We start from the raw sequence: 57,671 nt of genomic DNA on the forward strand, positions 1-57,671 counted from the left end.
CAGGCCAGCAGCCTTGAAACGTGTCTGCAGAGTGGCGGTATCAAGCTGGCGCAGCGCCGGATTATCACTCGCCCAGGCAAAGGTCATAATACCGCCGTAGTAGGTCGGAATCGCCGCCTGATAGAAACTGACATCGCCAAAATAGTGGCTCAGCTTGCGATGGCTGTTGACGGCTTCATCCTGCTGAAGGAAGCAGACGCCATTCTGCGCCACGAAGATGCCATTTTCATTAAGGGACGCTTTGCAACCCGCATAAAATTCGGAGGTAAACAGACTCTCGCCCGGACCAATTGGATCCGTACAGTCAGAGATGATGACATCGAATTTTTCCTGGGTCTGATTGACGAAATTAACGCCGTCATCAATCACCAGCGTAAAGCGTGGGTCGTCATAGGCGCCTGCACTGTGGTTTGGCAGATACTGGCGACAGAAGGTTACGACGCCCGCATCGATCTCCACCATAGTAATCTTTTCGACTTCCGGATGACGTGATACTTCACGCAGCATTGCGCCATCGCCGCCGCCGATAATCAGGACGCTCTTCGCCGCGCCATGCGCCAGCAGTGGAACGTGAGTCATCATTTCATGATAGATAAATTCGTCGCGTTCGGTGGTCTGCACAACCCCGTCCAGCGCCATAACACGGCCCATTGCGGCATTTTCGAAAATGATTAAATCCTGATGCGCAGTCTTTTCACGGTAAAGCTCTTTGTCTACCGTGAAATACTGGCCAAAACCAGCATGAAGGGTTTCATACCACGTTTCATTTTGGGCCATGGTGCTCTCCTCTGATGACATCGCCATGAAGATGGGCGGCACATGATAGCTAACACTGACCGCCGTTGCACGGTCAATGTCCGGCTGCAGAGGGCAGAGCTGTTACCTGACGTAGGCCAGCAGGCTCAGGGAATCGCGGGCCAGTGACTTACATTTTTTATCGTTGGTGATGGCGATGCCGCTGAGATCGCGATAGCTATCTTCGCCCAGCGCCTTCATGTTGTAGTTGCTGTAATTACTTAAATCCCAGCGGTTCTGCTGAGCAAAAAAGACCAGCGCTTTGCGAATCTGCGCGTCCGGTAAATCCTGATAGCCACAATCATTTTTCAGATAGACGAAAACCGCCGTGAGATCAGCCAGATCTTCCGCTTCGGATTCACTCAGGGCAAAACTGGTGGAGGAGAAGCCAAGGAGTCCCGTCAACAGCAGGATCCTGATACTTTGCTTCATAGTCTTTCTCTTCAATGGATATTGCTCATGACGTTAGCACAGTTATTCTCAGATTTTCGATTAATTTGGCGCTGCAGGGCGCTGTACCGCCTTTTTTCGTCAGATTCTCACGGGTAAGACTTGACCTTCCCATAAGGTCAGGGTTTAGGCTGTCTGCACTGATGCCACAAGGATGATCACCATGCAACGTCGCCATTTCCTGAAACTCACCGCCACACTGAGTGCAGCCGGAGCTTTGCCGCTCTGGAGCCGTTCGCTGATGGCGGCCACCCGTCCACTGTTGCCGATCCCGTCGCTGCTGGAACCTGATGCCAGGGGAAGCTACAGCCTCACCGCGATGCAGGGCACCACCCAGTGGAACGGCAAAGCGGTGCCGACCTGGGGCTATAACGGCAGCCTGCTGGGACCGGTGCTGAAGATGCAGAGTGGTAAACCGGTTACGGTCAACATCTATAACCGCCTCAATGAGGCGACCACCCTGCACTGGCACGGTCTGGAAATCCCCGGCGCCGTCGATGGCGGCCCGCAAGCGGTGATTGCGCCTGGTGGTTCGCGTCAGGTCTCTTTTACGCCCGATCAACCCGCCGCCACCTGCTGGTATCACCCGCATTTGCACGGTAAGACCGGGCATCAGGTGGCACAGGGGCTGGCGGGCCTGATCCTGCTGGAAGACAAAGAGAGCGGAACGCTGCGCTTGCCTTCGCAGTGGGGCGTGGATGATGTGCCGCTGATTTTCCAGGATAAGCAGCTGACCAAAGATGGCAGCCATATTGATTATCAGCTCGACGTGATGCGCGCCGCGGTGGGCTGGTTTGGCGACATGATGCTGACCAACGGCGTGCAGTATCCGCAGCATGCGGTGCCGCGGGGCTGGATGCGTCTGAGGCTACTCAACGGCTGTAACGCCCGTTCGCTGAACATTGCCGCCAGTGATAAACGTCCTCTTTATATCATCGCCAGCGATGGCGGTCTGCTGGCTGAGCCCGTGAAGCTCGACGCGTTACCGCTCCTGCCGGGCGAACGTTTTGAGGTGATGATTGATACCTCTGATGGCAAGGCCTTTGATCTGGTCACGCTGCCAACAGAGCAGATGGGCATGACGCTGCCGCCGTTTGACCAGCCGCTGCCACTGGTGCAGATCCTGCCGCTGCGGGTGATGGCCAGCGCCACGCTGCCGGATCGGCTGGCGACGCTGCCCGCGCTGCCCGCCACCGACGGACTGACGACACGCTGGCTGCAACTGATGATGGATCCGCAACTGGACCAGCAGGGCATGCAGGCATTGATGCAGCGCTACGGCGAGAAAGCGATGGGCAAGGGCGGTCATCATTCGATGCCGCAGACGCCGAAGAAAAAGGCGGCAGAGCCGATGGAAGGTATGGAAGGTATGGAAGGTATGGAAGGTATGGAAGGTATGGATCACAGCATGCACGGCAATGCGCCGCCCGCCGGTTACGATTTCCACAACGGCAACAAGATCAACGGCCAGGCCTTTGACATGAAAAAACCGTCGTTTGCGGTGAAACTGGGTGATTATGAAAAATGGACGATTTCAGGGGAGGGCGATGCCATGCTGCATCCGTTCCACATTCATGGCACTCAGTTCCGTATTCTCTCTGAAAATGGCAAACCGCCCGCTCCGCATCGGCAGGGCTGGAAAGATATGGTGAATGTCGACGGCTGGCGCAGTGAAGTGCTGGTACGCTTCAATTATGTCGCCGCCGCCGAACACGCTTACATGGCCCATTGCCATCTGCTGGAGCATGAAGATACCGGCATGATGCTGGGCTTTACCGTGAGCTGATTACACCTGATCGAGCGCCAGTTTGATGTCTTCAATCAGGTCGCCGGCGTTCTCGATGCCAATCGACAGCCGCACCGTGGCGTCAGTGATACCAATACGCTGACGCACCGCCTGCGGCACGCCGGAGTGGGTGGTACTGCCAGGATGGCTGGCCAGCGACTCGGTACCGCCCAGGCTCACCGCCTGCTTAAACAGTGACAGCGCATTGAGAAAACGGAACGCCGCAGCCTGGCCGCCGGTGATATCAAATGAGAAGGTTGAACCCGCGCCGCTGCACTGTTCACGATAAGTCTTCCCTTCGGCGCTCTCCGCATCCAGATAAGGTAGCCAGTGCAGCTTCGCCACTTTCGGGTGATCGCGCAGAAACGCCGCGACCGCTTCCGCATTTTGAAAAGCTTTCTCCATCCGCAGCGACAGGGTTTCCAGCGAGCGGCTAAGCATCCAGCTTGAGTGCGGATCCAGCTGCGTGCCGATGGCGCTGCGCAGGGCGCGCACTTTCGCCATCAGCGCCTTACTGCCCATTGCGGCACCCGCAATAAGGTCAGAGTGACCGCCTACATATTTGGTTAACGAATAAAGCGACAGGTCAGCGCCCAGCGTCAGCGGCTGCTGGAACAGCGGGCCGAGCAGGGTGTTGTCACAGGCGATAATGGGTCGTGAACCCTGCTGCTGGTCAATCTCATCGGCAATACGCGCCATCAGGCGGATATTGACCAGGCTGTTGGTGGGATTCGCCGGCGTTTCAATCAGGATCACCGCCACCCGGCCCTGCACCATCGCCTGCTGAGCAGCATCCCGCACTTTGACTTCATCATTACCGTCACTGAAACCCACGGCCTGAATATCCAGATTGTGAAGCGTTTTGCTGAGCAGCGTTTCGGTGCCGCCATAGAGCGGCTGGGAGTGCAGGATCACCTCGCCTGGACGGGCAAACGCCAGCAGGGCAGTGGAGATGGCGGCCATGCCGGAAGAGAAAAGCGAACAGCTTTCTGCCTGCTCATAAACCGCCAGCCGATCTTCAACAATTTCGCTGTTAGGGTGATTAAAGCGGGAATAGACCAGACCACCAGATTTGCCTTCCGGTGGCTCACGTCGGCCAGAAACGTAGTCAAAGAAGTCCCGCCCCTCTTCAGCGCTGTCAAAGACAAATGTCGACGTCAGAAACACGGGCGGCTTCACCGCACCTTCAGAGAGGCGGGGATCATAGCCATAGTTCAGCATCTGAGTTTCAGGGTGAAGTGGCCTGTCGCCAATATGCGTTTTTTTGCCTGAATATGAAGTCATTGTGATCTCCGGCCAGCGGCGCGAGTAGAGTAACGATCTGTTGGATAAAGGCTACCATGCAGCGAATCATGCTGGTAAATGCCAGAATGTTCTAAGGTAATGCGCATTTCTGTGAGCTGCAGACCCTGTATGATAAATTTCGCGACGTAATCGTTTGCTTCGGGTGCCGCACAGCCGTCGCGGCTGCGTCTGTGATAGACTTCGGGGCTTTCTGACGTAACCGGGCTGAACGCAATGAAACACACTGTTGAAGTGATGATCCCTGAACAGGCAATCGCCACGCGCATCGCTGAACTGGGCAAAGAGATTAACGAGCACTACCGCGACAGCGGCAGCGATATGGTGCTGGTAGGGCTGCTGCGCGGCTCATTCATGTTCATGGCTGATCTCTGCCGCGCCATTGATGTGCCGCATGAAGTCGACTTTATGACGGCTTCCAGTTACGGCAGCGGCATGTCCAGCACACGTGATGTGAAAATCCTGAAAGATCTGGATGAAGACATTCGTGGCAAGGATGTGCTGATCGTCGAAGATATCATCGACTCGGGTAACACCCTGAGCAAAGTACGTGAGATTCTGCAGCTGCGTCAGCCAAAATCACTGGCGATCTGTACCCTGCTGGATAAGCCAGAGCGCCGTGAAGTCGATGTAAACGTTGAGTATGTCGGCTTTGCGATTCCGGACGAGTTCGTGGTGGGCTTTGGTATCGACTATGCTCAGCACTATCGCCATCTGCCTTATATCGGCAAAGTGGTGCCGCTGGAATCCTGATCCCGCTCTGACCGCACATTCTTCCAAGGCCTGCACCGGTTAGCTGGTGTAGGCTATGTCGCGCTTTACGCCGCGATCGGCTCAGGATTCGCCGTTCATCCGCAGATTAGCAATGCCATTACGGTAGCGCTGTTCGAGGATCTCCCGGCTGTTTGCCGTGACATTAAGGTTACGCAGGCAGCCGTCCTGAATGCCATAGACCCAGCCGTGCAGGGAGACATCTTTGCCGCGTTTCCAGGCAGATTGCAGCACGGTCGAGTGACCCAGGTTATAGACTTGTTCAATAACGTTGATTTCGCACAGTTTGTCCAGGCGCTTATCCGGCGGGAGTTCCCCCAGCAACACGCTATGCTTGTACCAGAGGTCGCGGATGTGCAGCAGCCAGTTGTCGATTAATCCCAGCTCCGGGTTATCCATTGCCGCCTGCACACCGCCGCAGCCGTAGTGGCCGCACACGATAACGTGTTCCACTTCCAGCACTTCAATAGCGTACTGCACCACGGACAGACAGTTCAGGTCAGTGTGGATCACCAGATTGGCAACGTTGCGGTGAACAAAAAGTTCGCCAGGTTCCAGTCCGGTCAGGCGTTCGGCAGGGACACGGCTATCAGAGCAGCCAATCCACAGAAAGCGCGGTTTTTGTGCCTGGGCGAGACGCTCAAAAAAGCTGGGATCTTCTTCAACCAGTAATTTTGACCATTCGCGGTTGTTTCTGATCAGGGTATTAATGTCTGTCATGGCGTTGAGCGACCGGTTACTGCGCAAAGTGCGCGCGCGTACTATATGCCAGGGTCTGATAAATTTAAACGGCATTGCAATGCCACCAAAACAGGGTATGGATGCAGAATGACTTATGCACTGGAACTTTCCCGGCTGACTAAGACCTATCCCGGCGGCGTGCAGGCGCTGAAGGGCATCGATCTTAACGTTGAAGCGGGTGACTTTTATGCACTGCTGGGGCCAAACGGTGCCGGCAAATCCACCACCATCGGCATTATCAGCTCGCTGGTTAATAAATCCGAAGGCAGCGTGCGGGTGTTTGGCTACGATCTGGAAAAAGATGTGGTGAATGCCAAACGCCAGCTCGGCCTGGTGCCGCAGGAGTTTAACTTCAACCCGTTTGAGACGGTGATGCAGATTGTCGTGAGTCAGGCGGGCTACTACGGCGTTGAGCGTCGTGAAGCCAATGAGCGTGCGGAGAAGTATCTGAAGCAGCTTGATCTGTGGGGCAAACGCACCGAACGTGCGCGCATGCTCTCCGGCGGCATGAAACGTCGTCTGATGATCGCCCGCGCGCTGATGCATGAGCCTAAACTGCTGATTCTGGATGAGCCGACCGCTGGCGTGGATATCGAACTGCGCCGCTCCATGTGGGTGTTCCTGAAAGATCTTAATGCCAAAGGCACCACCATCATTCTCACCACCCATTATCTGGAAGAAGCGGAGATGCTGTGTCGCAACATCGGCATTATCCAGAGCGGTGAGCTGGTGGAGAACACCTCGATGAAAGGGCTGCTGTCCAAGCTCAAATCAGAAACCTTTATCCTGGATCTGGCACCGCGCAGTCCGCTGCCCTCGCTGGAAGGGTTTCAGTACCGGCTGACTGACACCTCAACGCTTGAAGTGGAAGTGCTGCGTGAGCAGGGCCTCAACAGCGTCTTTAGTCAGCTGAGCGCGCAGGGAGTGCATGTGCTGAGTATGCGCAATAAAGCCAACCGTCTGGAAGAGCTGTTCGTTGGCCTGACGACGCAGGGAAAAACAGGAGCAAAAGCATGACACATTTGTACTGGGTGGCGCTGAAAAGTATCTGGGCCAAAGAGGTTAACCGTTTCGCCCGCATCTGGATCCAGACGCTGGTGCCGCCGGTCATCACCATGACGCTCTATTTCATCATCTTCGGCAACCTGATTGGTTCGCGTATCGGTGAGATGCATGGCTTCAGCTATATGCAGTTCATCGTGCCGGGATTGATCATGATGGCGGTGATCACCAACGCCTATGCCAACGTGGCGTCGTCGTTCTTCAGCGCCAAGTTCCAGCGCAACATTGAAGAGCTGTTGGTTGCACCGGTGCCGACCCACATTATTATTGCCGGTTATGTTGGCGGTGGCGTAGCGCGTGGTGTCTGCGTGGGCATTCTGGTGACGGCGATCTCGCTGTTCTTTGTGCCGTTTCAGGTGCACTCCTGGTCGATGGTCGCGATCACGCTGCTGCTGACCGCCATTCTGTTTTCACTGGCCGGCCTGCTGAACGCCGTGTTTGCCCGCACCTTTGACGATATCAGCCTGATCCCGACCTTTGTGCTGACGCCACTGACTTATCTGGGCGGCGTATTCTATTCACTGAGTCTGCTCCCGCCAATCTGGCAGGCGGTCTCTAAACTGAATCCAATCGTTTATATGATTAGCGGATTCCGTTATGGCTTCCTGGGCATTAACGATGTGCCGCTGGTGTTTACGCTCACGGTACTGGTGGCCTTTATTCTGGTGTTCTACTGGCTGGTCTATGCGCTGATACAGCGCGGGCGCGGATTACGCACCTGACGTTAACCTGAATCATAAGGGCCACGCTTCGATAAGGGCGTGGCTTTTTTTTGCTGAGTAAAAAACATCCATACCTGCGGTTCTGGCTGGCCTTAAAATTCCCCCTGAAACCCACCCTGACGTTTCTGTTATGCCACTGAAGCCGCCTGGCGCCTCGCTTACATCCTTTCTCACAAAAAATAACCCTAAGTATTATCTGATAATAATCTGACACCTTTCTCTATCTTAATGATTCTTAACTGTTAAATTTTTTTAAGAATAGCCTTAAGTTCTGACTGTTGTTTATTTTATTACGAATTATCAAAATACCGCCGGAATAAGGTTATTCCTCTGCTCAGGGATGAAAGGGTGGGCTTGGGATGTTCTCAATAAGAAAAATGGCATCGAATTCAGGGCCAGTTTTTAATAAAAGGCAGGAAAAGATGAATCGTATAACGTGGATCGATAATCTGCGGGGATTAAGTATTCTCGCAATCATTTTTTTGCACAGCACTATCGCCGTACATAATAACGCCGGACATTTTACCGCCTTTAGCAGCCTGTTGAACGAGATGCTGGCACCGGTAAGACTGGGGCTGATGTTCTTTGTTTCGGGTTTATTTGTCGATGCAGGGTTGAGAAAAGGCCTGGGGCCTTTTTTTAATAACAAAGTACGCAGTATTCTCTATCCTTTTGTGGTCTGGGTAGCCGTCTACGGCGGATTAAAAATCCTGTTCAGCTCAATGGCTAATACGCCGCAATCACCGATGAATATTATTCTCTCCCACCTGACCGGTGGCGGTGATATGACCTGGTTCCTGCATTCACTGTTTATTTTCTTTATTGTGATTATCTTTGCGCGTCACCTGCCATTCCTGCTGGTGTTTGCCGTCTGTATGACGCTGAGCTGGGCGCTGCCGGCGATTGAGGCGGATGGCGTGTTTGCCAGCTTCGACAATACGCACATCAACAAATCGCTTTATCTGTTTGTCTTCTTCTATCTCGGCGATTACGTAGTGAGAAAGCAGGTGAATATTGCAGAGAAAGTGCAGCATGGTCCGACGCTGCTGATTTCAGTAGTGAGTTTTGTACTTCTTTCCTGCCTGAATATCTTTATACTGGAACGTCATTCCCAGGCGTTATTATCACCGCTGGCACTATTGTCGGTTCCGTTTTTTGTCTGGATTGCGCTTAAGCTGAAATCTGACCTGGTTTACTACATTGGCGTCAACTCTATTGTCTTCTACCTGTCGCATTATCTGGCGATTCAGTTCTTCAGTAAGATTGTGAAGTTTGAAAGCCCGTCAGCCTGGGTAAATGACCTGAAGTTTATTTCAGCGTTTCTGGTAGCGCTGGCATTGCCGTGGACATTATGTCTGATGAGAAAACACGGCTGGTTTAATTTCCTCTTTACGATGAAAAAGTCATCAAAGCCGATGACAACCAAACCGGTTTAATTGCTGGAGCAGAATTGAAAAGGGCCACCGTTTTATCGGCGGCCCTTTTTTTAGATAAACGATTAATCAGGCGATCTGTACTGGCAGTGCTTTCGCCAGACGTTTCATCTGGTTGTCACCTTCAAAATAGGCGACTTTAGGCAGCCACTGACGCGCTTCGGCATCCTCAACCTGCACATAGGAGCAGATAATTAATATATCGCCCTCGCAGGCGCAGCGGGCTGCTGCACCGTTGACTGAAATGATTTTCGATCCGCGCTCAGCCGCGATAGCGTAGGTGGAAAAGCGCTGGCCATTGGTGACGTTATAAATATCAATCGCTTCATATTGCAGAATGCCGGAAGCATCCAGGAAATCCTGATCGATAGCGCAGGAACCTTCATAGTTGAGGTCCGCCTGCGTCACCTTGACGCGGTGCAATTTGCCTTGCAGAACAGTGCGAATCATAGCCAGAAACCTTGTCAGAGAAATAAAACAACCTGCCGCAGAAAGAGTTACAGCGTCAGGTCAACAGTTTGATTATCAATCAGGCGGGCTTTACCCAGCCAGGCGGCCATCAGTACCACCGCGCGCTGACTGTCCACCGTCAGCGGCTGCAGTGTGTCCGCATCACAAATCGCCAGGCCATCAGGACGCAATCCCTGCGCCAGCAGTGCCTCGCTGGCGGCCTCGATGATCTCGTCAATCTGACGCTCGCCATTCTCCAGCCGTGTCGCCATCTGACGCATTACCTGGCTCAGCAACGGTGCCAGCTTACGCTCATCGGCTGTCAGGTAGCCGTTGCGTGAACTCAGCGCCAGGCCATCTTTAGCCCGCACGGTGGGCACACCCACAATCTCAATGTCAAAGCCCATATCGGCCACCATCTTACGAATGATAGCCAGTTGCTGAAAATCCTTTTCACCGAAACAGGCAATATCGGGCTGCACCAGATTAAACAGTTTGCTGACGATGGTCGCCACGCCGCGAAAATGGCCTGGTCGCATCGCGCCTTCCAGCAGGGAAGAGAGCACCGGCACCTCAACAAAGGTCTGATTCTGGGTACCCTGCGGATAGACTTCAACCGGTGAAGGCGCAAAAACCACATCCACCTGGTGACGGTTCAGCTTTTCACAATCTTCCTGCAGCGTGCGCGGATAGCGCGCGAGGTCATCTTCGCGATCGAACTGCATGGGATTGACAAAGATCGAGACAATGACGATGTCGCCGCGGGCGCGCGCTTCATCCACCAGTGTCAGATGGCCTTCATGCAGGTTGCCCATGGTCGGCACCAGCGCAATGCGTTTACCCTGCTGACGCCAGCGACGGACTTCCTGGCGCAGCATCAACAGCGTTTCAATGATCAACACGGTGACTCTCCTGGATTACTGGAAACTGTGCTCTGCCGCCGGGTAGGTACCGGCCTCGACTTCGGCGATATAGTGGCGAATCGCCGCGCGAACATCGCCGGTCTCCGCCAGGAAATTTTTAGCAAATTTGGGAATGTGACCGCCAGTCACGCCCAGCGCGTCATGCATGACCAGAATCTGACCATCGGTGACGTTACCGGCACCGATGCCAATCACCGGTATCGTGAGTGCGTCGGTAATCTGCTGCGCCACCGACACCGGCACGCACTCCAGTACCATCAACTGCGCGCCAGCGGCTTCCAGTGCCAGCGCATCGGCCAGCAGCTGCTCTGCGCCTGCTTCATCACGCCCCTGTACTTTATAGCCGCCAAAGATATTCACCGACTGTGGCGTCAGGCCAAGATGACCACACACCGGCACGGCCCGTTCGGTCAGCATCTGCACGGTCTCAGCCAGCCAGCTGCCGCCTTCCAGTTTCACCATATTGGCGCCGGCACGCATCAGCTGTGCGGCACTCTCAAAGGTCTGCTGTGGCGTGGCATAACTCATAAATGGCAGATCGGCGAGCAGCAGTGCCTGCGGCGCACCCCGGCGTACGGCGGTGGTGTGATAAGCGATATCGCTGACCGTGACCGGCAGCGTGGAGTCGTGCCCCTGCACCGTCATTCCCAGTGAATCACCAACAAGCAACACCTGAATACCTTCATCGGCAAACAGACGGGCAAAACTGAAATCGTAGGCGGTCAGCGTCGCGAACTTTTTACCGCTGGCTTTCGCCTGACGCAGATGTGAAATCGTGGTGGGTTTCATGGCGCTCTCAACTCAGGAATTCTGATGGGCGCAGTTTACTGGATAGCGTGAAAGAGCGGAATCAGAGAGTTGCGTTTGTCTGATCAGCCATGCCACAGCGCGATGCTGCTACTGTCGAGGGCGGCAAGAAAAGTGCTGAGTGCGCGGCCGTCGGGCAGGTGGGCATCCGGGGCAATCGCCAGCAGCGGCACCAGCATAAAGGCGCGATTCTGCAGATCATAATGCGGCACAATCAACCGCTCCGTGTTGATCACTGCATCGCCAAACAGCATCAGATCGATGTCCAGCGTGCGGGGGCCCCAGCGTTCTGCCTTGCGCACCCGGCCATGCTCCAGCTCAATCCGCTGGGTATGGTCAAGCAGCGCGTCTGCGCTGAGATCGGTTTCAAGTGCCACTGCGGCATTGAGAAAATCGGGCTGATCGGGTGGGCCATAGGGCGGCGTGCGGTAGAACGGAGAGGTCGCGATGCGTTGCGTCTGCGGCAACGCATCCAGTGCGATCAGCGCTGCATCAACCTGATGCAGCGGATCGGCCAGGTTACTGCCTAACGCGAGATAAACCCGTGTCATGAGGCGTTTTGATTGTCACGACGCGGCGCGGAAGGACGGCGGCGCGGACGACGCGATTTATTGCGTGGCACCGGATCATCACCCAGGTTATTCAGCATGTTTTTCTGATGTGGCGGCGCAGCCACCTGGAATTCACCCCACCACTGGCTCAGGCGCAGCAGTTCAGGGTTATTTTCCACTTCTGCCCGCAGCGCCAGCAGATCGTAAGCGGCGCGGAATTTCGGATGCTCCATCAGTTTCCAGGCACGTTTACCGTGACGGCGTGACATGCGTAACTGCAACAGCCAGATATCGCGGATAAGCGAAGTAATACGCTTCGGAATCGCCAGCGCACGGCAGGCTTCATCCAGCGTATCGTTCATCGCCATCGCAAAAGCTTCGAAGTAGGTCAGGCCACTTTCCTGCGCGATGCGTTCGGCCGCTTCAAGCTGCGGATACCAGAACATCGCGGCAAACAGAAATGCCGGATTAACGCGCATATCGTTGTGAATGCGGTTATCGGTATTTTTCAGCACCTGAGCCAGCATCCGCTCCATGTGACTGTCGCTGTTTTCCGTGAAGTTGCGTGCCAGCGTCGGGAACAGCGGCTGGAACAGCTGATATTCACACAGTTTAAGATAGGTGCTGTAACCGTATCCGGCCTGTAGCAGTTTCAGTGACTCTTCAAACAGGCGTGCAGGCGGGATATCACGTAGCAGTGAGGCGAGACGCGGAATCGGCTCGGCGGTCTCCGGCGCAATACGCATATTGAGCTTGGCGGCAAAACGCGCAACGCGCAGCATCCGCACCGGATCTTCACGGTAGCGGGTTTCCGGATCGCCAATCAGGCGGATAATGCCCTGTTCGAGATCGCTGATGCCGCCGACATAGTCGCGCACGCTGAAATCAGCCACGCTGTAGTAGAGGCTGTTGATGGTGAGATCGCGACGCTGGGCATCATCTTCGATAGAACCAAAGATATTATCGCGCAGCAGCATGCCACTCTGGGCGCGCTGCGAACTGTTACGATCTTCTGCAATCTCTTCCACCTGATGATGGCCACGGAACGTTGCGACTTCGATCACTTCCGGGCCAAACATGACGTGTGCCAGACGGAAACGACGACCGACCAGGCGACAGTTGCGGAACAGCTTACGCATTTGCTCTGGCGTGGCGTTGGTGGTCACGTCGAAATCTTTGGGTTTTTGCCCCAGTAGCAAATCGCGCACGCCACCGCCTACCAGATAGGCTTCATAACCGGCTTTGTTCAGGCGATAGAGCACTTTGAGGGCATTTTCGCTGATGTCTTTACGTGAGATGGTATGGCTTTCACGAGGGATGATGGTCATCAGACGCTCTGGTTCAACCTCTGCTGGGGCTTCCTCTTCATCACGCTTCAGGACTTTCCGGCAAAAATTAGCTACTCGGGTAAAAATGGGACACCTCGACAGTGGCAATTAGGGTGTAGGTAAAATCAGCGGCTAATCATAGCCTGTTGAGAACCGTTTGAGAATGCTGTTGTCTATGCATCCGGTTTCAGGGCGTTCTGTTGCGGCATCAAAGCGATATTCCACTGCGACACCGCATCAGACAGCAGTTTGTCCTGCGTTAAGTCCTGCCAGCCGTCTGAAACAGGCTGTCCAAGGAAACGCAATGCTGCCACCAGCAGCGGTCTGGCATCGCCATCCGGCAGCGAAGGTGCATGATTCTGCTTTGATAACTTATTGCCATCATGGTTAAGCGCCAGCGGCAGATGTAACCAGGCAGGCTCCGGCCAGCCAAATTGCTGATAGAGCGCAATCTGTCGTACCGTCGGCTCAATAAGATCTGCGCCGCGAACCACTTCGGTAATACCCTGAAAATGATCATCGACAACCACCGCCAGGTTATAGGCAAACAGGCCATCACGACGGTGAATGATAAAGTCTTCCTGTGCCAGGCGTCGGTCCGCCTCCACATGGCCGCGCAGTCGATCCTCAAACGCAAAGACCGGCGCATGCTGTCGCAAACGTAGCGCGGCGTTTGCGGGTCCGCGTTGTCGTTCCCGGCAGTAACCATCATAGAAACCGCCAATCTCCTGGATGCGACGCCTCGGGCAGGTGCAGAAATAGCTCTGGCGATGCTGCTGCAGCCAGGCCAGCGCCTCCCGGTAGGCTTCATGACGCTGTGACTGCCACAACACATCGCCATCCCAGGTTAAGCCGTAGTGTTCCAGCTGATGCAGGATACGGCTGGCGGCACCGGATACTTCCCGTGGCGGATCGATATCTTCAATTCTTACCCGCCAGATGCCGTTTTGCGCGCGTGCGCTCAGGTAACTGCCCAGGGCAGCAATAAGCGAGCCAAAATGGAGTTCACCAGAGGGAGAAGGGGCGAAGCGACCGATACAGGAGGATGGCATAGGATTCAGAAGTGACCACGCAGCGGACAAAAAACATTTGTTCCGCTGCGTGGTAACAGGCTGGACGCGGCATTAGCCGGCCATTTGTTTCTCACGAATTTCTGCTAACGTCTTACAGTCGATGCAGAGATCGGCAGTAGGACGCGCTTCGAGACGGCGAATACCAATCTCAACGCCACAGGAATCGCAATAACCGAAGTCGTCATCTTCGACTTTCTTCAGCGTCTTCTCGATCTTTTTGATCAGTTTACGTTCGCGATCGCGGTTACGCAGCTCCAGACTGAATTCCTCTTCCTGCGCGGCACGGTCAACCGGGTCCGGGAAGTTAGCGGCTTCATCCTGCATATGCGATACAGTACGATCGACTTCGTCCCGCAATTGATTACGCCAGGCTTCCAGAATCTTGCGAAAATGGGTCAGCTGCGCGTCGTTCATATACTCTTCGCCTGGCTTCACCTGATAAGGTTCAACACCAGCGATAGCGAGAATACTCAGGGACGATGTTTTACGGTTTTGACCTTCTTGCATGTTGCTTCTCCTGGATAACACGCACTATACCCTCTGACTTCCGTCTCGCAGTGGCGTTGCTGCCAGCCTGCATTTAACGTCTGCGGGGTACATCGATCCCCCATTGGGGAAAAAAACAGGCCGCTATAAATAACAGAAGCAGTCAGGGTTGGCAATTCTTCATGAACACACCTTGACAAGCCTGTGAGGAACAGCGTATTCAGCCCTTAGCTCAGAACATTCTTAACACATAAAATTGCAAAAGATATTACAAGGTTACGTTGATCGGCGATTTAAGAAACATTCCCTCCGCCGATAAGTCTGCCTGATATGCTAAAATCTCTACGCCTTCCTGTTGCGCCTGAGCCAGTTGTTCTGCATACACCGCATCAATGTGGCGTGCCGGGGAAACGTCCTCAATCCCCGAGTGCAAAACGGCAAACAACAAAACGGCCCGATGACCCTCTGCTGCAACTGTCGCCAGTTCACGCAGGTGCTTCTGTCCTCGAATCGTCACCGCATCCGGAAAATAACCTTTTCCTTCATGGAGAAGGGTTACGGATTTCACCTCAATATAGCAGTTGCGCCGGGCATCTGCCTTGAGCAGGAAATCAATTCTGCTTTTTTCACTGCCATATTTCACTTCCGCCTGACGCTGGGAATACCCGGCCAGCGCGGGCAGCCTGTTTTGATCCAGCGCTTCAGCCACCAGCTGGTTAGCGCGCAGGGTATTCACGCAGATCCAGTGGCCCTGCTGCGTTTCGGTCAGCTCCCAGCTATGAGGGTATTTGCGGGTCAGGCTGTCGGACGTGGAATACCAGACCCGATCACCCGGCGTAGCACAGCCCGTCATGGCGCCGGTGTTGGCGCAGTGGATCGTCAGAACCTCACCGTCCGGCGTCATAACATCGGCAAGGAAACGTTTGTAACGGGCAATCAGGCGTGCAGGTTTAAGAGGAGGAGAGAAGTGCATGCGGATCCTGAGACGTTAATGGCCAGCTGGCCAGCGTGCGATAGCGGGTGCGGCCCCGGGAATATTCAGAGGCAAACAGGGAAAACGTGGAGACGTGAAAACGCCAGTGAAAGCCGCGTGGCGGTAACGCAACCGGCTGAGTGGCATGGCGTAACAGCGTGATATGCGGATGAAACGGCTGCGGACTCTGGTAACAGCCATGTCGGGCGGCCTGCGCACGGAGCAGGCTGGCGAGCTGCAGCAGACCCCGTGGTGCGCGCTGGCAACCCAGCCAGACCACGCCCGGACGTGGCCAGTGTCCGGCATCATCCAGGTCGAGATCAAAACCGGGCTGGATAATGCGGGAAGCCAGCGTTTGCAGTTGCTGTGAGGTTTGCGGCGCGACCTCACCCAGAAATGCCAGCGTCAGATGCAGATTCCCTGCGACCACTGGCTGGCCCGCCTCGGCAGGAAAGTTGTCTGCCCGCCAGTGCACCAGCTGCTGCTGCATCTCGTCAGGCAGGCTGATGGCAAAAAATAAGCGTTGTGTCGCCATGGCGCTCTCCGGCAAATATCACGTGCTACAATGCGCGCCATCTTAGCACAGGCAGAAGCGGAGTTTGCTGTGAGCGATTTACCGGTCAGCGTGGTGCTGCCTGACATCCTGGCGGCGCTGCGTGACGCCTCTCAAATCCTGCTGGCCGCGCCCACCGGCGCGGGAAAATCGACCTGGCTGCCCTTGCAGTTACTACAGCATGCAGCCTTGCCGGGACGAATCATTATGCTGGAGCCACGCCGGCTGGCGGCGCGTAATGTCGCGCAGCGGCTGGCGGAGCAGCTCGGTGAGCAGCCGGGAGCCACGGTGGGGTTCAGGATGCGTGGCGAAAGCTGCGTCGGGCCACAGACCCGGCTTGAAGTGGTGACCGAAGGCATGCTCACGCGCATGCTTCAGCACGATCCGATGCTGGAGGGCGTGTCGCTGGTGATCCTTGATGAGTTTCACGAGCGCAGCCTGCAGGCCGATCTGGCGCTGGCGCTGCTGCTCGATGTGCAGCAGGGGCTGCGCGACGACCTTAAAATCATGCTGATGTCCGCCACGCTGGATAATGCCCGACTGGCGGCGCTGCTGCCGGATGCGCCATTGATTGTCTCAGAAGGGCGCAGCTATCCGGTTGAGCGTCGTTATGCGTCGCTGAATCAGAACGTGCGTTTTGAAGAGGCGGTCGCGCGTGAAGTCGCCCAGCTGCTGCGCGATGAAGCCGGATCACTTCTGCTGTTTCTGCCGGGCGTGGCGGAAATTGAACGGGTGAAACGCGAACTGGAATCACGCATCAGCGACGACGTGGACCTGACACCGCTCTATGGGGCACTGCCGCTGGCGGCGCAGCGCCGGGCGATTCTTCCCGCTGCTGCCGGACGCCGCAAAGTGGTGCTTGCCACCAATATCGCTGAGACCAGCCTGACCATTGAGGGGATCCGGCTGGTGGTCGACAGCGCGCTTGAGCGCAGGGCTCTGTTTGACGCCCGCAGCGGCGTGACGCGGCTGCAGACCCAGCGAATCAGCCAGGCATCCATGATCCAGCGTGCAGGTCGCGCCGGGCGACTGATGCCGGGACTCTGTCTGCATCTGTTACCGCAGGAGCAGGCATCCCGTGCGGCGGCGCAGAGCGAACCGGAAATTGTGAACAGCGATCTCTCGTCGCTGTGGCTGGATCTGCTGCAGTGGGGCTGTACCGAGCCGCACCAGTTACAGTGGCTGGATCAGCCGCCCGCCAGAAATCTGGATGCCGCAAAACAGCAGCTGACTCGCCTGGGTGCGCTGGACAGCAACGGCCTGCTCAACACGCTTGGACGGCGCATGGCGCAGCTGGGCTGCGATCCCCGACTGGCTGCTATGCTCTGTGCCGCAGGCGATGAACCGGATGCGGTTGCCAGCGCCGCGCTGCTGGTGGCGATTCTGGAAGATCCTCCGCGTAGCGGCAGTGCCGATCTGCGGGATGCCCTGCATCGGCCACAGTCTCCATGGCAGCGACGCGCGCAGCAGTGGCAGCAACGACTCAAAATTCGTGGCGGACGGGTCGATGAAGATCGTTTCGCTGGCTTGCTGGCGGCAGGTTTTGGCGATCGGCTGGCGCGGCGACGTGACCAGAGTGGCCGTTATCAACTGGCCAACGGCCTGGGTGCCAGACTGGATGAGCAGGATGGCCTGACACGCAATGAATGGCTGATTGCGCCTGCTCTGTTACAGGGCAGTACCACGCCGGATGCCCGGATGTTGCTGACGCTACCGGTCGACATTGAGACGTTGTGCCAGCAGCAGCCCGCATTGATTGAGCGCCGTACTGAAGTGGAGTGGGACGAAGAGAAAGGCACACTGCGCGCGTTCAGACGCGAGCAGATTGGCGCGCTGATACTGAAGACCCAGCCGATGGCGCGCCCGGACCCGGCGGTGCTGCACGCAGCCATGTTGCGCTGGATTGCCGAAAAAGGTCTGTCGGTGCTGGGCTGGACGCCGGATGCCGAACAGCTGCGCCTGCGCATCCAGTGTGCGGCGCAGTGGTTGCCGGAAGAGAGCTGGCCCGCCACAGACGATGAGAGCCTGCTTAAGAGCCTGCCACAGTGGCTATTGCCGCAGATGTCAGCAGTGCGCGATCTCCGCAGCCTGCAGGCGGTGAACCTGACGACGGCACTCTTACATTTACTCACATGGTCGCAACGTCAGCGGCTGGATACTGTGCTGCCAACTCATTACACTGTGCCGACCGGAAGCCGGCTGCCGATCCGCTATGATGCGGACAAGCCGCCCGCGCTGGCGGTCAGGATTCAGGAGATGTTTGGTGAGGCGACGAATCCTGCCGTGGCGGAAGGACGTATTCCGCTGGTGCTGGAGCTGTTATCGCCCGCCCAGCGCCCATTGCAGATCACCCGCGATTTGGCGGCGTTCTGGCGCGGTGCCTGGCCTGAAGTCAGGAAAGAGATGAAGGGGCGTTATCCTAAACATCCCTGGCCAGAGGATCCGGCCAATGCCTTGCCAACAAGGCGAACCAAAAAAATGTCCCCGCAGGGTTGAGTCCGCTGGATCGAATTCAGAGGGTTCTGCCATGCGGCACGCGAGAAAGCAGTTAGAGTAGCGGCGCTGCCGTAAGCACTGCCTGGAGAAAAAAAGTCATGTCTGGGAACGATCGCGAACCAATAGGGCGCAAAGGTAAACCGTTGCCGCCGCGCAGCAGTGCGGGCCGGGGACGACGCAGGGATATCGAACAGGATATCGATCAGGACGATTTTAATGATGACGAGGAGGAAGCGCCGGTGCCACGTAAAGGTAAAGGTGGAAAACCGCCGCGCGGCAAACGCCGTTGGCTGGGATGGTTAATTAAACTGTTCCTGGTGTTTGTGGTGGTCATGGTCGCATGGGGCATCTACCTCGACTCAGAAATTCGCAGCCGTATTGACGGTAAAGTGTGGCAACTGCCCGCGACCGTCTATGGTCGCATGGTCAGCCTGGAACCGGGTATGGCCTACAACAAAAGTGAAATGGTGGCGCTGCTGGAAGGAACCCAGTATCGCGAAGTCTCCCGAATTACCCGCCCTGGCGAGTTTTCGGTGAAGGGCAACACCATCGATCTGCTGCGTCGCCCGTTTGATTTCCCCGACAGTAAAGAGGGACAGATCCACGCGCGCATGAGCTTCACGAAAGATGAGCTGAGCGAGATTAAAAACCTCGAAACCGGCCGTGATTTTGGCTTTTTCCGCCTCGATCCACGCCTGATCACCATGCTGCAGTCGCCGAATGGTGAACAGCGTCTCTTTGTGCCACGCGCCGGTTTCCCGGATCTGCTGGTCGATACGCTGATCGCTACCGAAGATCGCCATTTCTATGAGCACGATGGCATCAGCCCGTACTCCATTGGTCGCGCCTTCCTGGCGAACATCACGGCCGGGAAAGCGGTGCAGGGCGGCAGTACGCTGACCCAGCAGCTGGTGAAGAACCTGTTCCTCACCAACGAGCGTTCACTGTGGCGTAAAGCGCGTGAAGCCTATATGGCGGTGATCATGGATGCGCGCTACAGCAAAGATCGCATTCTGGAACTCTATCTGAACGAGGTCTATCTCGGTCAGGCAGGGAGTGATCAGATCCGCGGCTTCCCGCTGGCGAGCCTTTACTACTTTGGCCGCCCGGTGGATGAGCTCAGTCTGGATCAGCAGGCGATGCTGGTTGGCATGGTGAAAGGTGCGTCGCTCTATAACCCGTGGCGTAACCCGAAACTGGCGCTGGAACGACGCAACCTGGTGCTGCGCCTGTTGCAGCAGCAGAAAGTGATCGACCAGGAGCTGTATGACATGCTGTCGGCGCGTCCGCTGGGCGTGCAGCCGAAAGGGGGCGTGATCACGCCGCAGCCTGCCTTTATGCAGATGGTGCGTAACGAGCTTCAGGCGAAACTGGGTGATAAGATTAAAGATCTCTCCGGCGTGAAAATCTTCACTACGCTGGATCCGGTGTCACAGGATGCAGCCGAAAAAGCCGTTATTGATGGTATTCCGACGCTGAAAAAACAGCGTGGCCTGAAAGATCTGGAAACCGCGATGGTGGTGGTTGACCGCTTTAGCGGTGAAGTCCGCGCCATGGTCGGCGGTGCCGATCCGCAGTACGCCGGTTACAACCGTGCGTTACAGGCGCGCCGCTCTATTGGTTCACTGGCGAAACCCGCCACCTACCTCACCGCGCTGAGCCAGCCAAACAGCTACCGGCTGAACAGCTGGATCGCCGATGAGCCGATTGCGCTGAAGCAGCCAAACGGCAGCGTCTGGAAACCGATGAACGACGATCGTCGCTTCAGCGGAAAAGTGATGCTGGTGGATGCGCTGACCAACTCCATGAACGTGCCGACGGTTAACCTCGGTATGACGCTGGGGCTGGATGCGGTGGTGGATACCTGGAGCAAGCTGGGTGTGCCGAAAGATCAGCTGCATCCGGTTCCGGCGATGCTGCTGGGTGCCATGAACCTGACGCCGGTTGAAGTGGCGCAGGCGTTCCAGTCAATCGCCAGCGGCGGTAACCGCGCATCGCTCTCTGCAGTACGTTCGGTGATTGCGGAAGATGGTAGCGTGCTCTATCAGAGCTATCCGCAGGCAGAACGGGTTGAACCCGCGCAGGCGGCCTATCTGACGCTCTACACCATGCAGCAGGTTGCTGACCACGGTACCGCCCGTGCACTGGGTGCGCGCTTCCCGAATGCGCATCTGGCCGGTAAAACCGGTACCACCAACGACCTGGTCGACAGCTGGTTTGCCGGTATTGATGGCAAAGAAGTCGCGATCACCTGGGTGGGGCGCGATAACAACCAGCCGACCAAACTCTATGGTGCCAGTGGCGCGATGCAGCTTTATCGTCGTTACCTCGACATTCAGGCACCGATGCCGTTGCAGCTGACGCCACCGGAGGATGTGTCGATGATGAATGTCGATTCAGCCGGTAACTTTGTCTGTGGCACGGGCAGCAGCACCTGGCGTTCTCTGCCGGTGTGGGCGCTGGATCCGAATGCGCTGTGTCAGCAACAGCAGCAGCAGGTTCAGCAGCAGCAACAGCTGTTTGATCAACAGCAGCAACAGCAGCAGCCGCAACAACAACCGGCCCAGCAACCGCAGGAGCAGAAAGACAGCGACGGCGTAGCAGGCTGGATCAAAGATATGTTTGGCAAATAAATCAGTCAGACAGGTTTAAAAGGGCGCTTCGGCGCCCTTTTTTTGTTGCTGATTAATACGCATCAATCGCCCTCCAAACGGCGTCACGACTGGGATTTCTTCTTGCAGTGTCCGCTGAAGTTCGCATATTATCTAATCCGTTATAATAATCATTATCGTTTCGATTCGCCCTTAAGGGCCTATTTTCTGAGACACATTTATGAATGCGCGAACGACTTTTGCAGCCGACACCAAAAAAACATTTTCCCGACCGCTTCTGGGCATCATGATCTCTCTCAGTCTGAGCACCTCACTTTACGCCGCACAGGCGGAGACGATGGTGGTTTCAGCGGATGGCGGCAGCGGCGCCGAGGCGGAAAGCGCCTGGGGCCCGGCACCCACTGTGGCAGCCAAACGCAGCGCCACCGGTACGAAAACCGATACGCCGATTGAAAAAAATCCGCAGTCTGTCTCCGTGGTCACCCGCGAAGAGATGGAAATGCGCAATGTCACCAGCGTGAAAGGGGCATTTAACTATACGCCTGGCGTACTGACCGGTAACCGTGGCAGCTCAGATGTGATTGATGCGTTGTCGATTCGCGGCTTCAGCGAAACTAATACCAATCAGTATATGGATGGCCTGAAACTGCAGGGGGATAACTACTCTGAGTTTGCCATCGATCCTTATTTTCTGGAGCGCGCCGAACTGCTGCGCGGTCCGGTGTCGGTACTCTACGGCAAAAGCAATCCTGGCGGTGTGGTCTCGCTGGTGAGCAAGCGTCCGACCCAGGAAACTCTGCGTGAAGTGCAGTTCCAGATGGGCAACGATAATCTCTTTTCGACCGGCTTTGATTTTGGTGGGGCACTGGATGATGACGGCGTCTACAGCTATCGCCTGACCGGCCAGGCGCGCAGTCAGGATGCGCAGCAGGCGATGAACAAAGAGAAGCGCTACACCATCGCGCCCGCATTTAGCTGGCGTCCCGACGATCGCACCCGCGTTGACCTGCTGACCTATTTCCAGAACGAACCCGAAACCGGCTATTACGGCTGGCTACCGCGTCAGGGCACGGTCGTCCCCATCACGCGTGCCGATGGCAGCCAGTATAAACTGCCGACCAACTTCGATGAAGGCGAGCAGAGCAACAAGATTTCACGCACCACCAAAATGATCGGCTATAACGCCGAGCATAGCTTCAATGACACCTGGACGCTGCGCCAGAACCTGCGTTACGCCGACCTGCGCACCGATTACCGTAGTATTTATGGTAACGGTTTCCTGCCGGAGACGCAGCAGATCACGCGAGGTTCGGCCGTTTCAGAAGAGAAGCTCAATCAGTTTGCGGTGGATAACCAGGCGCAGGCGAAGTTTGCCACGGGTCAGGTTGATCATACGCTGTTGCTGGGCGTGGACTTCCAGCGGACCCGCAATGATATCGACGCACAGTTTGGCTCGGCATCGAACCTGAATGCGGTAAATCCGCAATATGGCGATAATAGCGTCACGCCATTTGCCAATCCCTATCAGCACCTCAACAAGCAGCGTCAAACCGGCCTCTATGCACAGGATCAAATGGAATGGAACCGCTGGGTGCTGACACTGGGCGGCCGCTACGACTATGCCATGACTTCGGTTTACGATCGGGTGACGGACACCGTTGATCGCCAGAACGATCAGGCCTTTACCTGGCGTGGTGGTCTGAACTACGTGTTTGATAACGGCATCGCGCCTTATTTCAGCTACAGCGAAGCCTTTATTCCAAATGCCGGATCGACCTTTGATGGCCAGGCATTCGATCCGTCGCGCGCTAAACAGTATGAAGCGGGCGTGAAGTACGTACCTAAAGATCGTCCGGTTGTGCTCACCGCAGCCGTTTTTCAACTGACTAAAACCAAAAACCTGACGGCCGATCCTGATACGTTCAATCATCCGTTTGCCAGCGTGCAGAGCGGTGAAATCCGGTCGCGCGGCGTAGAGCTGGAAGCGAAAGCGGCGCTGAATGCCAACGTTAACCTGACGGCGTCCTACACCTATACCGATGCGGAATATACCGAAGATACGCAGCTGAAAGGCCGAACGCCGGTGAGCGTCCCTAAAAATATGGCCTCACTCTGGAGTGACTACACCTTCCACGAGACAGCCCTGTCGGGTGTGACAGTGGGCGCGGGTGTGCGTTATGTCGGCGAGAGCCAGGGTCTCTACAGCACCGGCACCGAGCAGAACCAGAACTTTAAGGTTGCCGGTTACACCACGGTAGATGCGGCGCTTAAATATGACCTCGGTCGTTTCGGTCTGCCGGGCTCAACGGTGGGCGTTAACGTCAACAATCTGTTCAACCGCGAGTATGTCGCCAGCTGCTACCGGGAATACGCCTGCTACTGGGGCGCGGAGCGTAAGATTGTCGGCACCGCGACCTTCAGATTCTGATTTAACCGGGCGCTTCGGCGCCCGTTCGTTCACAGGGATAACCATGCCGCATCCGCACGCAGAAGAGGCGACTTTTACGCTGGCAAACGCCAGTTTTGAAGTGCCCGGCCGAACTCTCCTTCAGCCCCTCTCGCTGACCTTTCCACCTGGCAAAATGACCGCGCTGATTGGTCATAACGGTTCCGGTAAGTCGACGCTGTTGAAAATGCTGGGCCGTCATCACGTGGCCAGCGGCGGAGAGGTGCTGCTGAATCAGCAGCCGGTCGGGCGCTGGAACAGCAAAGCGTTTGCCCGCGAGGTGGCCTATCTGCCGCAGCAGTTACCGGCAGCCGAAGGGATGACGGTGCGTGAACTGGTGGCGATTGGTCGCTATCCCTGGCACGGCGCGCTGGGCCGTTTCGGGCAGGACGATCGGGACAGGGTAGAAGATGCGATTGCCCAGGTCGGGCTAAAGCCCTTTGCCGGGCGACTGGTGGACAGTCTGTCGGGCGGTGAGCGTCAGCGCGCCTGGCTGGCGATGATGGTGGCGCAGAACAGTCGCTGTCTGCTGCTGGATGAACCGACGTCGGCGCTGGATATCGCTCATCAGGTTGAGGTGCTGGCGCTGATAAAAGATCTGAGCCAGCAGCGCGGCTTAACCGTGATTGCGGTGCTGCACGATATCAATATGGCAGCCCGCTACTGCGATCATCTGGTGGCACTGCGTCAGGGCGCGATGATTGCCGAAGGTAACGCGCAGGCGATTATGCAGCCTGAGGTGCTCGGCGCGATCTATGGCATCCCGATGGGCATTTTACCGCATCCGCAGGGCGGCGCGCCGGTCAGTTTTGTTTGTTAAGGAAAGGATGATGCCCGATCTTTATCGCCGCCGACTGTTGCTGGCACTCGCGGCCTCGCCACTGTTTTGTGCACTTCCCCTGCGTGCTGCCACGCCCAATCCGGGCCGGATTATTGCACTGGAGTGGCTTCCCACCGAACTGTTGATCGCTCTGGGCGTTACGCCCTGGGGCGTGGCTGATCTGCACAACTACAATATCTGGGTCGGTGAACCACCGCTGCCTGCGGACGTGATCGATGTGGGTCTGCGCACCGAACCTAATCTTGAGCTGATGGCACAAATGCAGCCGTCGCTGATCCTCTGTTCAAATGGCTATGGCCCGCCTGAAGAGAAACTTACACGCATCGCACCGATCATGGGCTTTGACCTTCACAGCGGCGACGGGAAACCCTTCACCGCCGCGCGGGCATCGCTGCGTAAGCTGGCGGCGAGACTTGGATTACGCGATCGCGCTGAGCAACATCTGCGCGAGGTCGATGCGCAACTGGCACAGGCGCGTCAGCGGCTGGCGCCCTATGCCGGACGCACGATTCTGCTGATGTCGCTGCTCGACAGCCGTCACGCCATCACCTTTGGTAAAAACAGTCTGTTCCTGGAAGTAATGACGCTGCTGGGCCTGAAAAATGGCTGGCAGGGCGAAACAAATTTCTGGGGTAGCGCGGTAATCGGCATCGAGCAGCTGGCGCAGGCTGGAAATGTGGATGTCATCTGTTTTGATCATGACAATGACGCAGAGATGCAGCAGTTGATGCGCAGCCCGTTGTGGCAGGCCATGCCGTTTGTTCGCACCGGACGCTTTCAGCGCGTCCCTGCAGTCTGGTATTACGGTGCTACGCTTTCGGCGCTGCACTTTGTTCGCGTGCTGGAACGCGCGCTGGAGACGCACTGATGCGCCATGCTCTGTTTCCCGCAGGTCTCCTCAGCCTGCTGTTTCTGCTCTCACTCAGCCTGACGCTGGTTAATCTGCACCATGCGCTGCCGCAGCATGAGTGGTGGCAGGCATTCTGGTCACCGACGGTCGATAGCCTGCCGCAGATGGTGTTTCACTACAGCCTGCTGCCGCGCACGGCGCTGGCGCTGCTGGTGGGCGCCGGGCTGGGGCTTGCCGGTCTGCTGTTTCAGCAGATATTGCGGAACCCGCTGGCCGAACCCACCACGCTGGGTGTCTCTTCCGGCGCACAGCTGGGCATTACCGTGGCGACGCTGTGGCATCTGCCGGGCGGCGCGCTGACACAGCAGTTTGCCGCGCTTGGCGGAGCGTTGCTGGTGGCCGCGCTGGTGTTTGGTGTGGCCTGGGGCAAACGTCTGTCGCCGGTGACGCTGATTCTGGCCGGGCTGGTGCTGAGCTTCTACAGCGGTGCGGTAAATCAAATCTTCGCTATCTTCAATCACGATCAGCTGCAGAACATGTTTCTGTGGAGCACCGGCGCGCTGAATCAGATGAGCTGGGAAAATGTGCAGCAGCTCTGGCCGCGCCTGCTGCTGGCGTTTCTGCTGGCGCTGGCGCTGCTGCGTCCGCTGACACTGATGGGGCTGGATGATGGTGTAGCAAAAAATCTGGGGCTGGCGCTCTCGGTGGCGCGTATCGGTGGCCTCGGGCTGGCAATCCTGCTTAGTGCACAGCTGGTGAATGTCGCCGGTATCATCGGTTTTATCGGACTGTTTGCGCCGCTGCTGGCGAAGCTGCTGGGTGGTCGACGGCTCCTCAGCCGGATGCTGCTGGCACCGCTTACCGGCGCGCTGCTACTGTGGCTGGCCGACAGTTGCGTGTTATGGCTTAGCGCACACTGGCGCGATATCCCGACCGGAACGGCCACGGCACTGCTCGGTGTACCCATTTTGTTGTGGCTGCTGCCGCGACTGCGTACGGGTTCAGTGCCGCCCGCCCTGAATCAGGGCGACAACGTACCCGCCGAGCGACAAAACCTGTTGCGCTGGACGCTGACGGGTCTCGCGGTGCTTGCCCTGCTGGTGTGGGGTGCGCTGGCGTTTGGGCGTGATGCGCTGGGCTGGGTCGGGTCATCGGGCGAGATGCTGCACTCTTTGCTTCCGTGGCGTGCACCGCGCGTGCTGGCTGCGCTGGTGACCGGCCTGATGCTGGGCGTGGCGGGGAGCCTGATCCAGCGGCTGACCGGTAATCCTATGGCCAGCCCGGAAGTGCTGGGCATCAGTTCAGGTGCCGCCTGTGGCGTCGTCGTCATGATGTTCTTAGTGCCGGGCGATGCGATGGCATGGCTGCTGCCCGCCGGTGCGATGGGGGCCGCGCTGACGCTGCTGGTGATCATGGCGGTAGCCAGTCGTGGCGGCTTCTCACCTGAGAGAATGCTGCTGGCGGGTATGGCGCTTAACAGCGCCTTTGTCACCCTGCTGATGCTGCTGCTGGCAAGTGGCGATCCCCGCATGGGCGGGCTGCTGAGCTGGATCTCCGGCTCAACCTATAACATCAGCGGCAGTCAGGCGATCCAGAGCGCACTCTGTGCGCTGCTGCTGGTCTCGCTGGCACCACTGGCGAGCCGCTGGCTGACGCTGCTGCCGCTGGGAAGTGCTACCGCACGCTCGGCCGGCATGGCATTAACGCCCGCGCGGCTGAGTCTGCTGCTGCTGGCAGCCGCGCTGACCGCCAGTGCAACGCTGACTATTGGTCCGCTGAGTTTTGTTGGATTAATGGCGCCGCACATGGCGCGCATGTTGGGATTCCGGCGTGCCTTGCCGCAACTGCTGCTGTCGGGATTACTGGGGGCGGGACTGATGGTGCTGGCTGACTGGTGCGGGCGGATGCTGGCATTCCCGGATCAAATTCCTGCCGGGCTGATGGCGACATTTTTAGGTGCACCTTACTTTATCTGGTTGCTGCGTCGTTCAGGTTAAAAAAAAGACCAGCGCAAGCCGGTCTTCATCTTTAACGTTACCGAAATTACAGCTTCGCGAAACAACGACGCGCGGCATCAACCGTGCGCTGAATATCCTCTTCGCTGTGCGCCAGTGACATGAAGCCCGCTTCATAAGCTGATGGCGCAAAGTAAACGCCTTCCTCCAGCATCAGATGGAAGAAGGTTTTAAAGCGTTCCACATCGCAGCGGGTCACATCGGCGTAACAGGTCACGCTGTCAGCATCAGTGAAGAACAGGCCAAACATCCCGCCAACATGGTTAATCACCAGCGGAATATTTTGCTGTTGTGCGGCTTCGCGCAGACCCTCTGCCAGCTTGCGGGTCAGGGTATCGAGCTTCTCGTGCGTGCCCGGCTGCGCGATCTGCGTCAGGCAGGCAAAACCGGCAGCCATCGCGATCGGGTTACCGGAGAGCGTTCCTGCCTGATAAACCGGGCCGGTCGGCGCCAGTGCAGCCATCACGTCGCGACGGCCACCGAATGCACCGACTGGCATCCCGCCACCGATAATTTTTCCGAGGCAGGTCAGGTCAGGACGCACATTGTAGTGAGCCTGCGCGCCACCCAGCGCCACACGGAAGCCGGTCATCACTTCATCGATAATCAGCAGTGCGCCGAACTCATCGCAGAGCGCGCGCAGGCCCGGCAGGAATTCTGGCTGCGGCGGGATGCAGTTCATATTACCGGCAACCGGCTCAACGATGATGGCAGCGATGGCATCAGGATATTGCTCGAAGGCGCTGCGCACGGAGTCGAGATCGTTGAAAGTGCAGGTCAGGGTATGTTTAGCGAAATCTGCTGGTACGCCCGGCGAGTTTGGCTGACCCAGCGTCAGGGCACCGGAACCGGCTTTCACCAGCAAATGATCGGCATGGCCGTGATAGCAGCCTTCAAACTTAATAATTTTATCGCGGCCGGTAAAGCCTCGAGCCAGACGGATTGCGCTCATGGTCGCTTCGGTACCGGAGTTAACCATCCGCACCATCTCCATGCTCGGCACCAGCTCACACACCAGCTGCGCCATGGTCACTTCCATTTCGGTCGGTGCGCCAAAGCTCAGGCCGCGCTGGGCTGCTTCGATCACCGCATTACGGATCGCCGCGTTGTTATGGCCCAGCACCATCGGTCCCCATGAGCCGACATAGTCGATATAGGCTTTGCCATCAGCGTCATACAGATACGCACCATCAGCATGTTCAATAAACAGTGGAACGCCACCCACACCGGTAAATGCGCGTACTGGCGAGTTTACCCCACCCGGAATCAGGCGTTGTGCCTCGGCAAACAGTTGTTCGGACTTACTCATTTTCGGCTCCAGCGTTTCAGAAAAATATTGCGCCATTCTACGGAAGAGCAGCAGCAGACGAAAGGTGGATTCACCCACAGCGTCCTGAACGGAGGGGAAAGCGGCACAGAGTGCGAAGGGCAGAGCTTGATTGCGCTGAGGTGCTGACTGATAATAGCGTTATTAAGGTCGTTTTCTGACCTGGGCGTTTACCGGAGTAAAACATGAGTGATGAAGTAGTAGCACTGCCGTTGCAGTTTACCGACGCCGCAGCCACCAAGGTGAAAAACCTGATTGCCGACGAAGAGAACCCGGCGCTGAAACTTCGCGTCTATATCACCGGTGGCGGTTGCAGTGGTTTCCAGTATGGCTTTACGTTTGACGACCAGCTGAACGATGGCGATATGACAATTGAAAAGCAGGGCGTCTCACTGGTCGTTGATCCAATGAGCCTGCAATATCTGGTGGGCGGTTCGGTTGATTATACGGAAGGCCTGGAAGGATCGCGCTTTATCGTGACCAACCCGAATGCCAAAACCACCTGTGGCTGTGGCTCATCCTTCAGTATCTGATCGCGCAGGCCGTCACTCCGACGGCCTCATTTACCACTCTATTGTGACCAGCCGGTTACTCTGCTTCAGGCTTCCCTGCGATTGAATCTGACTTTGGGTTACGCGTGGCTGCGCGCTTGCCTGTCTGCCACAGTTGATTTGCGGCAAAAGCGGACCGTTAGCCGTGTTGATTTCACAGCGTGAATAGATGACAAGCCTGGCGCCTATAGAGCCATTTATCGATCCCGCAAAAGCAGATCCGGTGATCAAAAGCCCTATGGCCAGCAGCAGTGCTCTGGTCATATAAGGTTCCTGGTGTTTTAAAAAGCGCCGCGGCGCTAAAAGGACGGCGAGCATACGTGGCCCGCTCGTCTCTGGTATTGATTAACGGCAAAAAAGGCTGTTTCTTTAATCGATGCGTGGACTTATTGTGCGGGATGCAACGCGGAACAGAGTTGCTGCGCCGCCAGCAGCAGCCGCGGACCCGGCCGGCTTAACCAGTCCTCGTTAATGGCGATCACCGGCACCGTGAGCTGTGGCCGCCAGAAAGCACGAATGTTCTCCGCCTGCTGTGCACCTCCGGCTATAACTACGGCCTGAGGATGGCGCATCAGCACCTGCTCACGGCTGACCTGCGGCCAGCTGACGCGGCTGTCAGCAAAAATATTCCTGCCACCACATAACGTAATAACTTCATTTTGCAGCGTGGCTCTGGCGGCGGTAAAAAGCGGCTGCTGACCAAACTGCAAAAAAAGCGGAACCGCAGTCAGATGAGTATAGCGCTGTCGCAGCGCCGCTGCCTGCTGTCGTAGCGCTCTGGCCGCGCTGGCGGCCTGCTCTGGCCTGGGACTCCAGCGGCCCAGATCGGCCAGTGCCGTGAACATCTCATCCAGTGTCAGTGGATCAATCCATTTAATGGGTACGCCGAGCTGCTGCAACTGCTCAATCTGCCGCTGCGGATTACCGCCGCGCCAGGCCAGGACCAGATCCGGCTTGAGCTGCAGAATACGCTCGGCTTTGATGCCCTGCCAGTTGGCGACCTGTTCAATCTGTTTCGCCTGCGGCGGATAGTCGGACCAGGCGCTGACTGCGATCGGCGTAATCCCGGCAGCAAAGGCGAGTTCGGTAAGGTGTGGAGCGAGGGTGATAACACGCGGTGGGGAAGCGAGCAGGCTGCCGCTTAATAGCAGCAGCCAGCAGAACAGCAGCGTTTTAGCCACGCGCCAGATGCGCCAGCAGGTTCTCCACCATCAGCGACGATTGCGTCGCTGCAACGCTCAGGAATTCATCAAAGCTCAGGTGCGATTCTTTATCGGCCACGTCTGAAATCGCGCGGACCACCACAAACGGCACCTGGAACTGATGACAGACGTGACCGATAGCGGTCGCTTCCATCTCAACCGCAATCGCCTGCGGGAACAGACTACGAATGCGCGCCAGCGGCTCAGCGCCATTGATAAAGGCATCACCGCTTACCACCAGACCGCGTACAGCATTCAGGTCCAGCTGCTTAATGCAGGCTTCGGCAGCCGCGATAAGCTTGCTGTCTGCCACAAACGCAGCAGGGCAACCCGCCATCTGGCCTGGCTCATAACCAAAAGCGGTGACGTCAGCATCGTGATAACGCACTTCATCTGATACCACGATATCGCCGACGCTCAGTGACGGTGCTAAACCGCCTGCCGACCCGGTGTTGATCACCACATCCGGCTTGCAGAGCTGCAGCAGCAGCGTGGTACCCAGCGCGGCAGAGGTTTTACCAATGCCCGATTTCAGCAGTGCCACTTCAACGCCCTGCAGGGTGCCGGTATAGATTTCACAACCCGCCAGTGTCAGCGTTTGACGGTTTTCAATTTTGTCACGCAGCAGTGTGACTTCCTGCTCCATCGCGCCAATAATGCCTGCTTTCATAGTGAGTTCCGCTAATGTAAAGAATCAAAATTTAGGGCATAGTCTACCATGGCATTCAGGGGATTAATTCACGAAAAAGTCAGGGGTAATTCATGTCGGCGATCAATTTCAGGAAGAAGATCAGCTTCTCACGCCCTTATAACAGCCGAAAAGATCCGGAAGGTGAATATTACATTACCCGCCATTTTGAGAGCGACCGTGGACGAATTATCAACTCGGCCGCTATCCGGCGTCTGCAGCAGAAAACGCAGGTCTTTCCACTGGAGCGCAACGCCGCCGTTCGCTCCCGCCTGACGCACTCGCTGGAGGTGCAGCAAACCGGGCGCTACATCACCAAAGAGATTCTGCAAACCCTGAAGATGCAGGGCGGGCTGGCGCAGTATGGACTGGATGAGATGGAAGGCGCGTTTGAAAGTCTGATCGAGATGGCGTGTCTGCTGCATGACGTCGGTAATCCGCCGTTTGGCCATTTTGGCGAGGCCGCCATTAACGACTGGTTTGAAGAGAACCTCTCTGCCGAACTGGTGGATCCGCTGGTAGCGGGCGTTGAAGGAGAAGAACAGCGGAAGGCTTTTGATCAGCTGAATGCCATGATCCGCCAGGACCTCTGCCATTTTGAGGGCAATGCGCAGGCCATTCGTATGGTGCATACGCTGCTGCAACTCAATCTCAGTTATTCTCAGGTCGCCTGCATCCTGAAATATACCGCACCCGCCTGGTGGCAGGGTGAAAAACCTGCCGAATTTAGCGTCTTAATGAAGAAACCCGGCTTTTATCTCTCTGAGCAGGAGTATATTGCGGATTTACGTGCTGCCACCAATATGGAAGAACACCATCGCTTTCCGCTTACCTATATAATGGAAGCGGCGGATGATATCTCCTATTGTATTGCCGATTTGGACGACGCTGTAGAAAAAGATATCTTTAATGTTGAGAGTTTGTTTGAGTTTCTCAATAAAGCCTGGGGGCCGGTTAAAAATAATGACGCCTTCAGCCGGACTATTGGTGAAGCCTGGCGCGAAGCCTGCAGTAAAAAACGGCGAAGCCGCAGCGATCAATTTTTTATGTCATTACGCGTAAATGTTCAGAGCGTGCTGGTAAGTTATGCCGTGAAACGTTTCGTTGATAATCTGCCTGCTATATTCGATGGCAGTTTCAATCACGCGCTGCTGGAAGATGAGGGTGAAGAGGGCCGGTTACTGCAACTGTTTAAAACTGTTGCGCGCCAGCAGGTCTTTAATCACTCTGAAGTCGAGCAGCTGGAGTTGCAGGGATACCGCGTAATCAAAGGGCTGCTGGAGATCTATCAGCCGCTGATGCGCCTGAACTATGAGGCTTTCACCACGCTGATAAATGAAGACTTCCTGCGTCAGCATCCGATTGAAACCCGGCTTTTTCATAAGCTTTCTGGTAAACACCGTAAAGCCTATTTGCAAAAGATGCGTACCCTTGTGGTAGAGCATAAATATCAGCGGCTGCTGTGGGAACGTTATTATCGCTTCCGGCTTATTCAGGATTATATCAGTGGAATGACCGATCTCTATGCCTGGGATGAGTATCGCCGACTGATGGCTGTAGAATAAGCCGGCGTTTGTAAAGGCCGCGAATAAATTTTTACCTTTGACTTAAACTTTTAAAGGAATTTCGCGCTAAAACATTTATCTCACCTTTCGACCACAGCAATGGTCTGAACAGTAATCTTATCGAGAAATGAAAATGAAAAAAAAGACTTTAGTGTTAAGTGCGCTGGCGTTGAGCCTGAGCATGGCGCTCGCCCCAGTTACTGTTTTTGCTGCGCAAACGGCCTCTTCCGATAGCCAGCAACTCCCTAGCCTGGCGCCTATGCTGGAAAAGGTAATGCCGTCTGTGGTCAGTATCAGCGTTGAGGGTACCACCACCGTGAAAACCCCGCGCATGCCGCAGCAGTTTCAGCAATTCTTTGGCGACAACTCGCCCTTCTGCCAGGACGGTTCTCCGTTCCAGGGATCACCCATGTGTCAGAGCGGTGACGGCGCGGGGGGTAACGGTGGCGCGCCAGGCCCTGATACCCAGCAGGAAAAATTCCGGGCTCTTGGGTCGGGCGTCATCATCAACGCTGAAAAAGGCTATGTGGTGACGAACAACCACGTGGTGAACAACGCCACTAAAATTCAGGTGCAGCTCAGCGATGGTCGTCATTATGACGCCAAAGTCATTGGTAAAGATCCCAGCTCTGACATTGCACTGATTCAGCTGAAGGACGCTAAAAATCTGACTGCTGTGAAAATCGCTGACTCCGACAGCCTGCGCGTCGGTGACTACACCGTGGCGATCGGCAACCCGTATGGTCTGGGTGAGACCGTCACCTCCGGGATCGTCTCGGCGCTGGGACGCAGTGGCCTGAACGTGGAAAACTACGAAAACTTTATCCAGACGGATGCGGCAATTAACCGGGGTAACTCCGGTGGTGCGCTGGTTAACCTTAATGGTGAACTGATAGGGATTAACACCGCTATTCTGGCGCCGGATGGCGGCAACATCGGTATCGGCTTTGCTATCCCAAGCAACATGGTTAAAAACCTGACGGCTCAGATGGTTGAGTTTGGTCAGGTGAAACGTGGCGAGCTGGGCGTGCAGGGGACTGAACTGAACTCCGAGCTGGCAAAAGCGATGAAGGTTGATGCACAGCGTGGTGCCTTTGTCAGCCAGGTGCTGCCAGACTCTGCGGCGGCTAAAGCGGGTATTAAAGCGGGTGACGTGATTGTTTCAATGAATGGCAAACCGCTGAGCAGCTTTGCTTCTCTGCGTGCGGAAGTGGGTTCGCTGCCGGTTGGCACCACACTGAAACTGGGCCTGCTGCGCGACGGCAAACCCGTTGATGTCTCGGTTACCTTGCAGCAGAGCAGCCAGGCGAAAGTGCAGTCCGCCACCATTTACAACGGCATTGAAGGGGCTGACCTCAGCAATGTTGAAACCGGTGATAAAGGTGTTCGCGTGGATAATGTGAAACCCGGCAGCGCCGCAGCGCGTATCGGCCTGAAAAAGGGTGACGTGATCCAGGGAGTTAACCAGCAGCCGGTAACCAACCTCGGTGAGCTGCGAAAAGTCCTCGACACCAAACCAGCCGTTCTGGCGCTGAATGTGAAACGTGGTGACAGCAGCATCTATCTGCTGATGCAGTAACGGTATAACAACTGTTCATGAGGCGGACTGCGGTCCGCCTTTTTTATGGCCGCCTTCCGCGCCGCCAGAGTGTGATGCTCTCCGCAAATTCGGTAAATGATTGCCCGGCTCTGTGCAGTTGCACAATGCTCTGTGCGCAACCCATGCGTATTCTGTTTCTCACCCTCTTTTCCAGGAGTAATGGATGGCTACCTATCACCTTGATGCCCGGCTGGCGCAGGATATCGTGGCACGCACCATGAAAATTATTGACAGTAATGTCAACGTGATGGATGCGCGGGGCCGGATCATCGGCAGCGGTGACCGGGAGCGTATTGGGGAGTTGCACGAAGGTGCGTTGCTGGTGCTCTCTCAGGGGCGTGTTGTCGATATTGATGAGGCGGTGGCTAAACATCTTCATGGTGTGCGGCCCGGCATTAATCTGCCGCTGCGCATCGACGGTGACATTGTCGGGGTCATTGGGCTGACGGGCGAGCCACTGGCGCTGCGACATTATGGCGAACTGGTCTGCATGACCGCAGAGATGATGCTGGAACAGGCGCGATTGCTGCATATGCTGGCGCAGGACAGCCGTCTGCGTGAAGAGCTGGTGCTGAACCTGATCCGCAGCGATACCCTGTCGCCACAACTGACTGAATGGGCACAGCGGTTGGGCATCGATCTCAATCAGCCGCGTGTGGTCGCCGTGCTGGAAGTGGACAGCGGTCAGCTCGGCGTCGACAGCGCGATGTCAGAATTACAGCAGCTGCAAACGCTGCTGACCACGCCGGAGCGCGATAATCTGATCGCTATTGTGTCGCTGACCGAAATGGTGGTGCTGAAGCCCGCACTGAATGGACATGGACGCTACGACCAGGAGGATCATCGCCGCCGCGTGGAACAGTTACTGCAGCGGATGAAAGAGAGCGGACATTTACGGATGCGTATCGCACTGGGCAACTTCTTTACCGGGCCTGGCAGCATTGCACGCTCTTACCGGACCGCACGCACCACAATGATGGTGGGCAAGCAACGTATGCCCGAGTTACGCAGCTATTTTTATCAGGATCTGGTGTTGCCGGTGCTGCTCGACAGCCTGCGTGGCGGCTGGCAGGCCAACGAACTGGCCCGGCCACTGGCGAAGCTTAAGAGCATGGATAACAACGGCTTGCTGCGACGCACGTTAATCGCGTGGTTCACCCATAATGTCCAGCCAAGCGCCACCGCGCGTGCGCTGTTCATTCATCGCAATACGCTGGAATATCGGCTAAACCGGATTTCTGAACTCACCGGACTGAATCTTGGCCATTTCGATGACAGGCTGTTGCTCTATGTGGCTTTACAGCTGGATGAGCAGGGATAGGAGCCGAATTCAGGGCATAAAAAAGGCCAGCAAAGCTGGCCTCTCTCGTCGGACAAAAAATTAACGGCTGTTACGGGTTAATTTTTCCAGATCCGATTCAATTTCAGTGATCTTGTGGGAAACCACGCTTTCCAGGTGACGCAGGTCATCCAGAATTTTGCGTTTCAGATCCACTTCAACCTGGTCACGCTGGCAAATCTGGTCCAGTTCATCGATGACATAACGCAGATTCGGGCTGATTTCCTGAACTTCTTTGTAGCCCTGGGTTGCGTGATCGGCAACAACAGTTTTGCGCTGACGCGGATATTTGAATTTGACGCTCTTTGCGAAAAACTCGCCTTTATCTTTGCGGAAGTAAATCTTCAGAATGTCGTTGTTGGCTTCCTGACGCAGGCTGTAGCGGTCAATGTCGTCCGGGTTACTGATACCTAAGCTTTTCAGATTGTCATACATAGCGTTGTTTCCATCAAAAGTGAGAAGCGCGCAGACTTGTTCATGACGTCCGTCAACTGTAGACATAAATAAGCGGGATGAACATTGCGCGACAGGATTTAACTGGCGCGGATTATGACCTGGATGAAAACTAAACGCACCAGTTAATTCGCGACGCGAAGCATGTTGTTCAGGAATAGCTGTAAAGAAAAGATGACGGGCTGCTTTCCAGCCCGTCATTTTACTCAGTCGATGGTGCGCAGCAGTTCGTTAATGCCGGTTTTACCCAGCGTCTTCGCATCCACTTTCTTCACGATCACGGCACAGTAGAGGCTGTAGCTGCCATCTTTAGACGGCAGGTTACCTGAGACCACGACGGAACCGGCAGGAACACGGCCGTAGTGGACTTCACCGGTTTCGCGGTCATAGATTTTGGTGCTCTGACCGATGTAAACGCCCATTGAGATCACTGAGCCTGCTTCAACAATCACGCCTTCAACGATTTCAGAGCGTGCACCGATGAAGCAGTTGTCTTCGATAATGGTCGGGTTTGCCTGCAACGGTTCCAGCACACCACCGATACCCACGCCGCCAGAAAGGTGAACGTTTTTACCAATCTGCGCACAGGAGCCGACAGTCGCCCAGGTGTCCACCATAGTGCCTTCATCCACGAAGGCGCCGATGTTGACGTAAGAAGGCATCAGGACCGTGTTGCGGGCGATATAAGCACCCTGACGAACAGCTGCAGGCGGCACGACGCGGAAACCCGCTTCTTTGAAACGCGCTTCATCCCAGCCAGCAAATTTCATCGGGACTTTGTCGTAGAAGCGGGTTTCTGAACCTTCCATTACCTGATTGTCATTAATGCGGAAAGAGAGCAGCACTGCTTTCTTCAGCCACTGATGCGTTACCCACTCGCCGTCGATCTTCTCAGCAACGCGCAGCTCACCGCTGTCCAGCAGGGAGATAACCTGGTTGATTGCATCGCGGGTTTCGCTGTCGACGCTGGCAGGGGTAATGTCAGCGCGACGTTCGAAGGCGGATTCAATAACGCTCTGTAACTGTTGCATATTTTTTTCCTGATCTGTCATGTGCGGTGCCGGACAACAGCCCGACACAAGTAAATAGAGTAATGTCTACAAATTGAATCTGGTCACACTTTATCGTTTGGATTAAGGGCCTCTGTCAACCGTTGTTGCAACGCTTTGCGCATTTCTTCATCCAGTGCCTGACGTTCGCTGTTGGCCAGAATAAATAAATCTTCGACCCGCTCGCCGATGGTGCTGATGCGTGCACCGTGCAGTGAGACACCCAGATCGGCAAAGACTTCGCCGACCCGCGCCAGCAGGCCTGGCTGATCCAGCGCCACCAGTTCCAGGTAGCTGCGACGGTCAGTGTGCGTTGGCAGAAAGTTCACTTCGGTATCCACGCTGAAATGCCGCAGTTTGGCCGACGGACGACGGGTACGCGGCGGCACCCAATCTGACTGAGTGATTGCCTGTTCCAGCGCCTGAATGATCATCGGATGGCGATCGGGGGAGAGCGGGCTGCCATCCGGTTCCAGCACAATAAAGGTATCCATTGCCATGCCGTCCCGGCTGGTGAAGATTTGCGCGTCGTGAACGCTGAGGTTACGACGGTCGAGTTCACCGGCCACAGCAGCAAACAGATGAGGCCGATCGGGACTCCAGATAAAAATTTCGGTCCCGCCACGGGTGGCCTGCGGGCTGACCAGCACCAGCGGTTTTTTCAGATCGTGAACCAGCAGGTGGCGGGCATGCCACGCAATCTGATTCGGCGTATGGCGCAGGAAGTAGTCCGCGCGGCAACGATTCCAGATCTGGTGCAGACGCTCTTCATCAATATTATCCATCCGCAGCAGTGCCAGTGCCTGCAGGCGATGATGACGCACCCGCTCCCGCAAATCCGGACTGTTTTCCATACCGCGTCGTAACTGCTTCTCGGTGGCGAAAAACAGCTCGCGTAACAGGCTCTGCTTCCAGCTGTTCCACAGACTTTCATTGGTGGCGCAGATATCGGCCACGGTCAGACAAACCAGATAGCGCAGCCGGTTCTCATTCTGCATCACCTCAGCAAACTGCTGGATCACCGTCGGATCCTGAATATCGCGACGCTGCGCCGTGACAGACATCAGCAGGTGATGACGAACCAGCCAGGCCACCAGTTGAGTTTCACGCGAGTTAAGGCCATGCATTTCAGCGAACTCAAGCGCATCCTGCGCGCCAAGAATAGAGTGATCGCCGCCGCGCCCTTTGGCAATGTCATGCAGCAGCGCAGCCATCAGTAACAGCTCCTGCTGCGGCAGGCGTGGCCATAACTCGACACACAGTGGATGCTGAGGACGGGTGGCTTCATTGGCGAAGCTTTCCAGCTTCTGCAGGACACGAATAGTATGCTCATCCACGGTGTAGGCATGGAACAGATCAAACTGCATCTGTCCGACGATATGCCCCCACAGCGGTGTATAGGCCCACAGCACGCTATGACGATGCATCGGCACCAGCGCCCGGCTCACCGCGCCGGGATGGCGCAGAATTGACATAAACGTGCGTCGCGCTTCCGGAATCTGACACAGCGGCTGTTTAAGATGTCGACGTGCATGGCGCAGGTGACGCAGGGTGGTGGAGTAGATCCCTTTGATACTGTCGTTACGTACCATCACGTAGAACATACGCAGAATCGCCTGCGGCTCGCGGGTGAACAGCGTTTCGTCGCGCAGGTCGATCAAATCACCCCGCAGCTGGAAATCGTCGTCGATAGGCCTGGGTTTTTCACTGGTGGAGAGCGCCAGAATCGCCTCATCAAACAGCTGCAGCAGCATCTGGTTCAGTTCACCGATACGCCGTGTGACCCGATAGAAATCCTTCATCATGCGTTCGACCGGCTCATTGCCTTCGCCCTGGTAATTCAGGCGCTGCGCCACACTGAGCTGGCGATCGAATAGCAGGCGGTTATCGTAGCGGGGGAGGGAAAGATGCAGGGCAAAGCGGATGCGCCAGAGAAACTCCTGACATTCGTTGAGTTCGCTGCGCTCAGCGTCAGTGAGGAAACCAAAGCCGACCATCTCATCCAGGGTAGTGGCACCAAAATGGCGTCGGGCAACCCACTGCAGCGTATGGATGTCTCGCAGGCCACCGGGACTGCTTTTGATATCGGGCTCGAGGTTATAACTGGTGCCGTGATAACGCTTGTGGCGCTCCTGCTGCTCATCAATTTTGGCGGCGAAAAAGCGGGATGAGGGCCAGAAACCGTCGCTGAAGATATTTTTCTGCAGTTCCAGAAACAGCGCCACATCGCCAGTCAGCATCCGTGATTCGATCAGGTTGGTGGCGACGGTCAGATCAGACAATCCCTCCAGCAGACACTCTTCCAGCGTGCGGACGCTGTGGCCCACTTCCAGTTTAAGATCCCACATCAGCGTTAAGAGATCGCTGGTGCGTTGCGCAGCCTGTTCATCCAGCGGCTGGCGGCTGAGGATCAGAACATCGATATCAGAGAGCGGATGCAGTTCGGCACGGCCATAGCCGCCAACGGCGACCAGCGCGGTAGACGGCATTTCATCAAAGCCAAAGAAGCGCCACAGGCGACGCAGCAGCCGATCAATAAACAGCGTGCGGGCATCGATCAGCGGCTCAACGGGTTCACCGGCATCAAACGCGGCAGCCAGATGTTGCTGAAACAGCTCCAGCCTCGGCTTCAGAATGTCGCGGGTCAGCTGGTCGTCACCCCATTCGGCTGGCGAATCAACCAGACCGTTTTTCACATCTTCCGACAGACTCACGCTCATGCAGCTCTTCTCTTTTTTAGCCAAAAAAAAGCCGGCTCAGCGCCGGCTTGATCTGTTTTGGGGGAATTACCCTTCGGCGACGAGCACAGCGGGCAGCGTGTCGTCTTTGCGCAGGGTTAAAATCTCACAGCCGTTTTCCGTCACCACAATAGTATGCTCATACTGCGCGGACAAGCTGCGATCTTTGGTTTTTACCGTCCAGCCATCTTTCATGGTGCGGATGCGGTAATCCCCGGCATTGACCATCGGTTCTACTGTAAAGGTCATACCCGCCTGTAACACGACGCCGCTATCATCGGCATCGTAATGCAATACCTGAGGCTCTTCGTGGAACCCCTTGCCGATGCCGTGACCGCAATATTCGCGTACGACAGAGAAGTCGTTTGCTTCAACATACTTCTGAATGGCACGACCCAACTCGCGCAGGCGGATGCCGGGCTTAATCAGACGCAGGGAAAGATAGAGGCTCTCCTGCGTGACGCGGCACAGGCGCTCACCCTGAATAGTGGGTTTACCAACAATAAACATCTTTGAGGTATCACCGTGGTACTCATCTTTAATGACGGTGACATCGATATTGACGATATCGCCATCTTTCAGAGGGCGATCGTCACTGGGAATCCCGTGACAAACCACTTCATTCACCGAGATGCAGACTGATTTCGGAAAACCGTGATAGCCAAGGCAGGCAGAGACGGCCTGCTGCTTCTGCGTGATGTGTTCGTGGCAGATACGGTCCAGCTCGCCGGTGGTGACACCCGGTTGAACATGAGGCTCGATCATCTCCAGCACTTCGGCGGCCAGTCGGCCCGCGACGCGCATTTTTTCGATTTCTTCAGGGGTTTTGATTGAAATTGCCATTAAATTAATCCGCGGTTGTCGAAATTTTCGACAATAATAAGGTCTGTGCTGTCATGTTAGCAGCCAGTAAATGGGCTGCCAAATAGAGAACGCGCTGGCGCTTATCAGTGATGATTTATTGGCGTCCCATGGCGGTTTGTGGTATAAAGCGCGCCGACGATTCTCTGTATGGCTGTTTCGGTCAGCAGGAAACGCATAACTCTCATTATGTGTAATAAAACACACATGTATCGACACATACGCCGGGGTGCCTTGAAAGAGGTCGGTCGTATGGGATACATGGAGGCCCAACCCCAATCAAACTTTAGAGGTTTTATCATGGCAACTGTTTCCATGCGCGACATGCTCCAGGCTGGTGTTCACTTCGGTCACCAGACCCGTTACTGGAACCCAAAAATGAAGCCATTCATCTTTGGTGCACGTAACAAGGTTCACATCATCAACCTGGAAAAAACTGTACCTATGTTCAACGAAGCTCTGGCTGAACTGAACAAGATCTCTTCCCGTAAAGGTAAGATCCTGATCGTAGGTACTAAGCGCGCTGCTGCCCAGGCAGTAAAAGAGTCTGCACTGAGCTGCGACCAGTTCTTCGTAAACCACCGCTGGTTGGGTGGCATGCTGACTAACTGGAAAACCGTGCGTCAGTCAATCAAGCGTCTGAAAGATCTGGAGATTCAGTCTCAGGATGGCACTTTCGACAAACTGACCAAAAAAGAAGCGCTGATGCGTGCGCGTGAGCTGGCCAAGCTGGAAAACAGCCTGGGCGGTATCAAAGACATGGGCGGTCTGCCAGACGCACTGTTTGTTGTTGATGCTGATCACGAACACATCGCAATCAAAGAAGCAAACAACCTGGGTATCCCGGTATTTGCTATCGTTGATACCAACTCAGATCCAGATGGCGTTGATTTCGTTATCCCAGGTAACGACGATGCGATCCGTGCTGTAAACCTGTACCTGACTGCCGTTGCGACTACCGTTCGCGAAGGCCGCTCTCAGGACCTGGCTGAGCAAGCTGAAGAAGCGTCTTTAGAAAACGCTTAATTAAGGTTTGCTCTGCATAAGAGCCCTTAGCATTCAGATGTGATCTGTAAGGGGCCTATACTGGCCCCTTTATTTTATCTAAGTCTGTCACGCCCCCAACCGGACGGCGGGACAGAGTAAATTTTCCGCAAATAAGTGTCTGCTGGTGCAAACGTACTCAGGCACGAACCGAGGATTCTGGAATGGCTGACATTACCGCTGCATTGGTAAAAGAACTGCGCGAGCGTACTGGCGCTGGCATGATGGATTGCAAAAAAGCGCTGACTGAAGCGAACGGCGACATTGAGCTGGCGATTGAGAACATGCGTAAGTCTGGCGCAATCAAAGCAGCGAAAAAAGCAGGCAACGTTGCTGCTGATGGCGTAATCAAAACCAAGATCGTTGGCGACTACGGCGTGATTCTGGAAGTGAACTGCCAGACTGACTTCGTTGCAAAAGATGGCGGTTTCCAGGCGTTCGCAGACAAAGTTCTGGAAGCGGCTGCCGCTAATCGCGTTACCGACGTTGAAGTTCTGAAAGCGCAGTTCGAAGAAGAGCGCGTTGCACTGGTTGCTAAAATCGGTGAGAACATCAACATCCGTCGCGTTGCAATCCTGGAAGGCGCAGAGCTGGGCAGCTACCTGCACGGCGCACGTATCGGCGTTCTGGTTTCAGCGAAAGGCGCTAACGAAGATCTGATCAAACAGATCGCAATGCACGTTGCAGCAAGCAAACCTGAATTCGTTAAGCCAGAAGACGTTTCTGCTGACGTGGTTGATAAAGAGTACCAGGTTCAGCTGGACATCGCGATGCAGTCTGGCAAGCCAAAAGAGATCGCAGAGAAGATGGTTGAAGGCCGTATGAAGAAATTCACCGGCGAAGTCTCTCTGACAGGTCAGGCTTTCGTTATCGACCCAAGCAAAACCGTTGGCCAGGCTCTGAAAGAGCAGGGCGCTGACGTGATTAACTTCATCCGCTTCGAAGTGGGTGAAGGCATCGAGAAAGTTGAGTCTGACTTCGCTGCAGAAGTTGCAGCAATGTCCAAACAGTCTTAATGCTTTGAAAGAACCGCCATCCGGCGGTTCTTTTTTGTCTGTGAATCGCAACAGACACGTTTTCAGTTTCATCCCAATAGCATTTTCTTTGCGGTAAGCGGATGATCGATCAGAATTTACTTCTCCTTTACACCCAATCTTCCAGGAAGAACTGACCATGGCGACCAACGCAAAACCTGTTTATCAACGTATCCTGCTTAAACTCAGCGGCGAAGCTCTGCAAGGCGCTGAAGGTTTTGGTATCGACGCGAGTGTGCTTGACCGCATGGCACAAGAGGTAAAAGAGCTGGTTGAACTGGGCATCCAGGTTGGCGTAGTGATTGGCGGAGGGAACCTGTTCCGTGGCGCAAGCCTGCAGCAGGCAGGGATGAACCGCGTCGTGGGTGACCACATGGGTATGCTGGCAACCGTGATGAACGGCCTGGCGATGCGTGATGCACTGCACCGCGCCTATGTGAACGCACGCCTGATGTCAGCGATTCCACTGAATGGCGTCTGCGACAACTACAGCTGGGCAGAAGCGATCAGCCTGCTGCGTAACAACCGCGTGGTGATTTTCTCCGCCGGTACCGGTAACCCGTTCTTTACCACCGACTCTGCGGCGTGTTTGCGCGGCATTGAGATTGAAGCGGACGTGGTGCTGAAAGCGACCAAAGTTGACGGCGTCTACTCTGCCGACCCGGTGAAAAGCCCGGACGCAACGCTTTATGAGCAACTGAGCTATGCTGAAGTACTGGATAAAGAGCTGAAAGTGATGGATCTGGCGGCCTTTACCCTGGCGCGTGACCACAAATTGCCTATCCGTGTTTTCAACATGAATAAACCTGGCGCACTGCGTCGTGTAGTGATGGGTGAAAAAGAAGGGACTCTGATTACGCATTAATACCCGAGGCGAGATAAAATAAGGTATATTCTGTCAGCGCGATGAGAATGCATCGCGCACCAGTCAGGATTATCGATGATTATCGATCCCGCTTCCGGTTATGCCGGAACTGGCCAGGTCAAACCGAATCCAAGGGTTTCAACGTGATTAACGACATCAAAAAAGATGCTGACACGCGCATGGAAAAATGCGTTGAAGCATTCAAAACTACCATCAGCAAAGTGCGCACCGGTCGTGCTTCACCTTCGCTGCTTGACGGCATCGTCGTCGAATATTACGGCACGCCGACGCCACTGCGTCAGCTGGCTTCTGTCACTGTGGAAGATTCACGCACGCTGAAAATCAACGTGTTTGACCGTTCACTGAGTCCGGCAGTCGAAAAAGCGATCATGAAGTCTGATCTCGGTCTGAACCCAAGTTCAGCCGGTACCGACATCCGTGTTCCGCTGCCTGCCCTGACAGAAGAGCGTCGTAAAGATCTGATTAAAATCGTGCGCGGCGAAGCCGAGCAGGGCCGTGTGTCGGTACGTAACGTCCGTCGCGATGCCAACGATAAAATCAAAGCGCTGCTGAAAGATAAAGAGATCAGCGAAGACGACGAACGTCGTGCGCAGGATGAAGTGCAAAAAATGACCGATGCGTACATCAAGAAAGTTGATGCCGCACTGTCTGAAAAAGAGTCGGAGCTGATGGATTTCTAATCCCATCACTGCCGGACAAAACGCCGTACAGAGAGGTATTCGTATGAATGCGACATCTGGCGGCGTTTTACATTGTGCCTGAGGGCACGCTGACTTCACACGGATAGCCTCATGAAGCGATTAACTCTGCTGGGATCCACCGGCTCGATCGGCACCAGTACGCTGGCAGTGGTTCGCGCCAACCCGGCGCTTTATCAGATTACTGCGCTGGTCGCTGGCCACAATGTGGCGCTGATGGCCGAACAGTGTGCGGCTTTTACGCCGCGCTACGCCTGCATGGCAGATGAGGCATCCGCCGCTGCGCTGCGTGAGCGACTGAGAGCAATCAGGATCGATACTGAAGTGCTCTCCGGCGTTCAGGCAGCCTGTGAGCTGGCTGCGCTGGATGACGTGGATCAGGTGATGGCGGCAATTGTCGGCGCATCCGGTTTGCTGCCGACGCTGGCAGCCATTCGCGCCGGAAAAACGGTGCTGCTGGCCAACAAAGAATCGCTTGTCACCTGCGGCCGTTTGTTTATGGAGGCGGTGCGTCATCATAACGCGCAGTTACTACCAGTCGACAGTGAGCATAACGCCATTTTTCAGAGTTTACCGGCTACCATCCAGCATCAGTTAGGTTACGCTGACCTGCGGGATAATGGCATTGAGTCGATTATCCTTACGGGATCGGGTGGTCCTTTTCGTGACACAGATTTAGCTGATCTTAGCGCCATGTCGCCGGATCAGGCCTGTGCACATCCGAACTGGTCGATGGGGAGAAAAATCTCTGTTGATTCGGCCACCATGATGAATAAAGGTCTTGAGTACATTGAAGCCCGTTGGTTGTTTAATGCCAGCGCAGCGCAGATGGAAGTGATACTTCACCCACAGTCGGTGATTCACTCCATGGTGCGATACTGCGATGGCAGCGTGCTGGCTCAGTTAGGTTCTCCCGATATGCGTACGCCTATTGCCCACAGCATGGCCTGGCCATCGCGCATCAATGCAGGTGTGACGCCGCTGGATTTTACCCGCATGTCGGCGCTCTCTTTTGCAGAACCTGACTTTAGTCGCTATCCCTGTCTGAAACTGGCCATTGATGCCTGTGAGGCAGGGCAGGCGGCGACCACCACGCTAAATGCTGCCAATGAGGTTGCCGTCGCGGCTTTCCTGAATCACCAGATCCGCTTCACCGACATTGCCGCGCTTAATAGTGCAGTGATGGCGGCACAAGTGTGTCCGGAGCCGGATTCGGTGGACGCTGTCCTTGACATCGATCGCACTGCGCGCGCGCTGGCAACAGAAATGTTGCCGCGCTTCACGTCGTGAAACCGATCGTTATGAGGCCATTTGTTCGCTTCAGGTGAAAATGGTATAGTCGCTGGCTCGCGTTTCACGGTCTGTCACCGAATTCGGTGTGGCCCGGCACTAAGCGTGTGTCGGGATTTGAATCGGGCGCAATGTATTCAGAAAACACAGCATTTCTGATGAAAGGAATTGGTTAAGCGTTATGTCGTCTAACAATCACAACAACACTGATGACCAGCAGGGAAACGGTCCGCGCCACGTCGCTATCATCATGGATGGCAATGGTCGCTGGGCCAAAAATCAGGGAAAATTGCGTATTTCAGGCCACAAAGCCGGTGTTAAATCGGTGCGTCGTGCCGTCAGCTTTGCGGTCAATAACAATCTTGAAGCCCTGACGCTTTATGCCTTCAGTAGTGAAAACTGGAGCCGTCCTGCGCAGGAAGTCACCGCGTTAATGGAACTGTTTGTCTGGGCACTCGACAGTGAAGTAAAGAGCCTGCATAAACACAACGTTCGCTTACGTGTCATTGGCGATACCAGCCGTTTCAGCCCCCGCATTCAGGAACGTATTCGTCGTTCTGAGACCCTGACTGCAAATAATACCCGTCTGACGCTCAACATTGCTGCCAACTATGGCGGCCGTTGGGATATTATCGAAGGCGTGAAAAAACTGGCTGAACAGGTTCAGGAAGGATTACTGCGACCTGACCAGATTACCGAAGAGAGCCTGACGTCGCAGCTCTGCATGCAGGAGCTGGCGCCAGTGGATTTAGTGATAAGGACCGGGGGAGAGCATCGGATTAGCAACTTCCTGCTGTGGCAGATTGCCTATGCTGAATTCTATTTTACCGATGTGCTCTGGCCGGATTTCGATGAACACGTTTTTGAAGGTGCACTGAATGCATTCTCTCTGCGGGAGCGTCGTTTTGGCGGCGCTGCACCAGGCGGCGCCTGAGCAATCTGGGGGTAACCTTTGCTGAAGTCTCGTCTTATTACCGCGTTGATATTAATTCCGCTGGTAATAGCTGCACTATTCTGGTTACCGCCTGTTGGCTTCGCCCTGACAACGATTGTTATCTGCATGCTGGCAGCCTGGGAATGGGGTCAGTTTGCAGGCATGGCATCACGGCAACAGCGTGTCTGGCTGGCTGTACTTTGTGGTCTGTTGCTGGCGCTGATGCAGTTTACGCTGCCACCTTATCAACACACGGTGCATCTGCCACAGATTGCGACATCGCTTTGGGCGTCGCTGGTGTGGTGGGTCGCGGCACTGCTGCTGGTGCTTACCTATCCCGCTTCCGCGGCCTTCTGGCGTCATTCGCGTCCACTTCGCTTACTGTTTGGCGTATTAACGCTGGTGCCCTTTTTCTGGGGCATGGTGGCGCTGCGCCAGTATCACTATGAAACCGACCACTTCGCCGGAGCCTGGTGGCTGCTGTTTGTGCTGCTGCTGGTGTGGGGAGCGGATTCCGGTGCTTATATGTTTGGCAAGATGTTCGGCAAGCACAAGCTGGCGCCGAAAGTCTCACCAGGCAAAACCTGGGAAGGCTTCCTGGGCGGCCTGGTTTCATCGGCGCTGATTGCGCTGCTGTTTGCCACGCTGGCGCCGCTGACGGTCTCCACCGGTACGCTGGTGATTTGCGCGGTTATCGCGACACTGGCCTCTGTTCTGGGTGACCTCACCGAGAGTATGTTTAAACGTGAAGCGGGCATTAAAGACAGTGGTAATCTGATTCCCGGTCATGGCGGCATGCTTGATCGTATTGATAGTCTGACTGCGGCGGTGCCGGTGTTTGCCTGTTTATTGCTGCTGGTGTTCCGCACCCTTTAAGGACAGGCAAAGATGTTGAGCATAATCTGGAGTTTCTTCGCCTTTATCGTTGCGCTGGGCGTGTTGATTACCGTGCATGAGTTTGGCCACTTCTGGGTCGCTCGTCGCTGTGGTGTCAAAGTTGAGCGCTTTTCCATTGGATTTGGTAAGGCGCTCTGGCAGCGCCGTGACCGCCACGGCACCGAATTTGTCATCGCGCTGATCCCGCTCGGCGGCTACGTTAAAATGCTCGACGAACGTGTCGAAAGCGTGCCCGCCGAGTTGCGTCATCAGGCTTTTAATAACAAAGCCGTCTGGCAACGCGCCTCCATTATTGCGGCAGGGCCTGTCGCTAACTTTATCTTTGCCATCTTTGCCTACTGGGTTGTGTTTATTCACGGCGTACCGGGTGTACGCCCGGTAATCGGTGAAATTTTAAACGGTTCGGTCGCTGCAGAAGCGCAAATTACGCCCGGCATGGAACTTAAGGCTGTTGACGGTATCGAAACGCCTGACTGGGATGCTGTGCGTATGGCGCTGGTGGGTAAAATCGGCGATAGCAGCACCACGTTAACCGTGGCCCGATTTGGCGAAGATGCAACCCAGCAGAAGCAGCTGGATTTGCGTAACTGGCAGTTTGAGCCTGATAAGCAGGATCCGGTCGTTGCATTAGGGATTCAGCCACGCGGTCCGCAAATTGAGACCACACTGGCAGAAGTGCAGGCGAACTCGCCAGCGAGTGAAGCCGGTTTGCAAGCAGGCGACAGGATCGTTAAAGTCGATGGTCAGCCATTATCGCAGTGGCAGACTTTTGTCACGCAGGTCCGGGATAATCCCGGTAAAAGCATGGCGCTTGAAGTGGATCGCGGCGGTGAATCAATTGCGCTGACGATGACGCCAGAAGCGAAAAATGGCAGTAAGGCGGGCTTTGCGGGAGTGATTCCGCGTATCGTCCCGCTGCCAGAAGAGTACAAGACGGTAAGGCAGTATGGCGCATTTGCGGCAATCGGTGAGGCCAGTGTAAAAACCTGGCAATTGATGAAGCTCACTGTTTCCATGCTGGGCAAGTTAATAACCGGTGATGTGAAGCTGAACAACCTGAGCGGGCCAATTTCGATTGCGCAGGGTGCAGGATTGTCAGCTGAGTACGGGTTGATTTACTACCTGATGTTCCTGGCGTTGATTAGCGTCAACCTGGGCATCATCAACCTGTTCCCTTTGCCGGTTTTAGATGGTGGGCACTTGCTCTTCCTTGCGATCGAAAAGATCAAAGGTGGACCGGTGTCCGAGCGAGTTCAGGACTTTAGTTATCGCATCGGTTCGATTTTACTGGTGCTGTTAATGGGGCTTGCACTTTTCAATGATTTCTCACGTTTGTAACCGCTGGAACGCGAACATTCGAGGGATGTGTTAGGAAAACGCATAACAACGATGGCGATGAAAAAGTTGCTCATAGCGTCGCTGCTGTTTAGCAGCGCCACCGTTTACGGTGCAGACGATTTCGTGGTGAAGGATATTCATTTCGAAGGGCTGCAGCGAGTCGCCGTCGGCGCGGCTCTGCTGAGCATGCCAGTACGGGTTGGCGATACGGTGAATGACGATGATGTCAGAAATACCATTCGCTCGCTGTTCGCTACTGGCAACTTTGAGGATGTTCAGGTCCTGCGAGACGGTACAACGCTGATTGTCCAGGTCAAAGAACGTCCTACCATTGCCAGCATTACCTTCACCGGTAACAAAGCGGTGAAAGAGGATCAGCTCAAACAAAATCTGGAAGCCTCAGGTGTGCGTGTCGGCGAAGCGCTGGACCGCACCACTATCTCTTCTATTGAGAAAGGCCTTGAGGATTTCTACTACAGCGTCGGTAAATACACCGCCAACGTGAAAGCGGTGGTGACACCCCTGCCGCGTAACCGTGTCGATCTGAAGCTGGTCTTTACCGAGGGTGTCTCTGCCAAAATTCAGCAGATCAACATTGTCGGTAATAAAGCCTTTAGCTCTGATGAACTGATCTCCCGTTTCCAGCTGCGTGATGAAGTGCCGTGGTGGAACGTAGTAGGCGATCGTAAATACCAGAAGCAGAAACTGGCAGGTGACCTTGAGACTCTGCGCAGCTTCTATCTGGATCGCGGCTATGCACGCTTCAATATCGATTCGACACAGGTCAGCCTGACGCCAGATAAAAAAGGCATCTACATCACGGTGAACATCACCGAGGGTGACCAGTACAAAATTGCTGGCGTAATCGTCAATGGCAGCATGGCGGGTCACTCCGCAGAAATTGAACATCTGACCAAAATTCCGGCAGGCGAGCTCTATAACGGCGCCAAAGTCACGAAAATGGAAGATGACATCAAGAAACTGCTGGGCCGCTACGGCTATGCCTATCCGCGTGTAGTCACACAGCCAGAAATCAACGACGCCGACAAAACCGTGAAACTGCACATCAACGTGGATGCGGGTAACCGTTACTACGTGCGTAATGTTCGTTTCGAAGGTAATGACACGTCAAAAGACTCGGTGTTACGTCGCGAAATGCGTCAGATGGAAGGCGCATGGCTGGGCAGCGATCTGGTTGAACAGGGTAAAGAGCGTCTGAACCGCACCGGTTACTTTGAAACCGTGGATGTGGATACCCAGCGTGTACCAGGCTCGCCTGACCAGGTTGACGTGGTCTACAAAGTTAAAGAGCGTAACACCGGTACTTTCAACTTCGGCGTCGGTTACGGCACTGAAAGTGGTGTGAGTTTCCAGGTTGGCGTAACGCAGGATAACTGGCTGGGCACCGGTAATACCGTGGGCATCAGCGGGACCAAAAACGATTACCAGACCTATGCTGAATTCTCGCTTACTGACCCTTACTTCACCGTTGACGGTGTGAGTCTGGGTGGTCGTCTGTTCTACAACGACTTCAAAGCAGACAATGCTGACCTTTCTGACTATACCAACAAGAGTTATGGTCTGGATGGCACACTTGGCTTCCCGGTTAACGAAAACAACACCCTGCGTGTCGGTCTGGGCTATGTCCACAATGACCTGTCAAACATGCAGCCGCAGGTTGCGATGTGGCGTTACCTTGACTCGGTTGGTAAGCCGCAGCAGCTTAATGACAAAGGCGAATTCTCAGCAGATGACTTCACCTTTAACTACGGCTGGACTTACAACACCCTGGACCGCGGATTCTTCCCGACATCCGGTAACCGCACTAACCTGAATGGTAAAGTGACGATTCCTGGTTCAGATAACAGCTTCTATAAGGCCACGCTCGATAGTCAGCAGTATGTGCCGATTAACCAGGATCGTACCTGGGTGCTGTTGGGACGTGGTCGTATCGGCTATGGCGATGGACTCGGCGGCAAAGAGATGCCGTTCTACGAGAACTTCTATGCCGGTGGTTCAAGCACGGTTCGCGGCTTCCAGTCCAACACCATTGGACCGAAAGCAGCCTACTTTAATAACAACTCGTCGAACTGCCGAATCGCTGATCCAAATGGCGTTTGTAAGTCTGACGATGCGGTGGGCGGTAACGCCATGGCGATCGCCAGCCTTGAGCTGATCACGCCAACGCCGTTCCTGAGCGAGAAGTATGCTAACTCGGTGCGTACCTCGGTGTTTGTCGATGCCGGTACCGCGTGGGATACCCATTGGGAAAATACAGCGGAAACGCGTGCGGCAGGCATTCCTGACTACAGCGATCCAAACAACATTCGTGTATCAAGCGGTGTTGCGTTGCAGTGGATGTCACCGCTTGGCCCGCTGGTGTTCTCTTACGCCCAGCCGTTCAAGAAAGTCGATGGAGACAAGTCAGAGCAGTTCCAGTTTAACATTGGTAAAACCTGGTAATGTTCTGAGCAAGGATGCATAGCTGAAGTATTGCTGCCGGGCAGCACCTGTTGCTGTTCCGGCGCAAACACTGTGTCGCTGACACAAACGTTGATGGTAAGGAGTTTATAGTGAAAAAGTTGTTGTGTGCCGCAGGTCTGGGTCTTGCTTTAGCGGTTTCCGCTGGTGTTCAGGCTGCTGACAAAATTGCAGTGGTAAACGTGTCCAGCATTTTCCAACAGTTACCGCAACGTGCGACTGTTGCTAAACAGCTGGAAAACGAGTTCAAAGGCCGTGCAACTGAGTTGCAGAGCCAGGAGCGCGATCTGCAAACTAAAATGCAGCGTCTGCAGCGTGACGGTTCTACCATGAAGGCAAGCGAACGCAGCCGCATGGAAAAAGATGTCATGTCTCAGCGTGAAGCGTTCTCTTCAAAAGCACAGGCTTTTGAGCAGGATAACCGTCGTCGTCAGATGGAAGAGCGTAACAAGCTGCTGAGCCGTATTCAGGATGCCGTTAAGAAAGTCGCTGACAGCGATGGTTACGACGTCGTGATCGACGCCAACGCGGTGGCTTATGCATCAAACGCAAAAGACATCACAGCTGACGTGCTGAAACAGGTTAAATAATTCATGTCATCTATTCGACTGGCTGATTTAGCCCAGCAGTTGGATGCAGAATTGCACGGAGATGGCGATATCGTCATCTCCGGCATTGCTTCTATGCAATCCGCCACAACTGGCCAAATCACTTTTCTTGCAAACAGCCGTTACCGCGAGCAACTCGCCCTGATTAAGGCCTCAGCCGTGGTGCTGACGGAAGCGGATCTGGAGTGGTGTAATACCGCAGCGCTGGTAGTGAAAAATCCCTACCTGACTTATGCGCGTATGGCACAAATACTCGATACCACGCCACAGCCGGCGCAAAATATCGCCCCCAGCGCGGTAATTGACCCCTCAGCCCGACTCGGCAACAATGTCGCCATTGGCGCCAATGCAGTGATCGAAGCGGATGTTGAGCTGGGTGACAACGTAGTTATTGGTGCGGGATGTTTTGTTGGCAAAAAAACCCGTATTGGCAGTGGCACCCGTCTCTGGGCCAACGTCTCTGTTTATCACGAGATCGAAATTGGCCAGGATTGTCTGATTCAGTCAGGTACCGTCATCGGTTCTGATGGTTTCGGCTATGCCAACGATCGCGGTAACTGGGTGAAAATCCCGCAGTTAGGCGCGGTAATTATCGGCGATCGCGTCGAAATAGGGGCCTGCACCACCATCGATCGCGGTGCGCTTGATAACACTCTGATCGGCAATGGTGTTATCATAGACAACCAGTGCCAGATCGCTCACAACGTAGTTATTGGCGACAATACTGCGGTTGCAGGCGGTGTGATCATGGCGGGTAGTCTGAAGATTGGACGTTACTGTATGATTGGCGGTGCCAGCGTCATTAACGGCCATATGGAAATCTGTGACAAAGTAACGGTGACCGGTATGGGTATGGTCATGCGTCCTATCACAGAGCCAGGCGTTTATTCGTCAGGCATTCCGCTGCAACCCAACAAAACCTGGCGTAAAACTGCAGCGCTGGTGATGAACATCGATGATATGAGCAAACGCTTAAAAGCCATCGAGCGCAAGGTCGGCAAAGACGACTAACCGCCATCCCAAAACTGACCGGCTTTCATAATAAAAATGTTAAGCAGGGAAGCCCGGCGCCACAGTACCTATTTGCGGCCTGCGGAAGATCATTTTGATCTGTGCAGGCCGTGTTATTGATGTCATCAGATTTTTAGGACAGGAAGAGTATTTTGACTACTGAAACTCATACTCTGAAAATTGAAGAGATTTTAGAGCTGCTGCCGCATCGCTATCCGTTTCTGCTGGTAGACCGTGTGCTGGAATTTGAAGAGCACAAATACCTGCGTGCAGTGAAGAACGTTTCTGTTAATGAACCGTTTTTCCAGGGGCACTTCCCTGGTAAACCGATTTTTCCTGGCGTTCTGATCCTGGAAGCGATGGCGCAGGCCACCGGTATTCTGGCGTTTAAAAGCGTAGGTAAACTGGAGCCAGGCGAACTCTATTACTTTGCCGGTATCGACAGTGCCCGCTTTAAGCGTCCTGTGGTACCAGGTGACCAAATGATCATGGAAGTCACTTTCGAGAAAACCCGCCGTGGTCTGACCCGCTTTAAAGGCGTGGCGACTGTTGACGGTAAAATCGTTTGTGAAGCGACCATGATGTGTGCCCGCAGCCGGGAGGCATAATTCGTGATTGATCCAACCGCCACTATCCATCCCAGTTCTGTCATCGAAGAGGGCGCTATCATTGGCGCCCGTGTTCACATTGGCCCGTTTTGCTTTATCGGCGCGAATGTTGAGATTGGTGAAGGAACAGTACTGAAGTCACACGTTGTGGTGAATGGCCACACGCGTATCGGTAAAGATAATCAGATCTACCAGTTTGCCTCAATTGGCGAAGTGAATCAGGATCTGAAATATGCCGGTGAGCCAACACGGGTTGAGATCGGTGATCGCAACCGTATTCGTGAAAGCGTGACGATTCATCGCGGCACCACGCAGGGTGGCCATGTCACCACAGTGGGCAGCGATAATCTGCTGATGGTCAATGTCCACATTGCGCATGACTGCGTGATTGGTAACCGCTGTATCTTCGCGAACAATGCCACCCTGGGTGGTCACGTGACGGTCGATGATTTCGCCATTATTGGCGGCATGACAGCGGTACATCAGTGGTGCATCATCGGTGCGCACGTGATGGTTGGTGGCTGTTCCGGCGTGGCGCAGGATGTTCCGCCTTACGTTATTGCGCAGGGTAACCATGCGACGCCGTTCGGTATCAATATTGAGGGTCTTAAGCGTCGTGGCTTCAGCAAAGAGTCGTTGCATGCGATTCGCAACGCTTACAAGCTGCTCTATCGCAGTGGCAGAACGCTGGAAGAAGTGAAGCCGGAGATCGAAGCCATTGCGCAACAGCACAGCGAAGTGCAGCCTTTCTACGACTTCTTTACCCGTTCAACCCGTGGATTAATTCGTTAATCCATGTCAGCGCGTCCTTTAACGATTGCCCTGGTCGCCGGAGAAACCTCCGGCGATATTCTTGGTGCAGGTCTGATTCGTGCCCTGAAAGTGCGCCATCCTGATGCACGCTTTGTCGGTGTGGCGGGCCCACTGATGCAGGCTGAAGGGTGTGAAGCCTGGTATGAGATGGAAGAGTTAGCGGTAATGGGCATTGTCGAGGTGCTGGGTCGCCTGCGACGCCTGCTGACAATCCGCCGCGATCTCACCCGACGTTTTAGCGAGCTCAGACCCGACGTTTTTGTCGGTATTGATGCGCCCGATTTTAATATCACGCTGGAAGGCAATCTCAAACGTACGGGCATCCGTACGATCCACTATGTCAGTCCTTCGGTGTGGGCATGGCGGCAAAAGCGCGTGTTTAAGATTGGCCGAAATACCGATCTGGTGCTGGCCTTCCTGCCGTTTGAAAAAGCCTTCTACGTTCGTTATAACGTTCCCTGCCGCTTTATCGGTCACACCATGGCGGATGCCATGCCGCTGCAACCTGATAAGCAGGCTGCGCGCCGTCATCTCGGCATTGCGGACGATGCGCTCTGTCTGGCACTGCTGCCGGGCAGTCGTGGTGCGGAAGTGGAAATGCTCAGTGCTGACTTCCTGAAAACAGCCCAATTATTGCGTCGTCACTATCCGGCGCTGGAAATCGTGGTGCCGCTGGTTAACGCCCGTCGCCGTGAACAGTTTGAGAAGATTAAAGCTGACGTTGCGCCTGAACTGCCGATGCATCTGCTGGATGGACAGGGTCGTGAGGCGATGATTGCAAGCGATGCCGCACTTCTGGCATCCGGGACTGCCGCACTGGAGTGCATGCTGGCAAAATGCCCGATGGTCGTCGGTTATCGCATGAAACCGGCCACTTACTGGCTGGCGAAACGGCTGGTGAAAACCCCTTACGTCTCGCTGCCAAACCTGCTGGCAGGGCGTGAGCTGGTCAAAGAGTTACTGCAGGATGCGTGTCAGCCCGACGCCCTGGCTGCAGCGTTAGATCCGCTGTTGCATGCCGGGCCTGAGCGCGAAACTTTGCTGCAGACGTTTCATGAATTACATCAACAGATCCGCTGGAACGCCGATGAGCAGGCAGCGGATGCAGTACTGGAGCTGGTGAATGCCTGATTTTATCTATCCTGTCGCCAGACTGATTGCCGGTGTGGACGAAGTGGGGCGCGGTCCGCTGGTTGGCGCGGTGGTCACTGCTGCGGTGATCCTCGATCCGGCAAATCCGATTACCGGCCTGGCGGACTCGAAGAAACTGTCGGAAAAACGCCGCCTGGCGTTGTACGACGAAATCAAAGAGAAGGCGCTGGCATGGAGTCTGGGACGCGCAGAACCTGAAGAGATCGATCAGCTCAACATTCTGCACGCTACCATGCTGGCGATGCAGCGTGCGGTAGCTGGCCTGAGTATCCAGCCCGACTATGTGCTGATTGATGGTAACCGTTGCCCGGCATTGCCTATGCCTTCACAGGCCGTCGTCAAAGGGGATAGCCTGGTTGCCGAAATCAGTGCAGCATCGATCATCGCCAAAGTCTCGCGGGATCGTGAGATGGCCGAACTGGATCTGCTGTTCCCGCAGTATGGTTTTGCACAACACAAAGGCTATCCAACGGCGCTGCATATGGAAAAGCTGACACAATATGGCGCCACGCCGCACCACCGTCGTAGTTTTGCGCCCGTACGTAATGCGCTGCTCGATGCTGAAGTACTGGCTGCCCGCCAGACCCTTACGCTTTAATAGCCTGACGCTGTTTTAACCGGAAACTGATATGGCTGAACCCCGTTTTATACATCTGCGTGTCCACAGTGACTATTCGATGGTTGATGGCCTGGCAAAAACCGGGCCGCTAATCAAGAAAGCGGCTGCCCTTGGCATGCCGGCGATAGCGATTACCGACTTCACTAACCTCTGTGGCCTGGTGAAATTCTACGGTGGCGCGCACAGCGCAGGGATAAAGCCGGTCATTGGTGCCGATTTCAATGTGGCCAGTGAGCTGATGGGGGATGAACTGACACAGCTTACCGTGCTGGCGTCCAGTAATACCGGATACCAGAACCTGACGCTGCTGATCTCCCGCGCCTATCAGCGCGGTTATGGCGTGGACGGACCCATTATCGATCGCGACTGGCTGATCGAATTGCAGGAAGGATTAATACTGTTGTCGGGTGGGCGACGCGGCGATGTAGGTCGTAGTCTGCTGCGCGGTAACAATGCGCTGGTGTCGCAGTGCCTGTCGTTTTACCAGCAACATTTCCCCGATCGCTACTACCTGGAGCTGATCCGTACTGGCCGACAGGACGAAGAGAGCTATCTGCATGCGGCCGTTGAACTGGCGATTGCAGAGGGAATACCGGTCGTTGCCACCAATGAAGTCTGCTTTATCAATGCAGAAGATTTCGATGCGCACGAAATTCGCGTTGCCATTCATGACGGCTATACGCTGGATGATCCCAAGCGTCCGCGCAACTACAGTCCTCAGCAATATATGCGCAGCGAAGAGGAGATGTGCGAGCTGTTCTCGGACATCCCGGAAGCGCTGGAGAACAGCGTAGAGATTGCTAAGCGTTGTAACGTGACGGTGCGACTGGGCGAATATTTCCTGCCACAGTTCCCGACCGGTGATATGACTACCGAAGATTATCTGGTGGTGAAATCCCGCGAGGGGCTGGAAGAGCGCCTGGCGTTCCTGTTCCCGGACGAAGCTGAGCGCGCAGAAAAACGTCCGGAATATGATGAGCGTCTGGAGATTGAGCTCACCGTTATTAACCAGATGGGATTCCCCGGCTACTTCCTGATCGTGATGGAGTTCATCCAGTGGTCCAAGGATAACGGCGTGCCGGTGGGCCCAGGCCGTGGCTCCGGTGCCGGTTCGCTGGTGGCCTATGCGCTGAAAATCACCGATATCGATCCGCTGGAATTTGACCTGCTGTTCGAACGTTTCCTGAACCCGGAACGCGTCTCGATGCCCGACTTCGACGTCGATTTCTGCATGGAGAAGCGCGATCAGGTCATCGAACACGTCGCTGATATGTACGGACGTGAAGCGGTTTCCCAGATTATCACCTTCGGTACCATGGCGGCGAAAGCGGTTATCCGCGATGTGGGCCGCGTGCTGGGTCATCCTTACGGCTTTGTTGATCGCATTTCAAAACTGATCCCGCCCGATCCCGGCATGAC

The 57,671-nt window shown here is 55.3% G+C and carries 51 protein-coding genes and 1 pseudogene (2 of these 52 only partly in view); 31 read left to right on the forward strand and 21 right to left on the reverse strand.

The annotated features are described in order from the left end of the window. Together speE and AC6I77_RS03330 are read right to left on the reverse strand one after the other, a co-directional pair. Nucleotides 1-777, reverse strand: partial view of a polyamine aminopropyltransferase gene (speE, locus tag AC6I77_RS03325; RefSeq protein WP_008925603.1) — the 5' portion only. The gene continues 87 nt to the left of window position 1, outside the view; 777 of the gene's 864 nt are visible here — the first part of the coding sequence; it begins with the start codon at nucleotides 775-777; its stop codon lies beyond the left edge, outside the window. Nucleotides 778-879: 102 nt separating this feature from the next. Continuing rightward, a complete protein-coding gene (locus tag AC6I77_RS03330; RefSeq protein ID WP_003854673.1) occupies nucleotides 880-1,227 on the reverse strand; it encodes a YacC family pilotin-like protein in 348 nt (115 codons plus the stop codon). A 181-nt stretch (nucleotides 1,228-1,408) separates the two neighbouring features. On the opposite strand from AC6I77_RS03330, the gene cueO reads away from it, so the two are divergent. Beyond that, on the forward strand, nucleotides 1,409-3,031 hold the full coding sequence (gene cueO, locus AC6I77_RS03335) for a multicopper oxidase CueO (RefSeq protein WP_442843877.1): 1,623 nt from the start codon (nucleotides 1,409-1,411) through the stop codon (nucleotides 3,029-3,031). Here the strand turns inward: cueO and AC6I77_RS03340 are convergent, their stop codons facing one another. Continuing rightward, nucleotides 3,032-4,315, reverse strand: a complete 1,284-nt coding sequence (locus tag AC6I77_RS03340) for a cystathionine gamma-synthase family protein (RefSeq protein ID WP_110411643.1) — start codon at nucleotides 4,313-4,315, stop codon at nucleotides 3,032-3,034. Nucleotides 4,316-4,549: 234 nt separating this feature from the next. Here AC6I77_RS03340 and hpt point away from each other — a divergent pair, with 234 nt between their 5' ends. Continuing rightward, a complete protein-coding gene (gene hpt / locus AC6I77_RS03345; protein WP_008925605.1) occupies nucleotides 4,550-5,086 on the forward strand; it encodes a hypoxanthine phosphoribosyltransferase in 537 nt (178 codons plus the stop codon). Nucleotides 5,087-5,167: 81 nt separating this feature from the next. Here hpt and can read toward each other — a convergent pair whose 3' ends face one another. Next, nucleotides 5,168-5,824, reverse strand: coding sequence for a carbonate dehydratase (can, locus tag AC6I77_RS03350; protein WP_003854664.1), 657 nt, complete (start codon nucleotides 5,822-5,824; stop codon nucleotides 5,168-5,170). A gap of 108 nt (nucleotides 5,825-5,932) precedes the next feature. Between can and AC6I77_RS03355 the strand changes: the two genes are divergently transcribed. From AC6I77_RS03355 to AC6I77_RS03365, 3 genes are all read left to right on the forward strand, one after another. After that, the gene (locus AC6I77_RS03355; protein WP_003854662.1) at nucleotides 5,933-6,862 is read left to right on the forward strand and encodes an ABC transporter ATP-binding protein; all 930 of its coding nucleotides are present in this window, start codon (nucleotides 5,933-5,935) and stop codon (nucleotides 6,860-6,862) included. Further along, nucleotides 6,859-7,629 (forward strand): ABC transporter permease, encoded by a 771-nt coding sequence (locus AC6I77_RS03360; RefSeq protein WP_003854661.1) that lies wholly within the window; start codon nucleotides 6,859-6,861, stop codon nucleotides 7,627-7,629. Before AC6I77_RS03355 ends, AC6I77_RS03360 begins: the two co-directional genes overlap by 4 nt. A 422-nt stretch (nucleotides 7,630-8,051) precedes the next feature. After that, nucleotides 8,052-9,065, forward strand: a complete 1,014-nt coding sequence (locus tag AC6I77_RS03365) for an acyltransferase family protein (RefSeq protein WP_497816717.1) — start codon at nucleotides 8,052-8,054, stop codon at nucleotides 9,063-9,065. Between the two features lie 66 nt (nucleotides 9,066-9,131). On the opposite strand, the gene panD is transcribed toward AC6I77_RS03365, so the two are convergent. The 9 genes from panD to thpR form a co-directional block, all read right to left on the reverse strand. After that, on the reverse strand, nucleotides 9,132-9,512 hold the full coding sequence (gene panD, locus AC6I77_RS03370) for an aspartate 1-decarboxylase (RefSeq protein WP_008925609.1): 381 nt from the start codon (nucleotides 9,510-9,512) through the stop codon (nucleotides 9,132-9,134). A gap of 47 nt (nucleotides 9,513-9,559) precedes the next feature. Further along, nucleotides 9,560-10,414, reverse strand: coding sequence for a pantoate--beta-alanine ligase (gene panC, locus AC6I77_RS03375; RefSeq protein ID WP_008925610.1), 855 nt, complete (start codon nucleotides 10,412-10,414; stop codon nucleotides 9,560-9,562). 15 nt (nucleotides 10,415-10,429) lie between these two features. Further along, nucleotides 10,430-11,224: a 3-methyl-2-oxobutanoate hydroxymethyltransferase gene (gene panB, locus AC6I77_RS03380; protein WP_008925611.1), complete on the reverse strand. Its 795-nt coding sequence runs from the start codon at nucleotides 11,222-11,224 to the stop codon at nucleotides 10,430-10,432. An 83-nt stretch (nucleotides 11,225-11,307) separates the two neighbouring features. Continuing rightward, on the reverse strand, nucleotides 11,308-11,793 hold the full coding sequence (folK, locus tag AC6I77_RS03385) for a 2-amino-4-hydroxy-6-hydroxymethyldihydropteridine diphosphokinase (protein ID WP_497816718.1): 486 nt from the start codon (nucleotides 11,791-11,793) through the stop codon (nucleotides 11,308-11,310). Next, the gene (gene pcnB, locus AC6I77_RS03390) at nucleotides 11,790-13,208 is read right to left on the reverse strand and encodes a polynucleotide adenylyltransferase PcnB (RefSeq protein ID WP_219848844.1); all 1,419 of its coding nucleotides are present in this window, start codon (nucleotides 13,206-13,208) and stop codon (nucleotides 11,790-11,792) included. The genes folK and pcnB overlap by 4 nt, the downstream gene beginning before the upstream one ends. A gap of 86 nt (nucleotides 13,209-13,294) precedes the next feature. Further along, nucleotides 13,295-14,173, reverse strand: coding sequence for a tRNA glutamyl-Q(34) synthetase GluQRS (gene gluQRS / locus AC6I77_RS03395; protein WP_008925614.1), 879 nt, complete (start codon nucleotides 14,171-14,173; stop codon nucleotides 13,295-13,297). Between the two features lie 72 nt (nucleotides 14,174-14,245). Further along, entirely contained in the window at nucleotides 14,246-14,701 is a 456-nt protein-coding gene (gene dksA / locus AC6I77_RS03400) for an RNA polymerase-binding protein DksA (protein WP_008925615.1), read from the reverse strand. A 247-nt stretch (nucleotides 14,702-14,948) separates the two neighbouring features. Then, nucleotides 14,949-15,653: a DNA/RNA nuclease SfsA gene (sfsA, locus tag AC6I77_RS03405; protein ID WP_008925616.1), complete on the reverse strand. Its 705-nt coding sequence runs from the start codon at nucleotides 15,651-15,653 to the stop codon at nucleotides 14,949-14,951. Beyond that, the gene (thpR, locus tag AC6I77_RS03410; protein WP_497816719.1) at nucleotides 15,631-16,188 is read right to left on the reverse strand and encodes an RNA 2',3'-cyclic phosphodiesterase; all 558 of its coding nucleotides are present in this window, start codon (nucleotides 16,186-16,188) and stop codon (nucleotides 15,631-15,633) included. Before thpR ends, sfsA begins: the two co-directional genes overlap by 23 nt. Nucleotides 16,189-16,218: 30 nt before the next feature. On the opposite strand from thpR, the gene hrpB reads away from it, so the two are divergent. From hrpB to fhuB, 6 genes are all read left to right on the forward strand, one after another. Next, entirely contained in the window at nucleotides 16,219-18,702 is a 2,484-nt protein-coding gene (gene hrpB, locus AC6I77_RS03415; protein ID WP_497816720.1) for an ATP-dependent helicase HrpB, read from the forward strand. A 98-nt stretch (nucleotides 18,703-18,800) separates the two neighbouring features. Further along, nucleotides 18,801-21,335, forward strand: a complete 2,535-nt coding sequence (mrcB, locus tag AC6I77_RS03420; RefSeq protein WP_078804730.1) for a bifunctional glycosyl transferase/transpeptidase — start codon at nucleotides 18,801-18,803, stop codon at nucleotides 21,333-21,335. A 199-nt stretch (nucleotides 21,336-21,534) separates the two neighbouring features. After that, the gene (fhuA, locus tag AC6I77_RS03425) at nucleotides 21,535-23,742 is read left to right on the forward strand and encodes a ferrichrome porin FhuA (RefSeq protein ID WP_110411640.1); all 2,208 of its coding nucleotides are present in this window, start codon (nucleotides 21,535-21,537) and stop codon (nucleotides 23,740-23,742) included. A 43-nt stretch (nucleotides 23,743-23,785) separates the two neighbouring features. Beyond that, a complete protein-coding gene (gene fhuC, locus AC6I77_RS03430) occupies nucleotides 23,786-24,580 on the forward strand; it encodes a Fe3+-hydroxamate ABC transporter ATP-binding protein FhuC (protein WP_039658726.1) in 795 nt (264 codons plus the stop codon). A 10-nt stretch (nucleotides 24,581-24,590) separates the two neighbouring features. Further along, entirely contained in the window at nucleotides 24,591-25,469 is an 879-nt protein-coding gene (fhuD, locus tag AC6I77_RS03435; protein ID WP_008925622.1) for a Fe(3+)-hydroxamate ABC transporter substrate-binding protein FhuD, read from the forward strand. Continuing rightward, nucleotides 25,469-27,448: a Fe(3+)-hydroxamate ABC transporter permease FhuB gene (fhuB, locus tag AC6I77_RS03440; protein WP_140033799.1), complete on the forward strand. Its 1,980-nt coding sequence runs from the start codon at nucleotides 25,469-25,471 to the stop codon at nucleotides 27,446-27,448. The genes fhuD and fhuB overlap by 1 nt, the downstream gene beginning before the upstream one ends. A gap of 46 nt (nucleotides 27,449-27,494) precedes the next feature. Here fhuB and hemL read toward each other — a convergent pair whose 3' ends face one another. Further along, a complete protein-coding gene (hemL, locus tag AC6I77_RS03445; RefSeq protein WP_008925624.1) occupies nucleotides 27,495-28,775 on the reverse strand; it encodes a glutamate-1-semialdehyde 2,1-aminomutase in 1,281 nt (426 codons plus the stop codon). A 203-nt stretch (nucleotides 28,776-28,978) separates the two neighbouring features. On the opposite strand from hemL, the gene erpA reads away from it, so the two are divergent. Next, nucleotides 28,979-29,326: an iron-sulfur cluster insertion protein ErpA gene (gene erpA / locus AC6I77_RS03450; protein ID WP_008925625.1), complete on the forward strand. Its 348-nt coding sequence runs from the start codon at nucleotides 28,979-28,981 to the stop codon at nucleotides 29,324-29,326. Between the two features lie 30 nt (nucleotides 29,327-29,356). Here the strand turns inward: erpA and AC6I77_RS03455 are convergent, their stop codons facing one another. The 3 genes from AC6I77_RS03455 to mtnN form a co-directional block, all read right to left on the reverse strand. Continuing rightward, nucleotides 29,357-29,608: a hypothetical protein gene (locus AC6I77_RS03455; protein WP_008925626.1), complete on the reverse strand. Its 252-nt coding sequence runs from the start codon at nucleotides 29,606-29,608 to the stop codon at nucleotides 29,357-29,359. Nucleotides 29,609-29,730: 122 nt separating this feature from the next. Further along, nucleotides 29,731-30,525, reverse strand: a complete 795-nt coding sequence (gene btuF / locus AC6I77_RS03460; RefSeq protein ID WP_008925627.1) for a vitamin B12 ABC transporter substrate-binding protein BtuF — start codon at nucleotides 30,523-30,525, stop codon at nucleotides 29,731-29,733. After that, the gene (mtnN, locus tag AC6I77_RS03465) at nucleotides 30,518-31,216 is read right to left on the reverse strand and encodes a 5'-methylthioadenosine/S-adenosylhomocysteine nucleosidase (protein WP_008925628.1); all 699 of its coding nucleotides are present in this window, start codon (nucleotides 31,214-31,216) and stop codon (nucleotides 30,518-30,520) included. Before mtnN ends, btuF begins: the two co-directional genes overlap by 8 nt. Nucleotides 31,217-31,308: 92 nt before the next feature. Here mtnN and dgt point away from each other — a divergent pair, with 92 nt between their 5' ends. From dgt to AC6I77_RS03480, 3 genes are all read left to right on the forward strand, one after another. Further along, the gene (gene dgt / locus AC6I77_RS03470) at nucleotides 31,309-32,799 is read left to right on the forward strand and encodes a dGTPase (protein WP_008925629.1); all 1,491 of its coding nucleotides are present in this window, start codon (nucleotides 31,309-31,311) and stop codon (nucleotides 32,797-32,799) included. Between the two features lie 133 nt (nucleotides 32,800-32,932). Then, nucleotides 32,933-34,378, forward strand: a complete 1,446-nt coding sequence (gene degP, locus AC6I77_RS03475) for a serine endoprotease DegP (protein ID WP_008925630.1) — start codon at nucleotides 32,933-32,935, stop codon at nucleotides 34,376-34,378. Nucleotides 34,379-34,562: 184 nt separating this feature from the next. Then, nucleotides 34,563-35,720 (forward strand): CdaR family transcriptional regulator, encoded by a 1,158-nt coding sequence (locus tag AC6I77_RS03480; RefSeq protein ID WP_078804726.1) that lies wholly within the window; start codon nucleotides 34,563-34,565, stop codon nucleotides 35,718-35,720. Between the two features lie 60 nt (nucleotides 35,721-35,780). On the opposite strand, the gene AC6I77_RS03485 is transcribed toward AC6I77_RS03480, so the two are convergent. From AC6I77_RS03485 to map, 4 genes are all read right to left on the reverse strand, one after another. Then, on the reverse strand, nucleotides 35,781-36,173 hold the full coding sequence (locus AC6I77_RS03485) for a DUF3461 family protein (RefSeq protein ID WP_008925632.1): 393 nt from the start codon (nucleotides 36,171-36,173) through the stop codon (nucleotides 35,781-35,783). A 224-nt stretch (nucleotides 36,174-36,397) separates the two neighbouring features. Next, nucleotides 36,398-37,222 (reverse strand): 2,3,4,5-tetrahydropyridine-2,6-dicarboxylate N-succinyltransferase, encoded by an 825-nt coding sequence (dapD, locus tag AC6I77_RS03490; RefSeq protein WP_008925633.1) that lies wholly within the window; start codon nucleotides 37,220-37,222, stop codon nucleotides 36,398-36,400. Nucleotides 37,223-37,305: 83 nt separating this feature from the next. Then, nucleotides 37,306-39,960 (reverse strand): bifunctional uridylyltransferase/uridylyl-removing protein GlnD, encoded by a 2,655-nt coding sequence (glnD, locus tag AC6I77_RS03495; RefSeq protein ID WP_039658720.1) that lies wholly within the window; start codon nucleotides 39,958-39,960, stop codon nucleotides 37,306-37,308. 66 nt (nucleotides 39,961-40,026) lie between these two features. Then, entirely contained in the window at nucleotides 40,027-40,821 is a 795-nt protein-coding gene (gene map / locus AC6I77_RS03500) for a type I methionyl aminopeptidase (protein WP_008925635.1), read from the reverse strand. A 318-nt stretch (nucleotides 40,822-41,139) separates the two neighbouring features. Between map and rpsB the strand changes: the two genes are divergently transcribed. The 16 genes and pseudogenes from rpsB to dnaE all read left to right on the forward strand — a co-directional run. After that, nucleotides 41,140-41,865, forward strand: coding sequence for a 30S ribosomal protein S2 (rpsB, locus tag AC6I77_RS03505; protein ID WP_008925636.1), 726 nt, complete (start codon nucleotides 41,140-41,142; stop codon nucleotides 41,863-41,865). A gap of 182 nt (nucleotides 41,866-42,047) precedes the next feature. Beyond that, nucleotides 42,048-42,899, forward strand: coding sequence for a translation elongation factor Ts (tsf, locus tag AC6I77_RS03510; RefSeq protein WP_008925637.1), 852 nt, complete (start codon nucleotides 42,048-42,050; stop codon nucleotides 42,897-42,899). A 157-nt stretch (nucleotides 42,900-43,056) separates the two neighbouring features. Next, nucleotides 43,057-43,782, forward strand: coding sequence for a UMP kinase (gene pyrH, locus AC6I77_RS03515; protein ID WP_003852654.1), 726 nt, complete (start codon nucleotides 43,057-43,059; stop codon nucleotides 43,780-43,782). 143 nt (nucleotides 43,783-43,925) lie between these two features. Beyond that, a complete protein-coding gene (frr, locus tag AC6I77_RS03520; RefSeq protein WP_003852653.1) occupies nucleotides 43,926-44,483 on the forward strand; it encodes a ribosome recycling factor in 558 nt (185 codons plus the stop codon). Between the two features lie 111 nt (nucleotides 44,484-44,594). Beyond that, nucleotides 44,595-45,791 (forward strand): 1-deoxy-D-xylulose-5-phosphate reductoisomerase, encoded by a 1,197-nt coding sequence (ispC, locus tag AC6I77_RS03525; protein ID WP_008925638.1) that lies wholly within the window; start codon nucleotides 44,595-44,597, stop codon nucleotides 45,789-45,791. Between the two features lie 181 nt (nucleotides 45,792-45,972). Continuing rightward, nucleotides 45,973-46,725 carry a (2E,6E)-farnesyl-diphosphate-specific ditrans,polycis-undecaprenyl-diphosphate synthase gene (gene ispU, locus AC6I77_RS03530; protein WP_003852651.1) on the forward strand — a complete coding sequence of 251 codons (753 nt, stop codon included), beginning with the start codon at nucleotides 45,973-45,975 and terminating at the stop codon, nucleotides 46,723-46,725. A gap of 18 nt (nucleotides 46,726-46,743) precedes the next feature. Next, a complete protein-coding gene (gene cdsA / locus AC6I77_RS03535) occupies nucleotides 46,744-47,601 on the forward strand; it encodes a phosphatidate cytidylyltransferase (RefSeq protein ID WP_033743116.1) in 858 nt (285 codons plus the stop codon). A gap of 12 nt (nucleotides 47,602-47,613) precedes the next feature. After that, the gene (rseP, locus tag AC6I77_RS03540) at nucleotides 47,614-48,960 is read left to right on the forward strand and encodes a sigma E protease regulator RseP (protein WP_003852647.1); all 1,347 of its coding nucleotides are present in this window, start codon (nucleotides 47,614-47,616) and stop codon (nucleotides 48,958-48,960) included. A 51-nt stretch (nucleotides 48,961-49,011) separates the two neighbouring features. After that, a complete protein-coding gene (bamA, locus tag AC6I77_RS03545; RefSeq protein ID WP_003852645.1) occupies nucleotides 49,012-51,423 on the forward strand; it encodes an outer membrane protein assembly factor BamA in 2,412 nt (803 codons plus the stop codon). 110 nt (nucleotides 51,424-51,533) lie between these two features. Then, on the forward strand, nucleotides 51,534-52,031 hold the full coding sequence (gene skp, locus AC6I77_RS03550; RefSeq protein ID WP_003852644.1) for a molecular chaperone Skp: 498 nt from the start codon (nucleotides 51,534-51,536) through the stop codon (nucleotides 52,029-52,031). Nucleotides 52,032-52,034: 3 nt separating this feature from the next. After that, nucleotides 52,035-53,060, forward strand: a complete 1,026-nt coding sequence (gene lpxD, locus AC6I77_RS03555; protein ID WP_008925640.1) for a UDP-3-O-(3-hydroxymyristoyl)glucosamine N-acyltransferase — start codon at nucleotides 52,035-52,037, stop codon at nucleotides 53,058-53,060. A gap of 152 nt (nucleotides 53,061-53,212) precedes the next feature. Then, nucleotides 53,213-53,668 (forward strand): 3-hydroxyacyl-ACP dehydratase FabZ, encoded by a 456-nt coding sequence (fabZ, locus tag AC6I77_RS03560; protein ID WP_003852639.1) that lies wholly within the window; start codon nucleotides 53,213-53,215, stop codon nucleotides 53,666-53,668. A 3-nt stretch (nucleotides 53,669-53,671) separates the two neighbouring features. Further along, nucleotides 53,672-54,460, forward strand: a complete 789-nt coding sequence (gene lpxA / locus AC6I77_RS03565; protein WP_003852636.1) for an acyl-ACP--UDP-N-acetylglucosamine O-acyltransferase — start codon at nucleotides 53,672-53,674, stop codon at nucleotides 54,458-54,460. A gap of 3 nt (nucleotides 54,461-54,463) precedes the next feature. After that, entirely contained in the window at nucleotides 54,464-55,612 is a 1,149-nt protein-coding gene (gene lpxB, locus AC6I77_RS03570; protein ID WP_497816721.1) for a lipid-A-disaccharide synthase, read from the forward strand. After that, on the forward strand, nucleotides 55,605-56,231 hold the full coding sequence (gene rnhB, locus AC6I77_RS03575) for a ribonuclease HII (protein WP_008925641.1): 627 nt from the start codon (nucleotides 55,605-55,607) through the stop codon (nucleotides 56,229-56,231). Before lpxB ends, rnhB begins: the two co-directional genes overlap by 8 nt. 31 nt (nucleotides 56,232-56,262) lie before the next feature. Further along, a pseudogene (dnaE, locus tag AC6I77_RS03580) lies at nucleotides 56,263-57,671 on the forward strand (DNA polymerase III subunit alpha); it runs 2,076 nt beyond the window's last position.

It is taken from the genome of Pantoea sp. X-Soil-ISGK-259, assembly GCF_059730705.1.

Excerpts from the sequence above, each read along its gene's own strand:
- AC6I77_RS03330 (WP_003854673.1), bottom strand. The coding sequence starts at position 1,227 with ATGAAGCAAAGTATCAGGATCCTGCTGTTGACGGGACTCCTTGGCTTC.
- cueO (WP_442843877.1), top strand. The coding sequence starts at position 1,409 with ATGCAACGTCGCCATTTCCTGAAACTCACCGCCACACTGAGTGCAGCC.
- AC6I77_RS03340 (WP_110411643.1), bottom strand. The coding sequence starts at position 4,315 with ATGACTTCATATTCAGGCAAAAAAACGCATATTGGCGACAGGCCACTT.
- hpt (WP_008925605.1), top strand. The coding sequence starts at position 4,550 with ATGAAACACACTGTTGAAGTGATGATCCCTGAACAGGCAATCGCCACG.
- can (WP_003854664.1), bottom strand. The coding sequence starts at position 5,824 with ATGACAGACATTAATACCCTGATCAGAAACAACCGCGAATGGTCAAAA.
- AC6I77_RS03355 (WP_003854662.1), top strand. The coding sequence starts at position 5,933 with ATGACTTATGCACTGGAACTTTCCCGGCTGACTAAGACCTATCCCGGC.
- AC6I77_RS03360 (WP_003854661.1), top strand. The coding sequence starts at position 6,859 with ATGACACATTTGTACTGGGTGGCGCTGAAAAGTATCTGGGCCAAAGAG.
- AC6I77_RS03365 (WP_497816717.1), top strand. The coding sequence starts at position 8,052 with ATGAATCGTATAACGTGGATCGATAATCTGCGGGGATTAAGTATTCTC.
- panD (WP_008925609.1), bottom strand. The coding sequence starts at position 9,512 with ATGATTCGCACTGTTCTGCAAGGCAAATTGCACCGCGTCAAGGTGACG.
- panB (WP_008925611.1), bottom strand. The coding sequence starts at position 11,224 with ATGAAACCCACCACGATTTCACATCTGCGTCAGGCGAAAGCCAGCGGT.
- folK (WP_497816718.1), bottom strand. The coding sequence starts at position 11,793 with ATGACACGGGTTTATCTCGCGTTAGGCAGTAACCTGGCCGATCCGCTG.
- gluQRS (WP_008925614.1), bottom strand. The coding sequence starts at position 14,173 with ATGCCATCCTCCTGTATCGGTCGCTTCGCCCCTTCTCCCTCTGGTGAA.
- dksA (WP_008925615.1), bottom strand. The coding sequence starts at position 14,701 with ATGCAAGAAGGTCAAAACCGTAAAACATCGTCCCTGAGTATTCTCGCT.
- sfsA (WP_008925616.1), bottom strand. The coding sequence starts at position 15,653 with ATGCACTTCTCTCCTCCTCTTAAACCTGCACGCCTGATTGCCCGTTAC.
- thpR (WP_497816719.1), bottom strand. The coding sequence starts at position 16,188 with ATGGCGACACAACGCTTATTTTTTGCCATCAGCCTGCCTGACGAGATG.
- hrpB (WP_497816720.1), top strand. The coding sequence starts at position 16,219 with ATGCGCGCCATCTTAGCACAGGCAGAAGCGGAGTTTGCTGTGAGCGAT.
- mrcB (WP_078804730.1), top strand. The coding sequence starts at position 18,801 with ATGTCTGGGAACGATCGCGAACCAATAGGGCGCAAAGGTAAACCGTTG.
- fhuA (WP_110411640.1), top strand. The coding sequence starts at position 21,535 with ATGAATGCGCGAACGACTTTTGCAGCCGACACCAAAAAAACATTTTCC.
- fhuC (WP_039658726.1), top strand. The coding sequence starts at position 23,786 with ATGCCGCATCCGCACGCAGAAGAGGCGACTTTTACGCTGGCAAACGCC.
- fhuD (WP_008925622.1), top strand. The coding sequence starts at position 24,591 with ATGCCCGATCTTTATCGCCGCCGACTGTTGCTGGCACTCGCGGCCTCG.
- fhuB (WP_140033799.1), top strand. The coding sequence starts at position 25,469 with ATGCGCCATGCTCTGTTTCCCGCAGGTCTCCTCAGCCTGCTGTTTCTG.
- hemL (WP_008925624.1), bottom strand. The coding sequence starts at position 28,775 with ATGAGTAAGTCCGAACAACTGTTTGCCGAGGCACAACGCCTGATTCCG.
- erpA (WP_008925625.1), top strand. The coding sequence starts at position 28,979 with ATGAGTGATGAAGTAGTAGCACTGCCGTTGCAGTTTACCGACGCCGCA.
- AC6I77_RS03455 (WP_008925626.1), bottom strand. The coding sequence starts at position 29,608 with ATGACCAGAGCACTGCTGCTGGCCATAGGGCTTTTGATCACCGGATCT.
- mtnN (WP_008925628.1), bottom strand. The coding sequence starts at position 31,216 with ATGAAAGCAGGCATTATTGGCGCGATGGAGCAGGAAGTCACACTGCTG.
- dgt (WP_008925629.1), top strand. The coding sequence starts at position 31,309 with ATGTCGGCGATCAATTTCAGGAAGAAGATCAGCTTCTCACGCCCTTAT.
- degP (WP_008925630.1), top strand. The coding sequence starts at position 32,933 with ATGAAAAAAAAGACTTTAGTGTTAAGTGCGCTGGCGTTGAGCCTGAGC.
- AC6I77_RS03480 (WP_078804726.1), top strand. The coding sequence starts at position 34,563 with ATGGCTACCTATCACCTTGATGCCCGGCTGGCGCAGGATATCGTGGCA.
- AC6I77_RS03485 (WP_008925632.1), bottom strand. The coding sequence starts at position 36,173 with ATGTATGACAATCTGAAAAGCTTAGGTATCAGTAACCCGGACGACATT.
- dapD (WP_008925633.1), bottom strand. The coding sequence starts at position 37,222 with ATGCAACAGTTACAGAGCGTTATTGAATCCGCCTTCGAACGTCGCGCT.
- glnD (WP_039658720.1), bottom strand. The coding sequence starts at position 39,960 with ATGAGCGTGAGTCTGTCGGAAGATGTGAAAAACGGTCTGGTTGATTCG.
- map (WP_008925635.1), bottom strand. The coding sequence starts at position 40,821 with ATGGCAATTTCAATCAAAACCCCTGAAGAAATCGAAAAAATGCGCGTC.
- rpsB (WP_008925636.1), top strand. The coding sequence starts at position 41,140 with ATGGCAACTGTTTCCATGCGCGACATGCTCCAGGCTGGTGTTCACTTC.
- tsf (WP_008925637.1), top strand. The coding sequence starts at position 42,048 with ATGGCTGACATTACCGCTGCATTGGTAAAAGAACTGCGCGAGCGTACT.
- pyrH (WP_003852654.1), top strand. The coding sequence starts at position 43,057 with ATGGCGACCAACGCAAAACCTGTTTATCAACGTATCCTGCTTAAACTC.
- ispC (WP_008925638.1), top strand. The coding sequence starts at position 44,595 with ATGAAGCGATTAACTCTGCTGGGATCCACCGGCTCGATCGGCACCAGT.
- ispU (WP_003852651.1), top strand. The coding sequence starts at position 45,973 with ATGTCGTCTAACAATCACAACAACACTGATGACCAGCAGGGAAACGGT.
- rseP (WP_003852647.1), top strand. The coding sequence starts at position 47,614 with ATGTTGAGCATAATCTGGAGTTTCTTCGCCTTTATCGTTGCGCTGGGC.
- bamA (WP_003852645.1), top strand. The coding sequence starts at position 49,012 with ATGGCGATGAAAAAGTTGCTCATAGCGTCGCTGCTGTTTAGCAGCGCC.
- lpxD (WP_008925640.1), top strand. The coding sequence starts at position 52,035 with ATGTCATCTATTCGACTGGCTGATTTAGCCCAGCAGTTGGATGCAGAA.
- lpxB (WP_497816721.1), top strand. The coding sequence starts at position 54,464 with ATGTCAGCGCGTCCTTTAACGATTGCCCTGGTCGCCGGAGAAACCTCC.
- rnhB (WP_008925641.1), top strand. The coding sequence starts at position 55,605 with ATGCCTGATTTTATCTATCCTGTCGCCAGACTGATTGCCGGTGTGGAC.